Genomic DNA, 57,541 nt, shown 5'->3' with positions numbered 1-57,541 from the left:
CTCATGCGACTCGCGTAGACGGCGTTGGCCCGGTCGACCGCGCGGTAGGCCTGGCGAAAGAGGAGCGGATCCACGAGGTTGACCATTCCATCCATGACTCGGGCAGGGAGTCGCGACCGGGGGCGACCGGCATCGAAAGGCCGTCCCGGCAGCGAATGCGCGATCGTGGCGCCTGTCTCGTAATACCAACCGGGGTCTCTCGGCAGCAGTGAATAACCGTCGACACCCTCCCGCTCGAGCGTCAGCCAGTAAGGCTGAAAATATCCCGGCGCGAAGACGTGATTACGGATTCCCCGGCGACGCGCCGTGCGAAGCACTCCTTGATGCAGTGGGGAGCAGTCGCCGAACGCAACCTGATCGGTGATCTCGTAGCGCTGCCAAAGCTCGGCAATGAAGTCGCCGAGCAGCGGCCACGGCTCGTGGAAGGCGTGGCTGCCGCCCAGCCGCCAGTAATGATGATCGGCCACGCTGAACTGCACCTTGACCACACGGTGACCGTCGTCGATCAGGCGCTGGCCGAGTTGCTGGAAAAAGAACGAGCGCGGCCCCTGCAGAAAGAGATAGGCGCGTCTGGCGGGAAACATGATGTTCGACCCCTCTTGGCGATAGGATCTTCATCGCATGTCGTTGTCGACAGGGCTGCCGTTCCCGACGCCGACTCATGGCGCCGCGAGCGGGGATGATCCTTGCCTCGACTCTAACGTGGTGAAACGCTGCCGCCATGGCGCCTTTTTGTGATTTCCGGGTGGGGTTAATCCGTTCGTGAAGGTATGAGAAGGCTGAGCGGAAAGACATGACGCTGTCGACGTTCAGCGCCAGGCCGAGATCAATCGATCGATCTCCGAGTTCCGGAAGAAGGCACACAGCTCTCTCGCGCCGACGGCGCCGACGCCGGGATAGGCTTCCCATGCGGCTTCCGAGCGCTGGCGAAGCTGTGCCGGCGTCGCTTTGAGTGCCTGTTCACGAATGGCCTCCGGCAGCGGTGGCAGGCCGAGCGCCAGCATCCACTGGCGACGGTCGCGGCGCTCGGCCTCCTGGAATGTCGACATCCACTGGTGCGCCCGCGTCGATCCCACGCCAGGCAGCGTTCGCAGGGTCGTTGGCGTCAATTGGCGCCATTCCAGCAAGTCTGTGACCAGATCGGCGTCGACAAGCTGGGCCCAGGTAGCAGGCCCGATACCGTTCATGTCGAGGCCTTCGCCGCTACCGAGCCAGGTCAGTCGTGCCAGAAACTGCTCGCGACAGCCGGCCGTGAGGCGTAGACAGGTCAGAGGGCCATAGCGTGTCTCGTCGGGGAATTTCTGTGCGGGGCGGGGTGAGGCCGCGATCGCCACATGATCGAGGTGCGGAATGGTGGCGCCGGCGAGCGATAGCAGGACCTGATCGCCCGGACGAACGTCCAGCTCTCTCCAGTGATCGACCGAGCCGAGGCTGACGGCACTGATCTCTCGATCGTCCAGTTCGACGGGTCGCAGTCGTGCAACCGGGGTCATTTTTCCGGTGCGACCGACAGAGACAGTGACCGAATCGACCACCGCCAGCGTCTGCGCCGCGGGATATTTCCAGGCAATCGCCCAGTCGGGCGGAGACGCCTGCCAGAGACGACCGGCGGGACGCGTCGCGCGTTTAATGACGACGCCATCGGACGCGAAGGGCAGTGGCGCGTGATACCAGCGGTCTCGCCAGCGCATGACGTCATCGAGAGTTTCGACCTGGTGGGTAAGGCGCGCCGTGTCGACGAAGCCCATGGAGGTCAACTGGTCGAGTCGCTGTTGACCGTTGGTGGGTCCGTCCGGCCAGGCCCAGGGGAAGAAGCCGATATCGCGTACGGCTTCTCCGGGCAGTTCGTCCCGCGCCATCCATCCGGCGACGACAGAACGAGCCAGTGCACCGCCATCTCGTGCCTGACGATGCGCGGGCAAGCGTTGATACAGTTCGCCCTGAAGCGTGACCGGCGCTGTCACCGGAATGCGCTGGGGAACGGCTTTGATCTGCTGCACGGCGCTGGTCCAGTTCTGGCCGCGGGTGCCGTCGCCGCGACTGATGACGGAGACCAGCCGGCCCTGGCGATAGAGCAGTGATACGGCAACACCGTCGACCTTGGGCTGTATCCAGAGCGGACCGGAGGGTTGTACCCGCAACCAGGCTGCCACGGCATGCCGGTCCGGTAATTTATCGAGGCCCGTCTGCACGTAGGGGGGTGTGAGCGAGTCGGTATCGCTGCCGGGCGTCGGCGCCGCCAATGCCGCGGCCTCGGGAAGCAGGCAGCGCTGCCAACGGCGTTGCCGCCGTTTGGCCTCATCGTAGACACCGTCGTTCACGAGTCGCCGGCCATGATGATAGTAGGCTTCATCCCAGCGCTGAATCTGTGCGGTGAGCGCCGTGTAGGCGTCGTCTTGTGCAGCACGGTCGCCGGGCGGGCAAGGCTCGGCAGCGTAAGCCGGGGCGCCAGAGACAGGCGCGATCCAGAGAAGCGCCGCGAGAGTCGCAGTGGTCAGCCGAAGAAGGTGCATCGATCTTGTCGTTGTTGAGGGCTCTCTGATTACTACGACCGGTGACTGGCTTTCTGAAGCTCGTATTTTGCCAAGCCGCTGGCGTTAGCCGATTGCCGAGCCGTCGTCATGCGCCCGCAGAGCAGGGGGTGGAGGCTCAGGGCGGGGGATGTCGGGAGGCGAGAAATCTGCCCACATGAAAGACCCCGCCATTGGGCGGGGTCTATAACGCGTTTCAGAGCCTGGCGCCGTCGAGGGCCCGTCAGCTTCCCGGATCAGCTCGATCCCGACTTGAGCTGGGCGTAGTCGAGGAGAATCTGCGAGGTTTCCTGCAGCTCGGCACGATCGATTGGCTCGGCGCTGTCGGAGTCGGCGGCTTCGTCTTCTCCTTTGCCGGTGTCGTCGTCCTGTTCGCGAGCCTCGGCCCAGCTGTCTAGCTGCTTCTGGCCCAGGGCACGCCGGCGCTGATTCTCCAGGGCCAGCTGCTCGCTTTCCTGGGCGTCCATCTCGCGCTGGCGTTGCTCCTTGTTGAGGCTGATGCTCGTCTGCTGCTCCCGCAGGCGTTTGCTCAGCTGTGCCTGCTTCTCGAGGTAGACGAAGTCGGGGTCGTCAGCGATGCGTTTGTCGTGGCGGTCCTGTAGTGCTTCGAGGTACTTCCACGGCTGGCCGTAGAGACGGTACTGCACCGGGCGAACCCGATCCCACGGCAGGGCATTGTCGAGCGAGCTTTCGCCGATCTCGTCGGGGTCGAGGAGGCTCGGATAGAGAATATCCGGCTCGACGCCACGGTGCTGCGTGCTCTCGCCGGAGATACGGTAGAACTTGGCGCGAGTCAGCTTGATCTGGCCATGGCTGAGATCACTGAGCGTCTGTACCGTGCCTTTGCCGAAAGTGCGGCTGCCGATGATCAGGCCGCGACCGTAATCCTGAATCGCACCGGCGAATATCTCAGACGCGGAAGCCGAAAGGCGGTTGACCAGTACCGCCAGCGGACCCTCGTAGGCGACGCCGGCATCCGTGTCGCCGTAGAGGTTGATCCTGCCCTGGGCGTCGCGGACCTGAACCGTGGGGCCACGATCGATAAACAGGCCAATCATCGAGTTGGCTTCCTGCAAGGCGCCGCCGCCGTCGTTGCGCAGGTCGAGCACGATGCCCTCGATATTCTGCGCCTTCAACTTGGTGATCTCCTTCGCCACGTCTCGCGTGGTGCTGCGATAGTCCTTCTTGCCGGCCTGCCAGGCATCGAAGTCGACGTAGAAGGCGGGAACGGTGATCACCCCGATCTTGTGGGTCTCGCCACCGCGCTGGATCGTCTCGACCTTGCTGTGGGCGGCCTGATCCTCGAGCTTGACCGTGTCGCGAACGATCTTGATCGTGTGGGTCCGGGTAACGTCGACGGCCTTGGCCGGGATGATCTCGAGGCGCACGGTCGATCCCTTGGCGCCACGAATCAGATCGACGACGTCGTCGAGGCGCATGCCGACCACATTGGTCATCTCACCGCTCTCACCCTGACCGACGGCCACGATGCGGTCGGCCGGCTGCAGCACGCCGCTCTTGTCCGCAGGGCCGCCGGGGACCAGGCTCGAGACCTTGACGTATTCGCCATCGTTTTGCAGCAGCGCACCGATCCCTTCCAGCGAGAGGCGCATCTGGATATCGAAGGACTCGCCCTGCTGCGGCGAGAGGTACTCCGTGTGCGGATCGACCGTGCCGGTGACCGCCGACATCAACAGGACGAGAACATCTTCGGCGTTGGTCTGGCGCACGCGATTGAGCTGATTGGCGTAGCGGTCGTGCAGTGTCTTCTTGATCTCGTCTGGAGATTGATCGCTGAGCGACAGGGTCAGGGCCGCGTTTTCCAGACGCTTGTTCCAGAGCTCGTCGAGCTCCTCCTCGCTACCCGGCCAGGAGTCATTGCTCCGATCCGTCGCCAGTCTGTCGCTGCTGTCATAACGGTAGTCGAGGCCCTGGTCGACGCGATCGACCAGCCACTGCTCGCGGGCTTCGACGCGGTCCTGATAGCGTGAATAGAAGGCATAGACTCGTTCGAGATCGCCCGATTTGACCGCATCGTCGAGGCTGGTTTCCAGGTCGGCGAAATTGTCGATATCGCGCTGAAGCAGGAAGGCGCGCTGCGGATCCAGTACATCGAGAAAGCGCTTGAAGGCACGCTTGGACCATTCATCGTCCAGATCGACCTCAGCGTAGGAACCGTACTGCAGCGCTTCGGCGACTTCGACCGCCGCCTGGCGCTGATCGTCCGTGGGGGTAGGACCGGCCAGCGCAACGACGCTCCATGCCAGCAGTAGCAAACACATGGCCGCGTGCCGAGCGGCGACAATCAGGGTCATCAATGAAGCACTCCCGGTTTCCTGTACACTCTGTTCCCTAGAAGACCACCGGATCCATGAATCTTTTTCAGGTCCGGCATTGATTGTAGCAGTCCGTCCGTTCGACTACAGACCGACATCCAAGGAAACCCATGTCCGACCACTCCGCCGACACGGCTCTCGTTGATCGTTTGATCGATTTTCTGAAGCGCTCGCCGTCTCCCTGGCATGCCACCGCCAACCTGGCCGCGCGTCTCGAGGCCGCCGGCTATCGCCCGCTGAGCGAGACCGATCGTTGGGAACTCTCGCCCGGTGACAAGATCTACGTGACGCGCAACGACAGTGCCATCGTTGCGCTGCAGCTGCCGCGCGCGCCGCTCACCGCGTTGCGAATGGTCGGCGCGCACACCGATAGCCCTGCACTGCGGCTCAAGCCCGAGCCGGCGATCGTCAACAAGGGGTGGCTGCAACTGGGCGTGCAGGTCTACGGCGGCGCCTTGCTTGCCCCCTGGTTCGATCGCGATCTGGGCCTGGCGGGGCGAGTGCATGTTCGTCGAGCTGACGGCGGACTGCAAGGCGTTCTGCTCAATGTCGACGAGCCGATCGCCATCATTCCCAGCCTGGCGATTCACCTCGACCGCGAGGCGAACAGCGGCCGCCCCCTCAATGCGCAGACGCAGATGGCGCCGCTGCTGATGCAGGGCGGCAACGCGCCGGATCTCGACCGCCTGCTCAAGCAGTGGATCGCGCGCGAGCACGGCCTCGAAGGGTGCGAGATCGTCGACTTCGAACTGGGCTTCTACGATATCCAGCCGCCGTCTCGAGTCGGTATCAACGGCGAACTGCTGGCGAGCGCACGGCTCGATAATCTGCTGTCGTGCTTCATCGGCGTGGAAGCGCTGCTGGGGGCCAGCGGGGAAGAGGGCGCGGTGTTCGTCGCCAACGATCATGAAGAAGTCGGCAGCGCCAGCGCCTGCGGTGCCCAGGGGCCTTTCCTCGCCGATGTCCTGCGACGCGTCAATGCTGCGCTGGGGGAGACCGGCGACGAGGGCTTCGTCCGCCTGATCCAGCGCTCGCTGATGATCTCCTGCGACAACGCCCACGCCGTCCACCCCAACTTCGCCGACAAGCACGACCCGCATCACGGCCCTTTGATCAATGCCGGGCCGGTCATCAAGGTCAATGCCAGCCAGCGCTATGCCACGAACAGCGCGACTGGCGCGCTGTTCCGGGAGCTCTGTCGTGAAGCCGATGTGCCGGTGCAGCAATTCGTGACGCGGGCCGACATGGGCTGCGGCAGCACCATCGGCCCGATCACCGCGACGGAACTCGGTGTGCCCACTATCGACGTCGGCGTGCCCCAGTTCGGCATGCACTCGATTCGGGAAACGGCCGGCACCCGCGATCCCGAGTATCTGATTCGGGCGCTGGTGGCGTTTTTCGATCGATCCTGCTTGGATATTGACTGAGATGTCCGGTGCAATCTCTGGCCAGACGCCATGAATGACAAGCGTCGGCGCCACCAACTGCCATCGCTCAACAGTCTCAAGGTGTTTGAGGCCGTGATTCGATCAGGTGGTGTCAAAGCTGGGGCTAAGATACTGAACTTGACGCCTCAGGCGGTCAGCCACCAAATCCGCACGCTGGAGTCTCAATTAGGGCATGCTCTGTTTGAACGCCGTGCGCGTGCACTGATCCCGACGCCAGCGGCGACGCTCCTGGCTGAACATGTGCGGGAGGGGCTGGATCGAATCGGGGAAGGGGTGCGACAACTCGAGCAGATGCGCGAAGTCCGCCGACTTCGGCTGCATGTCAGTCCTTGGTTTGCCTCACACCATCTGATTCCAAATCTGGTCTCGTTTACGGCGCGCTATCCTCAGATCGATCTACAGATATCGATCGGCGCCGAACTCAGCGGCTTTGAAGATAGTATCGATGTCGCGATTCTTTGGGGATACGGCGGCTGGGACGGGTTCGAAGAGATCGCTCTGGCCCAAGACCCCAAGGTGTTGGTAGCGAGCCCCGACCTGCTGGCGATCAAGCCATTGAACCGGCCGCAAGACTTGCTCCAGCATTGCCTGATTAGCCCGCTGGTGACGCAGCGCCTGTGGCGAGAGGTGCTGGGGCTTTGGCACCTCGATGTTGCCGATGCGATGTCAGTCATGCGCTTTCATACCAATGAGGCGATGCTGGAAGCTGCACTCGCAGGAATGGGCGTCGGGCTGATTTCCGAGCCGGACGCCGCGCGCGAAGTCGCAAGTGGACGCCTGATCGCCCCTTTCGGATTCGACCTGATCCAACGACTCCCCGCAGACAGCATCCCGACTTTTTTCATGCTCTATCCGAAGGATCACGCACCGGGAGAGCTGGTGGATACCTTCCGTAGCTGGCTTGAACAGCTGTTGCGTCCCGACCTCGAGACACCTTTTCCTATGAGCCGGCACCCTGAATGAGAGAAGGTAACCAGGTCACGATGCCTGGCACCAGGGCCATGATCAGCGCCGCCAGACAGAGCAGGAGGAAAAATGGCAGCGCCGAAAGAGTAACTTGCCAGATGGAACGTCCGGTGATCGACTGCAACACAAATAGGTTGAAACCTACAGGCGGTGTGATTTGCGCCATCTCGATGATAATGACGACGTAGATGCCGAACCACAGCAGATCGATCCCCGCGCTCTCCAACATCGGCAGAATCACCGCGCTGCTCAGTACCAAAATCGACACCCCTTCCAGAAAACATCCTAGCAGGATGAAGACCAGCGTCAGCACGAACAGCAACCAGCCCGTGGACAGTTGCCACTGATCGACCTGCTCCGCGAGATACTGGGGGATGCCGATAAATGCCACCGCGCTGGAGAGTATGGCTGCCGTGACGATGATGAAGGTGATCATGCATGAAATCCGCATCGCCGCCATCAGACTGTCCCGAAAGCTTTCCCACGTCAGCGTGCGCGTCACCGTGGCGATCATCAGTGCACCTAGGATGCCGAAGGCCGCGGATTCCGTTGGCGTGGCGATTCCACTATAAATCGAGCCGATCACCCCCGCGATCAGAACGACGACGGGGATCAAGCGGGAGGAGCGTCTCAGCTTCTCCGCGAATGGCAACGGGGATTCTTTTTGAGGCATTCTGTCGCGATGAATTAACGACCAAACCGCGATATAGCCCATGAACAGCGCGATGAGCAGCAGGCCGGGCAACACGCCCCCCATGAACAGGCGGGCGACGGATTGGTGAGCCAGAATGCCGTACACGATGAGTACGATTGACGGCGGGATGATCAGCCCCAGTGTGCCCGAACCTGCCAGGGTGCCGATCATCAGACGCTCGTCGTAGCCACGACGTTGCAGTTCCGGAAGGCTCATTCGGCCGACAGTGGTCGCCGTAACGGCGGACGAGCCGGCCACGGCCGCCATGATGCCACAGCCCAGCACGTTGACGTGCAACAACCTTCCGGGAAGCCAGCCGACCCAGGGTGCCAGGCCATTGAACATGTCACGAGACAGGCGAGTTCGGAATAGAATCTCACCCATCCAGACGAATAATGGCAAGGCGGTAAGCGGCCATTGCCAGCTTGCCTCCCATAGGGTGGAGGCCAGCAGATTAGCCAGTGGAACCGGTGTAAATAGCGCCATGGCGCCGGTGGCGACAGCCGCTAGGGCCACGGCGACCCAGATACCCGCGCCCAGCAGCGCGACGAGGGCACCGAACATCAAGATGAGTGCCAGTAGTGTTTGATCCATGAGGTTCTCGTCGTTATTCGAGTGTCACGATCTATTCCAGCGATCCCGCGTCGTTGTCGATGTAGGTCGCGTGTCCGTGTCGCGCCAGACGCCAGAATTCGTCGACGAGAGCGATCGTCATGACGATGAGGCCTAGCGTCATACCGACCTGGGGAATCCATAGTGGTGCGGCGATTAGCCCGGGGCTGAGGTCGCCAAACTCGTAACTCTGAAGCGTATAGGTGCCAGCGCACCACGCCAGCCAGCCGAGGATCCCGGCACTGAACGCGCAGACGAAACTTTCCAGCCGGCGTCGCCAGTGTGCAGGTAGCGCTTCGATTAAAAGCCCCACGCGGACGTGGGCGCCGCCGCGCAATGCGTAGGCAAGCCCTAGAAATGTCGAGGCGGCCATGCAAAAACCCGAGAATTCCGTAGCATCGATGACGCCACCCATGGCACGACCGGCGATCTGCGCCAGAATCGATACGGCAATCAGCATCAAGAAAAGAGCGGCCAACACGCCGCTCGTCAGATAGAGCGCATCCAGCGTTCTGCGCATTGACGTTCTCCTGTCTTTACAAAAGGGGCGACGGCGCTATCGCCGCGCGCCATAAGAGGAAGTGTCAGTCGGCTTGGTTACTGGAGGTGTTGCGGACTTCGAGGTAATTGTCCAGCACCTCTTGCTCTTCCGGCGGGGCAGATTTGCGCCACGCTTCAAGCATCGAATCGCCGATGTCCGAGATAGCCTTCTGGATGTCGTCGCTGGCCTGGCTGATAGCAACTCCATGCTCGCTGATGATCTTATTGTTCTTCCCCGCCGCCTCTTGGCTCATCAGCCAGCCACGTTCAGTGGCGTGTTTACCGGCGTCTTTCACGATCTTCTGCAGACTGGCATCCAGCGAGTCAAGGGCACGCTCATTTACGATAATCGCGTTCTTTGTGTGCATGGTGCCCGTGTAAGTGAAATCCTTGGCGTAATCCCAGATCTGCACGTCGATTCCCGTCTGAGGACTGGTGAACAGTGAGTCGATCATGCCCGTGGAATAGGCCTGGGCGATCTCGGCAAACGGCAAAATCGTGGCCTGGAACCCGAGTTGCTCTGCCATTTCCCTCGTCGGTTGGGAGTAGATGCGGATTTTCTTGCCCTTCATGTCATCGACTGAATTGAGCGGCATCTGAGTGAAGAAGCCCTGGCCTGGCCAGGCGACGTAGGCGAGTGGCACAATGTTCTGTTTGCCAAACAGTTTTTCGAAGAAAGGCGCCTGTGCTTCCATCAACTGGTGCGCCTGTTTGTAGGTTGTCGCGACACCCGGCAAGCTGTCGAGGATGTACATCGGATCCTCGTTGCCGTAGACGCTGGGTCGAATTTCTCCGATCTGAACCTGCCCGGTCTGTACCGCGCGTTTGATGGCATCATGCTTGATTAGCGTGCCGTTGGCGCGCAAGTTGATCGTCAGCTCGCCGTGGCTCTTGGTCTCGATTTCCTCGATGAATTTTTCGATATTCTTGGTAAAAAAACTTTCCTGGGGATAGCCCGTGGCCATGATCCACTGGGTTTCTGCCTGAGCAGCACCTGTAAGGCTCAGTAGTAAGATGCCGGTGGTGATCGCGATACGATGCGTCAGTGTTGACATGAGAATCTCCGTCCAATTGTTGGTCTTGTCGAAACGGCGTTGTGTCTGTTTTGTCCTGGGGTGATAAAGGCAATACCGGTGGTACTTCTGCCCTCCTTTGTTAGGGAGGCACTAGGTTAAAATGCGTGAGGGTAGCTTGTGCGAGCTTCGAGCTCCGAAACGTAACCCGCCTCGACATCCCGCGCCACGCTAGCGGCCGGTCGATCCTGCGGAGCACCGTAGCCCCCGCCACCGGGGAGATGCAGGATTAGGCGACGTCCGGTCGGGATGGCTTGGCGGCCCTTGGCGCGAAGGCGAGTGCCATCGTCGAGCGCGACCACACCAATGCCGCCGTTCCTGCCGCCATTGTGGCCGCGAGCGGGGTGCTCGACGCGCTCGAACATGGCATTGAACGTCAAGGCGTATCCTTCACGGGCAGAGAGTTCGATAGTCTGGCCCAGACCGCCTCGCTGCCGTCCGGCGCCGCCGGAATCCGGCCGCAGTTCCTTGCGCCAGATGACCAGAGGCCCGACACTTTCCGTGACCTCCACCGGCATGGTCATGACGCCACTGGGAAAGGCAGTTGCGTTGAGCCCATCCAGTGTCGGGCGTGCGCCACTGCCGCCGCTATTGAACATCAGTATCTCTCTGCCGACACCCGTGCCGTGAGTTGGACGAGCACTGATCTGCAGGTTCCACAGCGCACTGGCACCCTCGGCTGGCGGGAGGGTCGGGCAGGCCTGACGCAAGGCCCCGAGCACCAGATCGGGCACCAAGTGCCCCAGGACATGGCGAGCCGCGACCGGTGCCGGGCGCTGTGCATTGAGAATACAGTCATCCGGGGCACTGACCGTAAACGGACGCAGAGACGCCCAGTTGTTGGGGATCGACGGGGCCAGCGCGCATTTGAGCCCGTAGCAGGCATACGCCTTGGTATAGGTCAGCGGTACGTTGATACCGAATCCGCTCTGGGCAGAGGTGCCGGTGAAATCGGCATTGAGCGTTTCACCGCCGCAGGACAGCGTAACCGCCAACTCGACCGGTGCATCGTAGCCATCGAGGGGCATCCGATAGCGATATTCACCAGCCGGCAGGGCGGCAAGTTTTTCCCGGGTAGCCCGTTCGCTATGGGCGAAAATGAATGTCGCGAGCTCTTCGATGTCTGGTAGCGAGAACTCATCGAGCATTTCCAGCAAGCGTTTGCGCCCGGTATCGTTGCAGACTGACAGGGAGAAAAAGTCCCCCACGACTTGATCGCTCTCGCGCACGTTGTTGGTCAGAATATCGACCAGGTCCTGATTAACGACGCCAGCCTTGAACATGCGAAGCGGCGGAATCAACAGGCCTTCTTCGTAGAGTTCACGGCCGTCGGGTCCGAAACCGCGCCCGCCGATATCCACGACGTGAGCGGTGGATGCAAAAAAGCCAATGCGGCGGCCTTCTCGGAATACAGGCGTCACGACAGTAAAATCGTGCAGATGACCGGTCGCGAGCCACGGGTCGTTGGTCACGAACACATCGCCCGGGACCATGGTGTCGCCAAATTGATCGATAAAATGAAAGACGGTCTCGGCCATGGTGTTGACGTGACCTGGCGTGCCGGTAACGGCCTGTGCGACCATCCGCCCGCTGGCGTCGAATACGCCTGCCGATAGATCTCCAGCCTCGCGCACACTGGTGCAAAAAGCGGTGCGAATCAGCGTCAACGCTTGCTCTTCGACCACCGAAATGAGTCGGTTCCACATGATCTGCTGCGATACCTGCAATGTCGTGCTCATTCAGCGGTTTCCTTTAGACGTTCGATGAATAGGCAATCGTCGGCTTGGCGCGTGACATCGAAACCTGCCGGCACGATGGTTGAGGTTTCCGGTTCAATGATGACCGCAGGCCCGTGGATACTGTTGCCAACAGGCATTGCACGTCGTTCGATGACCTGGCTATCGCGGAATTGTCCGTGGCGGGCGTCGAAGATCGCACGCATGTCCCGACTCTCGATGTTGCGTTCGTTTGGTGGCGCCTTGCCAAACTGGCGGGGTTCGACCGGGGCAATGGGAGTGCGAAGAGAAAGTGACCAACTGACGACCTCGGCGTCGAGGTTATCGATGGCATGACCGAATATCTGGGCATAAGCCGTGACGAACCCGCGGTGGAGGTCGGCAACATCCCGTTCATCGAGTTCGCCTCGGGCCACCGCCACGGGAATTTCCCAGCCTTGTCCGGCGTAGCGCATATAGGCTTTGAACTCACGCTCGACTTCACCGCGGTACCCCGTCTCGTTGATGAAGGTACTGACCTCCCGGCTCATGTCCGCTAGCAGATCATTGACGGTGGCAAGATCGAATGTCGCCAATTGCATGACCGCGCTACGAAGGGACTCGTAGCCGAACGGGGCTCGCAAGAACCCGATCGCAGAGCCGACGCCGGCGCCCGGCGGCACGACCAAACGATCAATACCGAGCTTCTCGCATATTCGTGCGGCGTGGAGTGGTGCAGCGCCACCGTAGGCGATCATTGTGTACTGATCGAGCTCTCGGCCGCTCTCGACCGCATGCACTCGAGCGGCATTGGCCATGTTCTCGTCTACGACTTCGACGATACCGTAGGCTGCTTCGATGAGGTCGCCACCCAGAGGCGCAGTAATGGTTCGATGCAGTGCGTCTTCAGCCGCCTGGCGGTGGAGGCGAAAGCTGCCGCCGGCGAAGTTTTCGGCATCCAGGCGACCAAGAATTAGATCGGCATCGGTCACTGCTGGCGCCGTACCGCCACGGCCGTAGCAGGCGGGACCGGGTTCTGAGCCCGCGCTTTCTGGGCCAACACGAATCTGGTGCAGGTCATCGACATGGGCGAGAGAGCCGCCGCCAGCGCCAATTTCCACCATTTCGATAACAGGAATCGAGATGGGCATTCCGCTTCCCTTTTTGAAGCGGTAGGTTCGCGCCACTTCAAACGTACGCGCCGTCTGAGGCCGCTGATCCTGGATCAGACAGATCTTGGCTGTGGTGCCCCCCATATCGTAGGAGAGTACTCGATCGAGGCCGTAGCGCGCTGCGATATCTGCAGCATAGATCGCGCCGCCCGCAGGCCCGGATTCGAGAAGGCGTACTGGAAACTCGGCGGCACTCGCTAAGGACATTAGTCCCCCGCCAGAGTGCATCAGATAAACCGGGCAGGTAATGCCCCTTGCCTCCAGGCCGCTGGCCAATCTTCCGAGATAGGACGACATCAACGGCTTCACGAATGCATTGGCGCAGACCGTGTTGAAGCGTTCGTATTCTCGTATTTGCGGAGAGACTTCGGATGAGAGCGAGACCGAAAGGTGAGGTAGTCTCGCCTGTAATCGATCGCGTATGCGGCGTTCATGGGCAGCATTGCGATAGCTGTGCATTAGGCCGATGGCGACACTGACATAGGCTTTGGCTTCGATGGCATCGATGATCGCCTCCAAGGCGGCGTCATCTAGTGGGATCAACTCCTGACCCTCGGCGCTCATTCGCCCACCAACGGTGTAGCGATGTTGCCGCGCAATCAGTGGCGTGGGCAGCACGATGTTCAGATCGTATTGCTCAAAACGGCTTTCTGTGCGCATCTCGATGACATCACGGAATCCCTCGGTCGTGATGAATGCCGTATGTGCTCCTCGGCGTTCGATCAATGCGTTGGTCGCTAGAGTAGTGCCGTGGACGAGACTCTCAAGCTGATCTGGCGCGACGCCGGCTTGGTCGAGTGTCCTCAACAAGCCGTCGACAACGGCTTGTTCCGGTGCGGCATACTGGGTCAGTGTCTTGGCCGAGTGGAGCTGACCATCGACTTCGAGAGCAATGTCGGTGAATGTACCACCGATATCGGCGCCAGCTCGGGCGGAGCGAGTATTCGTCGTCATGCGATCTCCAGCTTGTATTGTTGTTGTGCTCTGCACCGCATCATTGATCCGCGACTTAAGTAGAAACAAGCGACAATTTTTTGATGAATAGCAAATAAAATTTGTTAGTTGTCTGGTGAGTGACTCACACCGCATTTTCTAAATCTGAAATCGATGGTGTAATCGACGCGTTAACGATCAGTTATGGCTCAAGGCAAGTAACCAATGGCACTCAATCTTCGACAGATCGAAGTCTTTCGGGCGGTGATGACGACCGGGAGCATCAGTGGTGCTTCGCGGGTGCTGATGATCTCTCAGCCGGCGGTGAGTCGGATGCTGTCGCACACCGAGCAGCGCATCGGTTTTCCTCTGTTCGAGCGCATCAAGGGGCGGCTCTATCCGTCGCCGGAGGCGCGTCGGCTGTTTCGCGACGTCGAGAACGTCTATCGCGATGTACAGCGGGTCAACACCACGCTGCACGATTTGACGCAGCGTCGGCACGGCGTGGTGAGAATCGCCGCCAGCTCGAGCCTGGGGCACCAGATCGTGCCCTGGGCGATCACCAGCTTCCGCGCGGAGCGCGACGTTCGGGTCAGCCTCGACTGCCAGCGTCATACGGAGCTGCGTGACCAGCTGCTGGATCGACAGGCGGATCTCGGTATTTCGCTGTTTCCGGTCAATCATCCCAATCTGGAAGTCAATCCACTCCATCGGGCGCGCATGGTCTGCGTCTGTCCCGAGGGACACCCGCTGGCGCAGCGCATGACGGTGCAGCTTGCCGAACTGCGCCAGTTCGATCTGATCGGGTACGGCGCAGAGACGCCGTTCGGGCATCACATCCGTTCGGCCTTCGAGACGGCCGGCGAGCCCTGGCGTCCCGCGATGGAGGTCGACTCGCCGCACTACGCCTGTGCGCTGGCCGACGCCGGCGGCGGCATCGCCCTGATCGACGAATTCACCTGGCGCGGATGGCAGGGCAAGCGCCTGACCGCCGTGCCGTTGCCCGATGAGCAGCGGCTGCTGGTCAGTCTCGTTTACCCGCGAACCGAGCCACTGTCGCAGCTGGCCCGTATCTTCATCACGCATCTCAAGGCGGCGCTCTCTCGGGCTGACGATGAACAATCGTTAACCTGAGGTTATACCTTTCCGATAAATCAGCATACGACGTTTCCCGCGAAATTCCGGACACTGATCGGTAAGCACGATGCCGCGCGACGCGGCATCGCCGGTAAACAAGTCCAATGAGTGAACGAGACATGCGTGAGTGGGTGATCGGTGCGGCGCAGCTGGGCGCCATCCAGAAGAGCGACAGTCGGGAATCCGTCGTCGAGCGAATGATGGGCCTGCTGGATCAGGCTGCCGAAAATGGGTGTGACCTGGTCGTCTATCCGGAGCTTGCGCTGACCACGTTCTTCCCGCGCTGGTATATGGAAGATCAGGCGGAGGTCGATACCTGGTTCGAGCGCGAGATGCCCAATGCGGCGACCCAGCCGCTGTTCGACCGCGCGCGCGAGCATCAGATCGCCATCTCGTTCGGCTACGCGGAGCTGACGCCGGAAGGGCGTCATTTCAACACCTCCATTCTGACCAATCGTCAGGGTGAGATCGTCGGCAAGTACCGCAAGATTCACCTGCCCGGTCACGTCGAGTTCGATACCGAGCGCGATTTCCAGCATCTCGAGAAGCGCTATTTCGAACCCGGCGATCTCGGCTTCGAGACCTTCGATAACGAAGGGACGATCATGGGCATGGCGATCTGCAACGACCGTCGCTGGCCGGAGACCTGGCGCGTCATGGGGCTGCAGGGCGTCGAGCTTGTGATGCTTGGCTACAACACGCCGTCGATCAATGCCCAGAACCGCGGTGAAGGGTTGGAGAAGCGCCTTTATCACTCCGAGCTGTCCGTGACGGCGGGTGCCTATCAGAACGCGACCTGGGCCGTAGCCGTTGCGAAGGCGGGCGTCGAGGACGGCTTTCCGCTCATGGGCGGCTCCATCATCGTCGACCCGGATGGCTTCGTGGTCGCGCGCACCGAGTCCGAAGGTGATGAGCTCGTGACCGCGACATGTGACATGGATCGCTGCCAGTTCGGCAAGAAGACCATCTTCGATTTCGCCCGCCATCGTCGAATCGAGCACTACGGGCGCATCACGTCGCAGACCGGCGTCGAGCGCTAAGCTCGACCCGTTTTCTCGGCCCGGATCCTCCTGACAAGACAACAAGCGGAGGCGATCAATGAACGCGCCCTATGATGTGGTGCTACGCAACGGCCTGGTCGTCGACCCGGCCAACGGCGTGCACGCCATTCACGATGTGGCGATTCGCGGTAGTCGAATCGTCGACATCGCCCCGGCGATTGCCGGCGACGCGGTACGCGAGCATGACTTGACCGGTCGCGTGGCGATGCCGGGTATCGTCGACATGCACGTGCATCTCTCCGCCTTTCTAGGTGGCGGACTCGGGCATCGCATGCTGGCCAGAGCGGGCGTTACCACCGCGCTCGACATGGCCGGCCCCATCGAAGGCGTGGTCGAGCTGGCCGCGCGTCACGGCTGCGGACTGAGCGTGGCCGGCCTCAACTATCTCCGACCCGGGCATACCATCGAGTCCAACGATCCCTCGCGAGGGGATCTGTCGAAAGCGCTGGATCATGCGCTGAGCCAGGGGGCGATCGGCCTGAAGCTGCTGGGCGGTCACTATCCGTTGACCGCCGAGGCCACGGCGCGTGCGATCGCGATCGCCGGCGATCGAGGCGCGTACGTCGCCTTTCACGCCGGCACACTTTCGGCAGGGTCGAACATCGACGGTCTGCGCGAAGCCTGTGAGCTGAGCGTCGGATATCCGCTGCATCTGGCACACATCAATAGCTACTGCCGCGGACAGATTCACGATGCGGTCGCGGAGGGCGAGAGAGCCCTGGCGCTGCTGGCGGCCCATCCGCACGTGCGCTCGGAGTCCTATCTGGCGCCCTTCAACGGCGTCAGCGGTGAGTGCGTGGACGGAGTGCCGGGTAGCCGACTGGCGGCTTTCGGACTGGAACGTGGCGGTTTCGCGGCAACGGTCGATGGCATGAGCGACGCGATCGAGGCCGGCTGGGCCTTGGTCAATGTCGAACGCGACGGCGTGATCGAGCTGGTCGGCGGATCCGAAGGGCTGGCAGCCTGGCGCGCGGCGGGGTCCAACATCGGCATCAGCTTCCGTGCCAATCCTCCCGAGCCGAGGCTGCGCCTGGTCACCGCGACGCGGGATGACGGTCGCTTCGCGGTCGATGCCCTGGCCACCGACGGCGGTGGTATTCCGCGCAACGATATCGTCTCTCGTGGCCTGGCGCTGGTGCATCTCGATGCCTTGAGTCTTGAGGGCTTCGTGCGCAAGGCGAGTCTGCATCCGGCCCGAATCCTCGGATTGACGACGAAAGGCCACCTGGGGGTTGGCGCCGATGCCGATATCACCGTGCTGGATCTCGAACGGCGCAAGCCCGTATTGACCTATGCCCACGGGCAGCGGCTGCTGGATGGCGAGGATGTGGTCGGCCGCGGCGGGCGAATGATTACTACGGCGCAGGGCGCGAGCGCAGTGCGCTCCGCGGGTCTCGACGCCCTGATTGTCGAACCCGGCACGATGCTCAAGTCACCGCAGTTCGATCTGTGATCGACCCTCGACGCCCGGCCGATTCGTGCACAATCCAAGGACAATGACATGACATTCGATACCCTCATCCGACGTGCCTGGATCGTCGATGGCACTGGCGCGGAACCCTATGTAGCCGACGTTGGCGTGATCGGTGATCGCATCAGCGCGATCGGCCATCTCGGCACCGCTCGGGCCACCACCATCATCGATGCCGAGGGCCGCTATCTGGCGCCTGGCTTTATCGACGTGCACACCCACGATGATAACTGCGCGATCCGGGAGCCCGACATGCGTCCCAAGATCACGCAGGGCATCACGACCGTGATTGTCGGCAACTGCGGTATCAGCGCCTCGCCGGTCGTGATCCAGGGAGACGTGCCGGACCCGATGAATCTGCTCGGCGAACCCGAGGATTTCTTCGCGAGCTTCGAGAGTTTCGCTGCCGCCGTCGAAGCCGCCGAGCCTGCGGTCAACGTCGCCGCGCTGATCGGCCACACGACGCTGCGCGCCGGTGTCATGGATCGCTTCGATCGTGCCGCGACCGACGATGAGACCCTGGCGATGCGCCAGGCGCTGCGCGGTGCACTGCGCGCCGGCGCCATCGGATTGAGCAGCGGGCTTGCCTATACCAATGCGCGTCAGGCGCCGACCCGGGAGGTCAAGGCGTTGATCGAGGTGGTCGGTGAAGAGGGCGGTATCTACACCACGCACATGCGCAACGAGCGCGAGACGCTTTTCGAGGCGATGGACGAGGCGTTCGAGACTGCTCGCCATGGCCGGGTGCCGCTGGTGATTTCGCATCTCAAGTGCGCCGACGTCGAGAATTGGGGCAAGAGCGAGCACGCGATCGAAAAACTCGAGACGGCGGCGCGCGAGCAGCCCTGCAACTGCGACTGTTATCCCTATTCGGCCTGCTCGACGACGCTGGATCTCTGGCGCGTTTCGGACGCCTTCGACATTCTCATCACCTGGTCGAAACCGCATCCGGAGATGGGGCGCAAGCTGCTCAAGGAGATTGCCGACGAGTGGCAGGTCGATCTGACCGAAGCCGCGCGGCGCCTGATGCCGGCCGGTGCGATCTACCACAACATGGACGAGGCCGACGTGCGTCGTGTGCTGGCGCATCCGCTGACCATGATCGGCTCCGACGGCCTGCCCAGTGACCCCAACCCGCATCCGCGTCTGTGGGGCAGCTTTCCACGCGTGATCGGCCACTATTGCCGTGACGAGGGGCTGTTCGCGCTACCCGAAGCCATTCGCAAGATGACCTCCATGTCGGCGGCGCGGTTCGGTCTGACCGATCGCGGCGTCGTGCGGGAAGGGGCCTTCGCCGATCTGACGCTGTTCGATTACGAGCGGGTTCAGGAAGGCGCCACCTTCGTCGAGCCGACCGAGCCCGCGATCGGTATCGACTGGGTCATGGTCAATGGCAAGCTGGCGCTGAGTGAGGGCAACGTGACGACGCGTGCCGGGCGTCTGCTGAAGCGGGAAGGCGTCATACGCTGATGCCCGGACGTTCTGGGGCGGGGTGCTCACCCGGAGCAGACGCTAACCCGAACGACGACCCTTAACCGTTCGTTATAGCGCGCCGACGAAAAGGCATGAGACAGCGGCGCGCCGATCGAAGACGATTTTCCGAGACAGTCCGGCGGCTGCCGGCAAGTCGCTGATAGCGACAACCACGATAACGACAATGAGGTAAGTAACCAATGCAATACCCATCCGTAACGCTTCGAACTTCCTTCCTGGCGACGACGCTCGCGGCGACACTCGGCATTGTCGGCACGATCTCCGCAGCGGAAGCTCAGGCCGGCGAAACGCTGACCTACGCGACCAACACGGCGCCGACCGGCCTGCGCGGCGAGGCGGAAAAAGGATTCATCGACGCACTGAACGAGGTGTCCGGCGGCGAACTCGAGGTCGTTCCCTACTGGGGCGCTTCCGTGCTCAAGGGCGACGAGACGCTCAACGGCGTCAAGAGCGGTGTCGCCGATATGGGCTTCATCAATATCAATTACTACCCCAACCAGCTGCTGCTCAACAGCGCCTTCCAGATTTTCCCGGAAGGGCCGGAAAGCTACGCCGGCAAGATGAAGGCCTACCACGAAATCTACGATCAGGTGCCGCAGCTTGCCGACGAGTTCGCCAAGCAGGGCCAGCATATCGTCTATCTCTATCCGTACCTGCCTTATGCCGGCGTCTTCAACGAACCCGTGACCTCGTTCGATGACTTCGAGGGGCTGCGAATTCGAGCGTCCAGTCAGTGGGTGCTGAATCTGCTCGGCGGTCTCGGGGCGACGCCAGTCTCCGTGCCGTGGAGTGATACCTATCAGTCGCTGCAATCCGGGGCGATCGATGGTGTCTTCACCAACTACGATAGCCTCAGCCGCACCGGCATGGATGAGGTCGCGCCCCATATCCTGACCACGAAGCGTCTGTGGGTCGCCGTGCCGATGATCATCACCATCAACCAGCAGAAGTGGGACGCGATGTCCGACGAGCAGAAAGGCTGGTTCAAGGACGCGGCCGCGAAGGCGGAGAAATCGTTCGGAGAGTACTACTCCAGCGAATTCGACCGTATCGTCAAGCAGGAGAAGGATGCCGGTTATACCGTTACCGCGGCGTCGCAGGAGGATGTCGACCGGTTCGCGTCACTGCCGGCCGTGAAGAAGAATCGCGATACCTGGATCGATAGCGCCAAGCAGGATGGCGCCGCGGACCCGAGCGCGATCATCGAACAGATGCAGTCCATCATCGATAGCGCAGGTGAGTGATGAGCGAGACTCCCAACGAGAGTGCCAGTCAGATCGGGGCGCGCAAGTCGCGCCCGCTGACGAAGCTCAACCGGGCGCTGGCCGAGCTCTGCGGCTGGCTGCTGATCGTGGTGGTGCTGTTCATGGTCGTCGATCTGGTCGCCCGAGGGTTCAACCACCCGCTGTACGGCGTGTCCGAACTGGCCATGTTCACCATGATCGCGATCGTCTATCTGGGGCTGTCTCACGCCCAGGAGCGTGACGCCCATATCAGTGTCGAGCTCGTGACGGACAAGCTGAGCGGCTCGCCCGGCCGTGCGCTCAAGGCGTTCATCAATCTGGTTTCGCTGGTGACGGTGGGTATCGTTGCCTGGGCGGTCTGGAACAACGCCATCGACGCCTGGCACAGCCATCAGGCGATTGCGGGGCCGCGACCGATCCTGGTCTACCCGATCAAGTTCGTGATGTTCGCCGCTCTCGCACTTTACGCCATTCAGCTGGTGCGCGGGCTCTGGCGTTCGCTGCGGCCGGACACTTCGGCACGGTAACGCTATCGGCGACGCGTGCGGCGCTGCCGGCGCGGGCTCTCACACTCTGGCTTCTTCCTTTACGGACACGACCATGGATTTCATGCTGGTTGGCATCGTCGGTGTGGCGGTGCTGCTCACTCTTCTCATGCTGGGCGTTCCGCTCGCGATCAACTTTTTGCTGGTCGGCTTCGTCGGAATCGCCACGCTACTGACACCCTCCAGTGCGACCTCGCTGCTGGGTGACACCATGTATACGGCGATCGCGTCGCCAACGTTCACCGTGCTGCCACTGTTCGTGCTGATGGGCGCACTGGCGGCTGCTAGCGGCTTCGCCGAGCGCGCCTACAAGGGCATTCACCGGCTCGCCGCGCGCATGCCTGGCTCGCTGGCCGTGGCGACGGCGTTCGGCAGTGCGGCGTTCTCGACGGTCTGCGGCTCCTCGCTGGCCACCGCCAGTGTCTTCGGCCGTATCGCCTATCCGGAGATGCGCCGCTATCGCTATGACAAGCGCTTCGCGCTCGGCAGCATCGCCTGCTCCGGCTCGCTGGCGGCGATGATCCCGCCGAGCGGCATGTTCATTCTGTTCTCCATCTTTACCGGCGTTCCGGTCGGCAAGCTCTTCATGGCGGGTATTCTGCCGGGCATTCTGACCGCGCTGGTCTATGCGATCTCGATCGTCTGGCGCGCCAAACGCAACCCTGATCTGGCGCCGACGCTGGAAGAGGAGCAGCGCGTCGTCCTGCGTGATCGTCTCCGGGGCATCGTCGATCTGTGGCAGATCCTGCTGTTGGGCGGGCTGGTGATCGGCGGCATGTATGGCGGCCTGTTCACGGCGACCGAAGCCGGCGCGATCGGTGCGCTCGGTGCGCTGGTGCTGGGCGTTGCCGGCGGACCGCTGCGCAAGCTCGAGAAACTGCGCGCGGCACTGCGCGAGTCGGCGGGGATCACCACCACGCTGTTCTTCATCATCATCGCAGCGCTCTTCTTCAGCCGCTTCCTGGGCCTGACGCGAATTCCGTTCGAGGTGACCAACTTCATGACCTCGTGGGATGTCCCGTCGTGGATGATCCTCGGGCTGATTCTGCTGATCTGGTTTTTGATGGGCATGGTCGTGGTGCCGGCAGCGGCATTTGCGTTAACGTTACCTATCGTCTTTCCCATCGTGACGGAGCTCGGCTACCACCCGGTCTGGTTTTGCGTCATCGCCATGAAGATGTGCGAAGTGGCAGGCGTGACCCCGCCGGTCGGACTGAACGCCTTCGCGCTCGCCGGGGCTGCCGGCAGGGATGTGAAAATCAGTGAGGTCTTCTCGGGCGTCTGGCCGTTCGTGGTGTGCGAGATCGTGGTGCTGGCGATTCTGCTGGCGTTCCCGGCGATTTCGCTGTGGTTGCCGGAAACGATGATGTAACTCCTCTCGGCCCCTTCCAGGCGGGCGGCTGCGTGACGGCTTCAGAGTGTCGACGAGAGTGTCAGAGCCTCGATGCGCGCGCGCCGCCCATAAGAATCCCGTTTTGAATTGATGACAGAGACAACGACATGCTCAACACTCCTTATCTGCTGTTCCTGGGCGACGTGCCCGATCCGCTCTCGGCCAAGGTGGCGCAGGGCATCCGCGACTGGCGCCCCGAGTACGCGTTAGGCCAATACCGCCTGCCGGGCTGCAAGGCCGACATGAAGATACCGGATCTCGATATCCAGGAAGCGGTCGAGCAGGGCGCCAAGACACTGGTCATCGGCGCTGCCAATCGGGGCGGCGTCATCTCGCGCAGCTGGATCGCGGTCCTCAAGGAGGCGCTCGCCGCGGGCATGGACATCGCTTCCGGCCTGCACAACTTGCTGCGCGACGAGCCGGAGCTGGTCGAGGCGGCCGAAAAGCACGGTCGTCGACTGATCGACGTCCGCGTGCCGCAGGTCCAGTATCCGATCGGCGATGGCAAGAAGCGCCGCGGCAAGCGCTGTCTGGCGGTAGGCACTGACTGCTCCATCGGCAAGATGTACACCGCGCTGGCACTCGATATCTCGATGCGCGAGCGGGGCGCCAAGTCGAGTTTCCGCGCGACCGGCCAGACCGGGATTCTGATCACCGGTGAGGGCGTACCGCTGGATGCGGTCATCGCCGACTTCATGGCCGGCTCGATCGAGTGGTTGACGCCGGATAACGACGATGACCACTGGGATATCATCGAGGGGCAGGGCAGCCTGTTTCATCCATCCTACTCCGGCGTGACCATGGCCTTGATTCATGGCGGTCAGCCCGATGCGCTGATTCTCTGTCATGAGCCGACCCGCACGCACATGCGCGGCCTGCCGCACTACCAGCTCCCGACGCTCGAGCAGCTTCGCGATACTGCGCTGCCGCTGGCGCAGGTCGTCAATCCCGCTTGCCAGGTCGTAGGCGTTTCGGTCAATACGTCTGGCATGCCGGTGGACGAGGCGGATCGCTATCTCGAGGCGCTCGAGGCGCGTCTCGGCCTACCGTGCGTCGACCCCTATCGTCAGGGCGCCGACCGACTGGCGGAGGCGGTGCTGGCATGCTGACGCTGACGGTCGAGGAGCAGGTCTTCCCGCTCGCCGAAGTCTTCACCATCTCCCGTGGCTCGCGCACCGATGCGCGAGTCGTGGTGGCGACGCTTTCCGACGGTACGCACGTCGGCCGTGGCGAGTGCGTGCCCTACGCGCACTACGGCGAATCGGTCGAGAGCGTCATGGCGCAGATCGAATCGCAGCGCAAGCCGCTGACGGAAGGGCTCGACCGTCTGGCGCTGCAGTCTTCGCTGCCTGCCGGTGCCGCCCGCAACGCGCTGGACTGTGCTTTCTGGGATCTCGAAGCCAAGTGCGCCGACAAGCCGGTCTGGGAACTGGCTGGCCTGCCGGCACCTGGCCCCGAGGTGTCCGCGTTCACGCTCTCGCTGGACACGCCGGACGTCATGCGTGAGAAGGCGCAGCGTCACGCCGATAAGCCGTTGCTGAAGCTGAAACTCGGTGGTGAAGGCGATGTCGAGCGGTTGCGAGCGGTGCGCGAGGGCGCGCCGAACGCGCGGATCATTGTCGACGCCAACGAGGGCTGGAGTGTCGACGTCTATCAGCAGCTGGCGCCGGTGCTGGTCGAACTTGGCATCAGCATGGTCGAGCAGCCGCTACCTTCCAATGCGGACGAAGCGCTCGCTGGCATCGAACGGCCGCTGCCTGTCTGCGCCGACGAGGCTTGCCATGATCGTCACTCGCTGGCGGCGCTGACCGGCCGCTATGACATGATCAACATCAAGCTCGACAAGACCGGTGGCCTGACCGAGGCGTTGGCGCTCAAACGCGAGGCGAAGGCGAAAGGATTCGATATCATGGTCGGCTGCATGGTGGGGTCGTCCTTGTCGATGGCGCCGGCACTGCTGGTTGCCCAAGGCGTCGAGATCGTGGATCTCGATGGCCCGTTGCTGCTGGCAAACGACCGCGAACACGGCATGCGTTTCGATACCGACGGCATTCATCCGGCCAGCTCGGCACTCTGGGGCTGAGCGTTGCGTTGCCGGACCGGCAAATAACGAGAGATGGCAGAACATGGCACAACGTACGGTCTACGTCGACGGCAGTTATGTTGCGGAGCAGGACGCAAAAGTCTCCGTTTTCGATCGCGGCTTTCTGTTCGCTGACGGCGTCTACGAAGTCTGCTCCGTGCTCGAGAGCAAGGTGGTCGATTTCGACGGTCATATGCGACGTCTACGCCGCTCCACGGCCGAGCTCGACATGGGCCTGCCATGGACGGACGAAGCGCTGCTCGAGATTCATCGAGAACTGATTCGGCGCAACGATCTGACGGAGGGACTGGTCTACCTGCAGCTGACGCGCGGCAATCCGGGAGATCGGGATTTCGATTTTCCCGCCGCGGATACCGGGCCCACGCTGGTGCTTTTCACGCAGACCAAATCGCTGCTGGAGAGCCGCACCGGACGAGATGGCATTCGCGTTGCCACGCAGCCCGACTGGCGCTGGATGCGTAGAGATATCAAGACCGTGCAGCTGCTCTATCCCTCGATGGCCAAGATGGCTGCCAAGGCGGCGGGCGCCGACGACGCATGGATGGTCGAGGATGGTCTCGTCACGGAGGGCGCTTCCAACAACGCCTGGATGCTCTCCCACGACGGCGTGCTGGTGACGCGCGAGCTCTCCAGCGCCATTCTGCCGGGCATCACGCGGGCGGCCGTCATGGCGATTGCCGAGGTGCTGTCGCTGCGCGTCGAGGAGCGGGCGTTCAGCGTCGAGGAGGCAAAGCAAGCCAAGGAGTGCTTCGTGACCTCGGCCACCTCGTTCGTGACACCGGTGATCGCGCTCGACGGCGTGCCCATCGGCGATGGCATGCCGGGCGAAGTCGCGATGAAGCTGCGTGCGGCCTATATCGAGGAGAGTCGACGCCGGGCGATCTGATAGACGCAGGGCGCGCTAGATCGATACGAAGCCAAGCCGATACGAAAAAGCCCACCGATTGGTGGGCTTTTTCGTCGTATCTGGTGGCTACGCCCTGATTCGAACAGGGGACCCCATCATTATGAGTGATGTGCTCTAACCAGCTGAGCTACGTAGCCTTGAGCGTCCGACCTCGAAAAGATCTGAGGCAACGGTCGCGAATGTTACCATAACCCGATGAAACGTCAACGCTTTTCGTCATCATCCTGGCGCTGGCCTCGCCTATAGCCAGGAAGGGAAGCCGCATTAAACGTTGAAGCGGAAATGCATCACGTCGCCATCCTGAACGACGTAGGTCTTGCCCTCGAGGCGCCACTTGCCCGCTTCCTTGGCGCCGTTCTCGCCGCCCAGTGCCACGAAGTCCTCGTAACCCACGACTTCGGCACGGATGAACCCCTTTTCGAAATCGGTGTGGATGACGCCTGCCGCTTGAGGCGCGGTGGCGCCGATCCTGACCGTCCAGGCGCGAACTTCCTTCACGCCGGCGGTAAAATAGGTCTGCAGGCCGAGTAACCCGAAGCCCGCGCGGATCACGCGATCCAGCCCGGGTTCGGTCATGCCCATCTCTTCGAGGAACATGGCACGCTCTTCGTCCTCGAGCTCGGCAATCTCGGCCTCGAGCTTGTTGCAGACTGGCACCACGACGGCGTTTTCGGCCGCGGCAATCGCGCGGACGGTATCGAGATGCGGGTTGTTCTCGAAGCCATCCTCATTGACGTTGGCGATGTACATCGTCGGCTTCAGTGTCAGAAAACCGTAGCTGCGGATCTGGCGCTGCTCATCGGCGTCGAGGCCGAAGCTGCGCAGCGGTTGGCCTTCGGCGAGGTGCGGCTGGATCTTGTCGAGAATGGCCTTGGTGGCGATGGCGTCCTTGTCGCCGCCTTTGACGATGCGCACCAGGCGTTGAATGCCCCGCTCGACGGCATCAAGATCAGCCAGCGCCAGCTCGAGATTGATCGTTTCGATATCGGCGGTCGGATCGACCTGGTTGGCGACGTGAATCACGTTGTCGTCATCGAAGCAGCGTACGACGTGGGCGATGGCATCGGTCTCGCGAATGTTGGCGAGAAACTGGTTGCCCAGTCCTTCCCCTTTGGAGGCGCCCTCGACCAGCCCGGCGATATCGACGAACTCCATGGTGTTCGGAACGACCTTCTCCGGCTTGACCAGCTCGGCCAGCTTGTCGAGCCGCGGGTCCGGCATCGGCACGATGCCGGTGTTGGGCTCGATCGTGCAGAAAGGGAAGTTCTCGGCGTCGATACCTGAGCGGGTAAGCGCGTTGAAAAGGGTCGACTTGCCGACGTTGGGCAGTCCGACGATGCCGCAGTTGAAACCCATGAGCTGATCCTGAAAAGTTGGCTTCGGAAGTAGATAGCGTTGGCGCGCATTTTACGGGACGTAGCGATACCGGGCCACACTTGGCGACGAGCGACGACTGCCCCAGCTTCGGGGCGCGGTAGACAGCAGCGACGACTACGAGCGACGAGCAAGAGTTGGTTGGCGAGGTGTAAGGCTCAGGAAGGTCTGAAGCTGTGCAGGCGATTCATCGCCTTGGCCCAGTTGCCTGCCAGCGCGTCGGGTAGGGTGGCGACAACCTCCGTGAGGGCATCGTCGATTGCCTGGCGTTCCGCTTTCCCGGGGCTGCCGAGAACGTAATGCGTCACGAGCTTGGCACTGCCTGGGTGGCCGATACCGATACGCAGACGGTGAAACGCGTTGACGTTGCCGAGAGCGCTGATGATGTCACGCAGCCCGTTGTGGCCGCCGTGACCGCCGCCGGTCTTGTAGCGCGCGGCGCCTGGGGCGATATCGAGTTCGTCGTGGGCGACGAGCAGCTCGTCGGGCGCGATCTTGAAGAACTGGCAAAGCGCCGCGACGGAAGCGCCGCTGCGGTTCATGTAGGTGGTGGGGTTGAGCAGATGCAGGTCATGTCCCGCGAGGTTGACCTTGGCGTGCAATCCCAGAAACTTGCGCTCGGGACGCAGCGTTTGGGCTGCGTCCCGCGCGAGTTGCTCGACCAGCCAGGCGCCGGCGTTATGGCGAGTGCTTTCGTATTCCGAGCCCGGGTTGCCGAGTCCGATGATCGCCTTCACGTCGCCCATGTCGTACGCCTATACCGGTCAGTGCTGCCGCAGAGTTATTCCGCGTCTTTCGGTTCGCCGTCTTCGTCGACGCCTTCACCGGCGACTTCGTCGTCGCTGACCACGGTCGGGTGCGTGACGCTGACGACACCGGCGTCGTGCTCTTCACCATGGCTCAGCTCGACCAGCGTGACGCCTTCCGGCAGCTTCAGATCGGACAGGTGGATCGTCTCGCCAAGGGCCAGGTTGGCCACGTCGACTTCGATGTACTCAGGCAGCTTGGACGGCAGGCAGCTGATCTGAACATCGTTGTTCAGCACGTGAATCACGCCGCCTTCATCCTTGACACCCTTGCAGCTCTCTTCGTTGAGGAAGTGCAGCGGCACGTTCAAGGTCAGCTCGTGAGTCGCATCGACACGCATGAAGTCGGCGTGCGTGATCAGCGGCTTGTACGGATGACGCTGGAGGTCACGGATGACGACCTGCTCGCTCTTGCCATCGACCTGAATGTCGATGATGGAAGAGAAGAAGGACTCTTCTTCCAGCGCCTTGTAGAAAGCCGGCTTGTCGATGGTGATCGGCTGCGGCGCGGCTTCACCGCCATAGATGATGGCAGCGACCTGCTCGTTCTTGCGGCGCAGGCGGCGGCTCGCACCTTTCCCCAGCTCCGTACGAACGTTGGCGTTCAGTGTGTATTGGGACATCGATTGTCACCTCTATCGGTAGATAACGGAAAGCGGCATGGCCCGCGACCAGGCCATGCCGTTTCCATCGGTGCGACTGCCGTCACGGCAGTCGCTCGTAAGTCAGTGCGTTGTCTCGAGATCGCCGATGACGATCAGTGAAACATCGCGCTGACGGATTCTTCGTTGCTGACGCGACGAATGGCTTCGGCAATGAGACCGGCAACGGTCAATTGGCGGATCTTGCCACTGCGGCGTGCAGGTTCGGAGAGCGGTATGGTATCGGCAACGACGAGTTCGTCAAGCACCGAACCACTAATATTGTCCACGGCGGGGCCGGAAAGGATCGGGTGAGTGGCGTAGGCCACCACGCGGCGGGCCCCGTGATCCTTCAACGCCTCCGCTGCCTTGCACAGGGTTCCCGCCGTATCGACCATGTCGTCGACCACGACGCAGGTGCGATCTTGAATATCGCCGATGATGTGCATGACCTGCGCCTGGTTGGCCTGCGGGCGCCGCTTGTCGATGATCGCCAGGTCCACGTTCAGCTGCTTGGCAATGGCACGTGCACGGACGACGCCGCCGACATCGGGAGACACGACGACCAGGTCGTCATAGTTCTGGCGTTCGATGTCGTCGAGCAGAATCGGCGAACCATAGACGTTGTCCACCGGCACATCGAAGAAGCCCTGGATCTGATCGGCGTGCAGATCCATGGTCATCACGCGATCCACGCCGGCCTTGACCATCATGTCGGCCACGACCTTGGCCGAAATCGGCACGCGGGCGGAGCGAACTCGACGGTCCTGGCGCGCATAGCCGAAGTAGGGGACGACGGCGGTGATTCGGGTAGCCGAGGCGCGGCGCAGCGCGTCGACCATGAAAATCAGTTCCATCAGGTTGTCGTTGGTCGGTGCGCAGGTCGACTGCAGGATGAAGACATCTTTACCGCGCACGTTCTCGTTGATCTCGACGGCGATTTCCCCGTCGCTGAACTGACCGACCGTGGCGTGGCCGAGTCGGTTGTCGAGGCTTTCGGCCACCTTGGAAGCGAGTCCGACGTTGGCGTTACCGGTGAAAACCATCAATTTAGACACGCGCAGCCACCTTTGGGAGCAGTTTGAGATCAGTGGAGGACATTCGTTTCGGACCGAAGCGAGAGACAAGACTGAAGAAACGCGAGAGAAAAGCGCTGGCGGCGAACCCATGAGAACGCGTCGCGCCGGACGAGCTCGATGAAGGCAGGGTTGCGTCTTGACGGCAGGAAAAGCGACCGCAACGCCGGTAGGGAAATCGTCTGGGCAGAATGGCCATCGCGTCCCGGTTTCCGTATGCAGGCTTGTCGAGATTCAGGAAAGTGGCTGGGGTACCAGGATTCGAACCTGGGAATGCCGGTACCAGAAACCGGTGCCTTACCACTTGGCGATACCCCAGCAATTGCGTCGGGCCATTATGCGCAAAAGCGCTGACCCTTGGCTAGGCTTGGACCGAAAACCAGTCGTTGGCGCGAAATGAGTCTGAAAAACCTGACAAAAATCGCGTAACCATCGGCTGCCTCGATCGCCGCCTCAGGCGATTCCAAGGTGCTGATGCAGCGGTGATCGCGTGCAGCTCTGCGCCTTGAAAGCGTGCCACTCGTCGGGAACTCGCCCCAGGACTTCGATGGCCCGGGCCTCGCTCTCGAGCGGGCAGAAGACGCAAGCGCCGGTGCCCGTCAGCATCGCCGCACCGTACTGGCCAAGCCAGGTCAGCGCGCGGTCGACTTCGGGGTAGCGAGCGCGAACGACCCTTTCGCAGTCATTGCGCCACGCCGCGTCGGCGTCAGCCCCGTCGAGTGCGTCGCGCATACTAATGATCGCGCTATCGCGTGTCAAACCGTCATCGCCGAAGACGGCGGCGGTGGAGACGGCGACGCCTGGATGGATGACCACGAACCACGAATTGGGCAGATCGACCGGCACCAGACGTTCACCGACTCCCTCCGCCCAGGCGGTGTGACCGCGGACGAAGACTGGAACATCGGCGCCGAGGCGCAAGCCGAGCGTGGCGAGCGTCTCGATGTCCAGCTTCAGTTCCCATAGATGATTGAGCGCCAGCAGCGCGGTCGCGGCGTTGGAGCTCCCGCCGCCGAGGCCGCCGCCCATGGGTAGCCGCTTCTCCAGCTTGAAGCGGGCCCCGGCACGACATCCGGTTTCCTGCTGCAGCAGTCGAGCGGCGCGGACGATAAGGTTATCCTCGGTCGCGATCTCCGGCATGGCCGGGGCAAGGTCGATGTCGTTGCTGTGGGTCAACGCCGTGACGTACAGGGTGTCGCCATGGTCGAGCAGTTGAAACAGCGTCTGCAGCTCGTGATAGCCATTGGCGCGGCGCCCGCAGATCCGCAGCAACCGATTGAGCTTGGCGGGTGCAGGCAGGCTCAGCGATGTCATGGCTCTGCCGTCGCGCCAGGTTCCCAGGCATTCACCACCAGTGTGGCGCGGATATCGTCGTAAGTCATGATCAGGCGGCTAGGGAGCCAGAGATCGCCGGCGTAGGTCCAGTCGCGATAGTCGATCTTCCAGCCAGCCTGCTCGAGTTGGGCAGGAAAGCCGAGCGTGTCGGCTATCACTCGATGCGCTGCGCCCGGCGCCGGAAGGCCGCGAACCCAGTAGTCGAGCGCGGAAATCGGCAGTGACCAGCCCAACTGCTGCTGCATCAGTGCTTCCGGAGAGTCGGCCTTGAACGTGCCGTCGCCTGTGGTCAACGTGACAGCGCCCTGGCGTCCCTCGAGGACGCTGCGTCCGGTGCCAAAAGGCCCGCTGATCAGCATGCGGTAGTGGCTTGGCGTCTGGGTCCAGTCGAGGTTGGCGCTGGTGCTGTCATCAGGCGTGCGAAGCCCGACCTTGCCGGCCAGTTTCCAGTCGTCGAATGCGGCGAGGTCCGACTGCTGGCGCTGCCAGTCATCCGGCTGGCGCGGCACCTCCGGTGAGGGCGCCTGGCTCGCGCAGCCGACGAGCCAGATGGCAAGCCCGAGCGCGGTGAACGGGCGCCAGGGTAGACGTCGAGGCTGTCGCGCGGTCATCGGTGTCACGTGTCGAGGAGATGTCAGGCCGTCACTGGCCGGTTGGAGAGGGTGCATCGGGACGTCCTGTCGAATCGGGAGCAGGCGGCGGTGCCAGCTCCGGGTGGCTGGTCAAGAGTTTATCGATATCGGGGTGGCTGTCGGCACTGCCGAGCGCGGCGTTGACGATCGTCCTGGCTTGGTCGGTCCGCCCATCGGCCGCGAGTGCCTCGGCCAAGTGGGCGGCGACTTCCTGATCTGGCTGTCCGGCGTACGCCTGCTGCAGATATCGAATGGCGGCCTGAACGTCGCCACGCTTGAAGTGGATCCAGCCGAGGCTATCGAGAATGGCGGGGCTATCCGGCTTGAGCGCGTGAGCACGCTCGACGAGATCGAAGGCTTCATCGTAGCGCTCGGTCGTTGTCGCCAGGGTATAGCCAAGCGCGTTGAGGGCCTCGGCATCTTTCGGGTTGTCGGCGATGATCCGGCGCATCTGCGTCATCATCAAGTCCACCTTGCCGCGGGCGAAATTACGCATCGCCTGCGCGTAGAGAAGCTGAGCATCATCGGGAGACTGGTTGAGACTCTCCGTCAGCAGCGCGTCGGCGGCCCGGGGCTTCCCTGCATCGTCCAGGGTATCGATGCCGATCTGCGTCAAGGTCGCACGCTGCGTGGGGTGACGCAGGCTTTCGATCTGCACGAACTGGCTCGCGTCTTCTATGCGTTCGGCCCCGACCAGCATCCTGATCGCCAGGGCGCGGGACTCGATGAAACCCGGTCCTGTCGGTACCTGACGGTAGTAGAGCAGGGCGTTGTCCAGCTCACCTCCCGTTTCGGCAATCGAACCAAGCAGCAAGTAGACAGTGGGCGGCGTATCGTCGCGGTCGAGCAATGGCAGCAACAGGCGGCGCGCTGGCGCCAGCGCGTCGGCGTTGAGATAGAGTTGCGCCAGTCCGATCCGTAGCCCCGGCGTATCGTCATGACGGGCGAGAAGCTGATCGATCTGCTGCTCGGCGCCGGCAATGTCCCCGCTGGCGATCTTCGCCTGGGCAAGCGCCAGCAGGAAGCGGCTGTCGTCGGGCGCCAGCTCGCGACCGTGCTCGGCGCTCGACGCTGCCAGGGCGTAATCGCCGGCCTCCAGCGCGATCTGTGCGCGAGTCAGCCAGAGTTCGGGAAGCTGTCGATAGCGGGCGGCGAGGCGAGTCAGGCGGCGCTGGGCGCGGTCGACATCGCCGCCAGCGGCTTCGAATCTCGCGGTGGCCATCTGGGCGTCGGCGTTGTCGGGATGCGATGCGACGAATTGGCGCATTTGTGCGACCAGCGGCGGTATCTCCGCGCCGGATTCGATCGCCAAGTCGGCCAGCGCCAGCAGCTGACCATTCTGTCCCTGTGCGGCGAGTGCGAGTCGGTGTTGCAGCGCAGCGGGCCAGTCGCCGCGATCGACGGCAATGCCGGAGAGCAGCTCTTGCGGCGCGCTGTCCTCGGGTGCGAACTGCTGCCAGCGATTGGCCGTCGTCTGCAGCAGCGAGGTGTCGTCGGTGTAGCGGGCGGCGAGCGTCGCGCGCTGGGCCAGCGCCGCCGAGCGGTAACGATCCGCCGCGGCCAGATAGCCCTCGGCAGCGCGGCGAAAATCGCCGCGCTGGCCGGCAAGCTCCGAGAGCAGGACCTGGGACAGGCCATCGGCATCGAAGCCTTGCGTGACCGGGGGCGCCGATGCCATGGGGTCGTGACCGGACGCCGACATCCCCTCGGCCGCGGAAGAGCTGGTCGACATGCTTTGGCAACCGGCCAACAGGGCCGCGCAGCCGGCGGCCAGAAGCAGACGTGTGGGCATGCCGTCCTCGAGATTGATCAGTCCGCTCAGCATAACGGCTGGCGGGCGGGGGTCAATGCCGTCGAGGTGGCCGGACGAACCGATCCGTCGCCTGCTAAGTGTCTCTCGGCTGTGCTAAAATGACGCCGCTCGATGGCGCCGGTCGAAACGGCCGGGGCCCGTCATCGGCGATCTCATGCCTTGGTGTAGGCCGAGGATGGCTGGATGGCGCGTTTTCCTGACATTTCGCGCTCTCCTCGACGACCTGCGATCTGCCGTGCCTGTGGCACGAGCAGGGTCCTTGCAAGATGAACGACCATGATTTCATGACGCTGCTAGCTCTGGGTATCAATCATCGAACTGCCGCGATCGACATGCGAGAGCGTGTCGCGTTTTCGCCGGCGCAACTCGAGGCCGCGCTGACGCAGTTGCGGGCGTTACCCGACGTGCGCGAGGCGGCGGTGCTCTCGACCTGCAACCGTACCGAGCTTTACTGCATCACGGTCGCGGATGGCGAAAGCCAGCTGATCGAATGGTTGAGCGAGTTTCACGGCATGGCTGCCCAGGAGCTGCTGGGCTGCGCCTATCATTATCACGACGGCGAAGCCGCGCGGCATTTGATGCGAGTGGCCGCCGGTCTCGACTCGATGGTGCTCGGGGAGCCTCAGATTCTCGGGCAGCTGAAGGACGCCTATCAGATCGCGCGGCAGCATACCGGGCTCGGCAGCGAACTGGAGCGGCTGTTCCAGCAGACCTTCTCGGTGGCAAAGAAGGTGCGCAGCGAGACGTCGATCGGTGAGAACCCGGTCTCGGTAGCCTATGCCGCCGTGAGCCTGGCGAGCCGCATCTTCGATGATTTCAGTCGCGCGCGGGCGCTGTTGATCGGCGCCGGCGAGACCATCGATCTGGTTGCCCGTCATCTGCGCGAGGCGGGCATCATGGGGCTGACGGTCGCCAACCGGACGCTGGCACGGGCACAGGCGCTGGCTGAAACGTGTGATGCCCGAGCGATCGAGCTCGGCGGCATTCCCCAGGCGCTCGAGCAGGCCGATATCGTCATCGCGTCGACGGCGAGCGACCTGCCCATCCTGGGCAAGGGGATGGTCGAACGAGCGCTGAAGGTCCGTCGGCATCGGCCCATGTTCATGGTCGATATTGCCGTGCCGCGCGACATCGAACCCGAAGTCGGTGATCTCGATGACGTCTTCCTCTATAGCGTCGACGATCTCCAGCAGGTCATCGCCGAGAATCGTCGTCACCGCGAAGTCGCCGCGCGTCAGGCCGAGTCGCTGATCGACAGCGGGGTAGAGCACTGGCTGCACGAGCGGCGTGTGCGCGGTGCAGGGGATCTCATCCGACGCTATCGCCAGCACGGTGAGTCGCTGCGACGCGAGTCAGAGGAAGAGGCGCTGGCACAGCTTGCGCGCGGAGAAGATCCGGAAGCGGTGATCAAGCGCCTCTCGCATCAGCTGGCCAACAAGCTCATGCACGGCCCAACGCTACGACTGCGCGAGGCTTCGGGACAATCCCGTCAAGATATCATTCAGGCGGCCGACAGCTTGCTGCTCGAAAGCCCCACCACGACACAGGACGCGCTATGAAAACACAGGACTGGGCATGAAGGCGTCCCTGCGCGACCGACTCGACGCCTTTCAGGAGCGCTTCGAAGAGCTGTCGGCACTCCTCTCCGAACCTGAGGTCATCACCGACCAACCCCGCTTTCGCGATTACTCGCGCGAGTACGCCGAGCTCGAGCCGCTGGTCGAGTCGTGGCTCGCCTATCGCCGCACCGAAGGCGATATCGAGGCGGCCGACCAAATGCGTCAGGACAGTGATCCCGAGATGCGCGAGATGGCCGAAGAGGAGTGGCGTGCCGCCCGCGCGAGCCTCGAGGAGCTCGAGGAGACGGTCAAGCGCCAGCTGGTGCCCAAGGATCCGGACGACGACAGCAACATCTTTCTCGAAGTGCGTGCGGGTACCGGCGGTGACGAGGCGGCGCTGTTCGCCGGTGATCTGTTTCGCATGTACTCCCGCTACGCGGAGCGCCGCGGCTGGGGAGTCGAGATCGTCAGCGCGAGTCACGGAGAGCAGGGCGGTTACAAGGAGATCATTGCACGCGTGAAGGGCGACAACGTCTATGCCGCCCTGAAGTTCGAGTCCGGCGCGCATCGGGTACAGCGAGTGCCGGCGACGGAGTCCCAGGGTCGCATCCACACCTCCGCCTGCACCGTCGCGGTCATGCCGGAAGCCAGCCAGGTTGGCGATATCGAGATCAACAGCAACGACCTTCGCGTCGACACCTTCCGTTCCAGTGGTGCCGGTGGTCAGCACGTCAATACCACGGACTCGGCGATCCGTATCACCCACCTGCCGACAGGCCTGGTGGTCGAATGCCAGGAAGAGCGCAGCCAGCACAAGAACCGGGCCAAGGCGATGTCGCTGCTGGCTGCCCGGCTCAAGCAGGCCGCGGTGGACAGTCAGCGACAGCAGCAGGCGGATACGCGCCGCTCGCTGGTCGGCTCCGGTGATCGCAGCGAACGCATTCGCACCTATAACTTTCCGCAGGGACGTCTGACCGATCATCGCATCAATTTGACGCTCTACAAGCTCGGTGAGGTGATCGGCGGGGATCTGGACGAGGTGATCGGCCCGCTGATCAATGAGTATCAGGCTGACCAGCTTGCCGCGCTCCAGGGCGACGAATGACCATCGACGAGGCGCTGAGAGAGGCGACGCTTCGGCTGGACGCTTCGTCGACCGCTCGGCTGGACGCGGAGGTACTGCTGGCTCATGTCTGCCAGCGAGATCGCACCTGGCTTTATACCTGGGGTGATCGAGTGCTGGCACGCGATGTGGCCGAGGCGTTCGAGGCACTCGTCGGTCGCCGCGTCGAGGGCTGGCCAGTGGCCTATCTCACCGGGGAGCGGGAGTTCTGGGGGCTGCCCATCCAGACGTCTCCGGCGACGCTGATCCCGCGGCCGGATACGGAAAGACTGGTCGAGGTCGCGCTCGAGGCGAGCGCGGGCCGCGCGACTGGCGCGCTGCTGGATCTGGGAACGGGTACCGGCGCGGTCGCCTTGGCGTTCGCCAGTGAAAGATCTGGCTGGCAGGTGACCGGCGTCGATGTGGCGAAGGACGCGGTGGCGCTGGCAACCGACAACGGCCGTCGTCTTCAGATCGTTAACGCGGCCTTTCTGCAGAGCGACTGGTTCGCCGCGGTCGGCGAGCGACGTTTCGATCTCATCGTCTCCAACCCGCCCTACATCGCCGCGGGCGATCCGCATCTCGCGCTCTCCGACGTGCGCTTCGAACCCGAATCCGCGCTGGTCGCCGCGGACCAGGGGCTCCACGATATTCGCCGCATCGTCTCCGTGGCTCCCCTGCACCTCAGTGACGGCGGCGAGCTATGGATCGAGCATGGATACGCGCAGGGCGCTTCGGTACGCGACATGCTGACGCAGCGCGGCTTTGCAGGCGTTGCGTCGCATCGCGACCTGGCCGGTCACGAACGCGTCAGCGGTGGTCGCTGGCGCTAGACTGCCGCCGACGGTGCTGGCGAGCGTTATCGGGGCGTTGAAGCGCCATTCGTTAACGCGCTAGTGGTGTCAAGAAGCCTATGGTAGTAATAGGGCCCCTTCCGAGCGGCTGAGGTAGGGCGCGTCAGTCATGGTGCGTCATCAAGGGAACGGCCTCTCCGCTTGGGGTGCATTCAACCCAAGGCTGGAACAATTACAGCAATGAAAGCCAAATCGCGATCACTCGATCGAATCGATCTGAACATTTTGCGTTGCCTGCAGGACAACGCGCGAATCTCCTACGTGGATCTGGCGTCACAGGTCGGTCTTTCGACGACACCTTGCCTGGAACGCGTCAAGCGGCTCGAAAGGGCGGGTATCATCCGGGGCTACAAGGCGATCCTCGACCCTGCCGCGCTGCGCGCGAGGCTGCTGGTCTTCGTGGAGATCAGTCTCAATACGCAGTCGCCGGCGGTATTCGACGAGTTCCGCAAGGCGGTCGCCGAGCTGCCTCAGATTCAGGAATGTCACCTGGTATCCGGGCAGTTCGACTACATCTTGAAGTGTCGCATCCCCGAGATGTCGGCCTACCGTCAGCTGCTCGGCGACGTGGTCCTGACGCTGCCCGGCGTCAAGGAGTCCAAGAGCTACGTCGTGATGGAGGAGGTCAAGGAGGCGTCGGCGCTGCCCATCCCCGATCTGGATGCGCTCGACGCGTAGACGTTCTCCAGACTGCACATTCACCACCAGCCCGCGAGCGACGAGAGACGTCCATGAACGACGATGCACTGCTGCGCTACAGCCGCCATATCATGCTGGGCGAGATCGATATCGAAGGTCAGGAGCGCCTGCTGGCGTCTCGCGTATTGATCGTCGGCGCGGGCGGACTCGGCTCGCCGGCGGCGCTGTATCTGGCTGGCGCGGGGGTCGGTCGCCTGGTGATTGCCGACGACGATCAGGTGGAGCTTTCCAATCTGCAGCGTCAGATCGCTCACTCGGAAGCGACGCTCGGATGCAGCAAGGCCGAGTCCGCGGCCGAGTCCGCGCGAGCGATGAACACCGAGTGCGACGTCGTGGCGCTGGCGCGGCGGCTGGAGGGCCGCTCGTTGCACGAGGAGGTCGTGGCCGCAGACGTGGTGCTCGACTGCACCGATGGCTTCGGTAGTCGTCAGGCGATCAACCGCGCCTGCGTGGCGACACGAACGCCGCTAGTCAGCGGGGCCGCGATTCGTTTCTCCGGCCAGCTCGCGGTCTTCGACCCTCGGCAGGCGGACGCGCCCTGTTACGCCTGTCTCTACGGTGAGCAGGATGACGACGAGTCGCTCACCTGTGCCGAGAGCGGTGTGGTGTCGCCTCTAGTCGGCATCATCGGCAGTTTTCAGGCGCTCGAGGCGCTCAAGCTGATCAGCGGAGCCGGCCGATCTCATCAAGGCCTCTCGACCTTCGACGCCCTGAGCGGTGAATGGCGACGCTACACGTTGCCGCGAGACCCCGCCTGTCCGGTCTGTGGTGAAAGCCGGATGTCAGCGCCGGTTTCGCGCTGAGAGGACAGCGACGCGGCCGGAGGGCGGGTCGAGTCCCTGGCTACCCTCCGCGCGTCGGGCGGGCTAGGATGGCGAAAGCCTCTGCGTGTGTTATCCCCTTTTGCTGCACGGTCGCTCCATGCCCCATACGATTCCAGATTCCTATTACCTTGCCAGCCGCAACGTCACGCTCGATGCCACGGACCCGCTACGCGATGAGCAGACGGCGGACGTCTGCGTCATCGGCGGTGGTGTGACCGGCTGTTCGGCGGCGCTGCATCTGGCCGAGCGCGGTTACCGGGTCACGCTGCTCGAAGCCGGCGAGATCGCTCACGGCGCTTCCGGTCGTAGCGGGGGACAGATACTGCCGGGATTCGGTACCGAGATGCCGGTGATCGAGTCGGCGCTCGGGCTGGATGACGCGCGCAGACTGTGGGCGATGAGCTGCGAGTCGGTGCGTTTGACCCGAGCGCTGATCACGCGTCACGACATCGATTGCGACCTGCGTCAGGGATATGTTCATACGGCGGTGAAGCCGCGTCACGTCAGCGCCATGCAGCGCCATGCGGAGATGATGGCGGCGCGTTACGACTACCACGGCGAGCAGTGGCTGGATCGCGACGCGCTGCGCTCTCACGTGCGCACCGATCAATACCTTGGGGGGCTTTACGACGCCGAGGGCGGGCACCTGCATCCGCTCAATTACACGCTGGGTCTCGCGCGAGCCGCCCAGCGTGCGGGTAGCGTGCTTCATACGCAGACGCCCGTGCTGCGTGTAGAGCCAGGTGTGCGGCCGCGGGTGGTGACGGCGCAGGGCTCGGTTCGCTGCGAATTCGTCGTCGTCGCCTGCAACGCCTACCTGGATGGTCTGCTGCCCGCGCTGAGTGGCCGCGTGATGAAGGTTGCCAATTACATCATCGCCACCGAGCCACTGAGCGAGTCGGTCGCGTCAGCGATTCTCCCCAGCAATCCGGCGGTCTCGGATGCCAATTTCGTGCTCGACTACTATCGCCTGTCGGCGGATCGTCGACTGCTCTACGGCGGCGAAGTCAGCTATACCGGTCGCGAGCCAAGAAAACTCGACGCACGCATGCGCGACAAGATGCAGACGCTCTTCCCGGTTCTGCATGGCGTGGAGATCGATTACCGCTGGGGAGGAGACGTCGGGATCACGTTGAATCGCGCTCCTGACTTCGGGCGCGTGGGCGACAATATCCTGTACGCGCAGGGCTATTCGGGGCACGGCATGTCGCTGGCCGGATTGGCGGGCCAGCTGCTTGCCGAAGCGGTGGCGGGGCAGGCCGAGCGTTTCGACGCTTTCGCCGCGCTCGATCACCGGCGCTTCCCGGGCGGCGAGCGCCTGCGCATTCCGCTGCTGGCGCTCGCCACGACCTTCTACCGGTTACGCGACAAGCTTTAGGCGATCAACCCAGGCGGTCCCGCAGCCGGTAGTACCAGGCGCCCAGCGCCGTCAGTGGCACGCGAAATAGCCTTCCGCCTGGAAACGGCGTGTGGGGAATCTCGGCGAAGGCATCGAAGCGATCGAACTGGCCGCTCAGCGCTTCCGCCATGAGCCGGCCGGCAAGGTGGGTGCAAGTGACGCCGTGGCCGGAGTAGCCCTGGGCGTAGAAAACGTTGCGATTGATGCGACCGAACTGCGGTAGCCGGTTGAGCGTCAGCAGAAAATTGCCGCTCCAGGCGTAGTCGATCTTCACGCCTTTCAGCTGGGGAAAGGTGAGTTCGAGATTGGGCCGAATGGCGCCCTCGACACTCGCCGGATCCCGCCCACCATAGGTCACGCCGCCACCGTAGATCAGGCGGCGATCCGCCGAGAGACGATAGTAGTCGAGTAGGTAGTTGCAATCCTCGACGCATCGATCGTTCGGCAGCAGGGCGCTCGCTTGCGCTTCTTCCAGCGGTGCCGTGGCAATGACCTGGGTGCCGCAGGGCATGCTCTTGCCCTCGAGATCGGGCAAGAGCCCGCTCAGGTAGGCATTACCGGCGACGATGACTTGATCGGCGACGACGCTACCGTGCTGTGTCCGGACGCGCACCGTATCACCGTGCGTGATTTGGACGACCGGCGTCTGCTCATGAATCGTGCCGCCCAGCGACTCGAAGGCGGCCGCTTCGCCGAGCACCAGATTGAGCGGATGCAGATGCCCGCCCGAATGATCGAGCAGCGCACCGACGTAACGTTTGGAGTCGATCTCGCGACGATAGGCATCGCCCTCGAGCAGTTCCAGGCGGTCGTTGCCGTAGCGCTCCCAGAGCGCCTTGTGCTCACGAAGGCTAGCCATCTGCTTGTCGCTACAAGCGGCGAAGAGATTGCCATCCTTGAGGTCGCAATCGATCGCGTAGGTCGACACGCGTTCGCGAATGACGCGGTTCCCTTCGAAGGCCATGCTGCCGAGCGCGCGAGCCGTGGTGTCACCGTACTTGGCGGCGATGACATCCATGTCGCGACTGTAGCTATTGACGATCTGGCCGCCATTGCGGCCCGAGGCGCCGAAACCGACGCTCGCCGCCTCCAGCACGATGACCTTGAAACCTCGCTCGGCTAGGTGCAGTGCCGAGGAGATGCCCGTGAAACCGGCGCCGATGACGCATACATCGGCTTTCGCTTCGCCATCGAGCGGCGCGCGGGTGGGCGAGTCGTTCGCGGAGGCCGCGTAATAGGACGCGACGGGAGAAGCCGGAGTGGTCGAAACGGAGTGGTGGGACACGATAGGCGACTCGAACGTTGATTTTATTTGACACGCTTCGATGGTAGCGAGTCGCGTGACAGCCCACAACTGACCAAGTAACGCAAGACGCCCGGCGGATGGTCGGGTGCCGGGCGTCCTGTTCACCGCAACGGTTCGCGTACCGATGCCAGTGATCGGCCAGTCAAGAGGAGGCGTTGTCGCCCCACTGTGGCTGGCCCTCTTTCATCAGCACACGGTCTTCGCTGGGCTTGTCATCGAGTTTGGCTTCGCGAACCTCGCCGTCGAAGCGGTAGCGCACGTCGTAGCCGACGGTTTCGTCTTTGCTCTCCTTGACCGTGCTGCAGCGCTGCTCGGTGGTCGTATAGGTGTCGCCCTGCTGCATCTTGCCCTGCACTTGGTTGCCGGCGATGCCACCACCCACGGCACCGGCCGCGGTCATGATCTTCTTGCCGCTGCCACCGCCGAATTGGTTGCCGACGACGCCCCCGACGATCGCGCCGATGGCGGTCCCCGCGATCTTGTGCTCATCCTGCACCGGGCGCTGGTGCGTGACGGTCACGTTCTTGCACTCCTGGCGCGGTGTCTCGGTGGTCTGGACGATGGGATCGACGCTGACGATATCCGCATAGCGGGGACCGCTCTCGCTGGATTGATACGAACCGACGGCGATGCCTCCGGCGATACCCAGCGCGGCAATGACGCCGCCGATGATGATTGGCTTGTTCATGCTTCTGCTCCTCTTCCGGGCCCTTCCGCCGCGATGACTTTGATAGCGGAAAGCGCCGTTGAAACCTCTCGGCTTGTGTGTCCGAGGGACCTCCCTGTCAGATGGCGATTTCACGCCGTCCCGGTCTCACGGCGATTCAATATGTCGCCTTGTCCGCCGTGAGAACTGGTTCAGTTTAAGTCGCCAGCGCCGTCAATGCGCCTTAGCCATTGGTTATTGAACGCTGTTTTCATATTGAATTCGGGGCGTCGCCAAGCCGCGACGGCCATCGAATCCGCAGAGAGAGTCAGCGAGCCAGCGCAACGGGGGCCGGTCAGCGACTGCGCGCCTCGGTAGCAAGCTGCTGCAGTAGCTGCAGCTGCTCCCCCGCGAGCTCCGGCGTCGAGGAGAGTCGTTCGCGCTGGGCGTCGTCGAGCCGGGAAGCCTCTCGGAGATCTGGATCGAGTAGCGGCAGGGCGACGGCGTTGGGCGTGCGGTAGTAAGCGTAGGTCGCGGTGCGAGCGGCGTTCTCGGGGCGAAGCATGAAGCTCAGGAATTGACGCGCGAGTGCGGGGTGCGGGGCGCGTTTGGGAATGACCAGGGTGTCGACACCCAATTGCGATCCCTCCTCGGGAATGAAGAAATCGAGGTTGGCGTAGGTCTCGGGCGCGTCCGCCTTGCGGTAGTCGAGGTCTCCACTGTAAGTCACGGCCGCCTGGGTGACACCGCGTGCAATCTGATCGATCGCGGCGGTGCTGTCGGCAAAACCGGAGAAGTTGGAGCGATCGAGCGTCTGGCTGACCAGTTTGGCCGCATCGATCCAGTCGTCGCGATCGGTGCAGGCGAAGCCATGTCCCTGGTAGGCGCATGCCATGCCGAACAGCACCTGAGGATCGCCGCCGAGCAGGGCGAATGGCTGGTCGGGATTGATCTCGGGATCGAACAGCAGCGACCACGAATGGGCCGGGTCGGGGAAGGTCTCGCGGTTGTAGACGATGCCGGTCACGCCCCACAGATAGGGCACGCTATAGCGGTCGTCGGGGTCGTAGTCGGGATGGCGAAAGGCCGGCATGAGATTGTCGCGTCCCTGGATGTCACTACCCAGCGGCTGAATCAGTCCGGACGCGATCAGCCGCGGCACGTAATAGTCGGTGGGCACGACGACGTCGAACTGGGCATCGCCCCCGGCGACCATCTCGGCGTTCGAGGTGAAGTAGCTCTGCACCACCTCGACGCCGGTCTCCTTCTCGAACGCGTCGATCACGGCGGGATCGGCATACTCCGTCCAGTTGAACAGATAGAGCTTGTCGGGCTCGTCTGCCCAGCTCGCACCGGTGACAAGCAGCAGGGCCAGTGTCGCCAAGGGGCCATATCGCATGGAAGTCTCCTGTTATCCTTGTTTTCTACGACGGGTTCTCCACGACGCCCTGGCTCTGCTGCCAGGCACCGGTTCGACTCAGACTCTCAGCAGCAGATGCTCGCGCTCCCAGGAGCTGATGACGCGAAAATAGGCTGAATGCTCCGCTCGCTTGACCGCCAGGTAGCTGCGGGTAAAGCGTTCACCGAGCAGGTCGGCCAGCGGCGCGCATTCGCTCAACGCGATCAGCGCCGGGCCGATATCGTTCGGCAGGGTGTGACCCGCGGCCCAGGCCGAGCCGCTCAGCGGCGGGCGAGGTTCGATCTGCGCCAGCATGCCGAGGTAGCCACAGGCGAGCGACGCTGCCATCACCAGGTAGGGGTTGGCATCCGCCCCGGCGAGGCGGTTCTCCACGCGGGTACCGGCCGGCGGCCCGACGGGAACGCGCAGTCCGACAGTGCGGTTATCGTAACCCCACTCGGTATTGACCGGCGCCGACATGTTGGTTTCGCCCGGCATCAGACGTCGATAGGAGTTGACGTTGGGGGCGAAGAACGGCATCGCCGCCGGTAGATACTGCTGCAGCCCGCCGATGTAGTAGTGGAACAGCTTGCTGGGCTGCCCATCCTCGCCGGCAAACAGATTGTCACCGCTCTCCCGGTCGAGCAGGCTTTGGTGCAGGTGCATCGAGCTGCCGGGTTCATTGGCCATCGGCTTGGCCATGAACGTGGCGTACATGTTGTGGCGCAGCGCTGTCTCGCGCAGCGTGCGCTTGAAGATGACGACCTGATCCGCCAGCCGAAGCGGATCGCCGTGGCGGAAGTTGACCTCCATCTGACCTGCCCCCTCCTCATGGGTGAGGGTGTCGATATCCAGCTGCTGCGCCTCGCAGTAGTCGTACATCTGCTCGAACAGCGGATCGAATTCGTTGACGGCATCGATGGAAAACGACTGTCGGCTGCTCTCTTGGCGGCCGGAGCGCCCGATGGGCGGTTCCAGCGGATAATCGGGATCGGTATTCGTCTTGACCAGATAGAACTCGAGTTCCGGCGCCATGATCGGCTGCCAGCCGCGGGCCTCGTAGAGCGACAGCACGTGCTTGAGCACGTGACGAGGCGAAAGCTCGACCGGATCGCCGTTCATGTAGAGACAGTCATGAATGATCTGTGCGGTGGGGTCATCCGCCCACGGCACGAGATAGGCGGAATCCGGGTCCGGCACGAGCTGCATGTCGAGTTCGGCGGGGTTCCAGAAGCGAATGTCCTCGTCGTCGGGATAGCCGCCGGTCACGGTCTGAATGAAGATCGAATCCGGCAGGCGCGTGCGACCGCCGCGAAGATACTTGCCCGCCGGCATGATCTTGCCCTTCAGGATGCCGGTGAGGTCGGAAACCAGGCACTCCACCTCGGTAATGCCGTGTTGGGCGAACCACTCCTCGAGTACGTGGCGCTGGGTTTCACTCATAACGCGTTTCCTTTGAGAGCCTCTCCGGCTCTCGCCATGGGGAGCCGCCGGTGGCGTTGAAAAGTCACCGGCGGCGTTGGCTCAGCGCGATTGCACTTCGGTCCAGAGCTGCTGGAAGAGCTGCAGATTCTGGCCCTCCAGGCTAGGGGTGAACTTCAGGTGGCCCTGGTCTTCGTCGGAGGGGAGCACCGGCGGTTCGGTCAGTACGGTGTCCAGATCCGGCTGCGCGGCCTTGTTGGGGCTGGCGTAGTAGATGTAGTTGGAGAGCTGGGCGCCGATCTTGGCATCGAGAATGAAGTTGATGAACTCATGTGCCAGCTTCGGGTGCGGTGCCTTGGCCGGGATCATCATGGTGTCGACCCACATCTCGGTGCCTTCTTCGGGGATCATGAAGGCGATGTGCTTGAAGGCTTCGGGGTTCTGCTCCTTCTGCTGCAGATAGTCACCGTTGTAGGAGACGCCGGCACGCACGACGCCACGCTGGATCTGCTGCAGCACCGGCGTCCCGTCGGTGAAGCCACTGAAGGTATCGCGATGCTTGGTGTCGAGTACCAGTTTTGCCGCGGCTTTCCAGTCGTCCGGATTGGTGCAGTCGTACCCCTTGCCCAGATAGGCGCACGCGCCGCCCATGGTGACCTGGCCATCGCCCATCAAGGCGAAGGGCTGGTCGGGGTTGACGTCCGGATCGAACAGCAGCGACCAGCTCTTTGGCGCATCGGGGAAGGTGTCGGTGTCATAGACGATGCCGCTGATGCCCCACTGGTAAGGGACCGAGTACTCGGCGCCGGGATCATAGGCGGGATCGGCGAACTGTTCCATCACATTGCCGAGGTTCGGGATTTCCGACTTGTCGAGCTTCTGCACCAGGCCGCTATGGATCAGGCGTGGCACGTAATAGTTGGATGGAAAGATCACGTCGTACTGGGAGTCGCCGCCGGCGTTGAGCTTGGCCGTCATTTCCGGGAGCGAGTTGTAGTAGCTCTGAACGACCTCGACATCGTACTTGTCCTCGAACGCCTGGATGATGTCCGGGTCCATGTACTCGGTCCAGTTGAACAGGTAGAGCTTGTTGTCATCCTGCGCCAGAGCCGAGCCGGACAGCGCGAGCGTACCGAGCAGGAGGGCGACGGGAGTTGTGATTGTTCTGCGTGGCATCGGAAGTATCCCCTGGGTTGTCGTTTCGGTGGATGGCCTTGAACGGGTGTAGGCGGTCGTCACGAGCCGGCGTGGCCGCGGCGGTTGAATAGCAGACTGAAGACGGCGGCAATGACCACGGCGCCGATCATCAGGGTGGCAATCGCATTGATCTCGGGCGAGACGCCGCGGCGAATGGCGCCCCAGATATAGATCGGCAGCGTCGCGTTCTCCGGTCCCGCCGTGAAGAAGCTGATGACGAAGTCATCGATCGACAGGGTGAAAGAGAGGAAGAACGCGGCGATCAACGAAGGCTTCAGCGTCGGCAGCAGAAAATGGCGCGCACGCTGGAACGGCGAGGCGTAGAGATCCTTGGCCGCCTCGAACAGCGTCGGATCCAGCCCGACGAAGCGGGAGTAGACGATCAGTGCCACGAACGGAATCTGGAACGTGACGTGGGCAATGATCATGGTCATCAGGCTCGGGCCGAGAATGCCGAACTCGCGGTCGAGCGTGATGAAGAACGCCATGTCCGAGATACCGAAGACGATATCCGGCATCACGATCGGCAGGTAGATCAGCACGATCAGCCAGCCCAGCTTGCGAGATCGGTGTCGATACATGCCGTAGCCGATCAGCGTGCCGACGATCAGCGCGATGATCGACGAGGCGATACCCAGCGTCAGGGAGTTGGATAGCGCGTCGAGCAATTGGTCGTTGTTCAGCAGTCGTTCGTACCAGCGCAGCGAGAAACCGGCGAAATAGGCGGCGCTGTTAGCCGAGTTGAACGAGTAGAAGACGATCACGGCCAGCGGCAGATAGAGAAAGGCGAGCATCAACCACCAGAAGAGCGACAGGCCCCGCTGAAAGGCGCCACGTTTCATATCACCACCTCCTCACCGCCGCCAAGGCGCTTGCCGACCTTGCGCATGGCGTAGAGCCCGCCGAAGGTGGCGACCAGCATGATCAGCGCGCCCGCCGCGCCCAGCGGCCAGTTGGAGCCGCCGGAGAACTGGTTGGCCACCAGATTGCCGAGCATCATCGCCTTGCCGCCCCCCAGGAGCTCCGGGATGACATACATGCCGAAAGCCGGAATCGAGACCAGCACCGTGCCGGCCAGCAGTCCAGAGAGGGTCTGCGGAAAGACGGCATGCCAGAAGGCGCGCACGGGTGACGCGTAAAGATCGCGCGCTGCCTCGACCAGCGCCATGTCGAGCTTCTCGAACGCGGCGTAGAGCGGAAGCACCATGAAGGGGAGGAAGTTGTAGATCAGACCCAGCGTGACCGCGAAGTTGGACGGGTAAAGCCCCATGTTGGGGCCGATCAGCCCGAGCGCCTGAGCGGCATCGGCCAGCGGCGTGCCGGGCGAGAGCAGGTTCATCCAGCCGAAAGCGCGAATCACCTGGTTGGTCCAGGAGGGCACGACTACCGCCAGCAGCATGATCGGCCTGAGCTTGTCGCGGCAGGTGGAAATGTAATAGGCGAGCGGATAGGCCACCAGAATGACCAGCCCGGTCGCGACCAGCGTCTGCCACAGGGAGCGCAGCAGCGTGTAGAGGTTGCCGGGACTCCAGCCGAGAAAGCCGAAGCCGGCGAGCTGACGGAAGGCGTCCAGGCTCAGCGGCATCTGCGGCTGTCCGTAAGGGCCGTTGGTCATGAAAGCGACGCCGATCAGATAGAGGCTCGGCAGTACCAGAAAGATCACGATCCAGGCGACACCCGGGGCGACGCTCCACAGGAGATGTCGCGTGTCCGGCGACATGGAGTGGCTGTGGCGTGCCAGCGGATAGGGGGATTCGCTAGTGTGGTTCACGCTGATGATCTCCCGCGCCCTAGGCTTCGATTCTGACGACGTCTTCCGGATGGATGCTCACCTTGATGCGGTCGCCGACGGCGTAAAGGCGCTGGCCAAGGTTGCTCGCCGTGGCCATCAGCGGCTGACCGTTCACTTCCAGGCGATATTCGATGCGGCTGCCGCGATAATGGCGCTCCTTCACGACCCCGTCGAGCCCGTTGTAGCCCTCGCTCACCGTGGGGCCGAGCTCGATCACCTCCTGACGAATCAGCATGACGCCGCCGTGCTTCCCCGGCTGCAGTGGCGCTTCCATGGCCAACTCGCCGAGTGCGGTCGTCACGGTCACGTCGTGAATTCCCTGGATATCGAACAGGTTGACATGGCCCATGAAGCGCGCCACGAATGCGTTGATCGGGCGCTCGTAGACCTCGTGGGGTGGCCCGACCTGCTGGATGATGCCGCTATCCAGCACGGCGATGCGGTCGGACATCACCATCGCCTCATCCTGGTCATGGGTGACGAAGACGAAGGTCATGCCGAGGCGCTTCTGGGTGCGCTGCAGTTCGACCTGGAGCTGCGTGCGCAGGCCGGCATCGAGTGCCGACAGCGGCTCGTCCAGCAGCAGCACGTCCGGCTCGCACACCAGCGCGCGCGCCAGCGCGATACGCTGCCGCTGGCCGCCCGAGAGCTGGTTGACGCGACGCTCCAGCAGGCTGCCGAGCTTGATGAAATCGGCGATTTCCTGCACCCGCCGCTCGCGCTCGGCGGCGGGTATGCCTTTCATGCGCAGGCCGAAAGCGATGTTGTCATGGACGGAGAGGTGCGGGAACAGAGCGTAGGACTGGAACACCGTGTTGACGCTGCGCAGGTGCGGCGGGGTTTCGGTGACATCCTTGCCGCCGATCGTCAACGAGCCTTCGTTCGGTGCCTCGAGGCCGGCAAGGAGTCTCAGCAGTGTGGTCTTGCCGCATCCCGAGGGGCCGAGCAAGGTGAAGAACTCTCCGGCGCGAATCTCGAGATCGACGCCGTCGAGCGCGATGGCATCGCCGCTGAAACGCTTGTGCAGATTGCGCAGGGTGATCGCCGACGCATCGCGGACCGAGGCGTTATCTATCTCGGTCGGCTGGGCAGCGTCGGTCGGCGTGGCGGAGGCTGTCATTGTCTTGGTTTCCCGTCCCCGTGGGCGAAGGCGTCAAGCGGGTCGAGCCAATGATGGTCGCTCGTGGTGTTGACGCCGGTGCAGTCCCGTCGATGGATTTTCTCGCCATCCAGAGCGAAGCGTAACCCAAGCTCGATGCGGGTGCAGCGTTCGATGCTCAGGTGTTTCTCAGATACCAGCGGTACTCCAGCGCACTGATGGCCTGACGCGAGAGTTCGTACTCGGCGCGACGATTGGCATGGTAGACGCCATGAAAGGTTTCGCCGAACAGCGCAATGAACTCGCGACTGTCGGCCCAGGCATCGAGCGCCTGCGGCCAGCTTATCGGCAGGCTAGGCTCGATCTGCTCGTAGGCATTGCCGGTGATCGGTGGCGGTGGCGTCAGCCCATGCTTGAGGCCATGCTCGATGCCCGCCAGCAGAGCGGCAACGAGAAGATAGGGATTGGCGTCCGCGCCTGCCACGCGGTGTTCGATGCGTCTGGCTCGGGGAGAGCCGGACGGAATGCGCAGAGCCACCGAACGATTGTCGTAGCCCCAGGTCGGCGCCATGGGGACGTACAGGCTCGGCTGAAACCGGCGGTAGGAGTTGAGGTTGGGCGCAAAGACCGCCATGGAAGCCGGCATCAGCTCGACCAGGCCGGCGATTGCCTGCTGCAGTTGCTGACTACCGAGATCACTATCGTCGGCGGTGGCGAAGACGTTATGACCCGCGGCATCGAGCAGGCTCAAGTGAACGTGGGTGCCGTTGCCTGCCTCCTGGCTGTAGGGCTTGGCCATGAAAGTGGCTTCGAAGCCGTGCTGGATCGCGATGCCCTTGATCAGGCGCTTGAGCATCACCGCTTCGTCGCAGGCACGCAGCACGTCGGCGTGATGCAGCAGGTTCACTTCGAACTGGCCCGGGGCACACTCCTTGAGCGCCGTGTCGATGGGCAGCCGCTGAGTCCGGGCTGCCAGCGTGATGTCCTCGAGAAAATCGGCGTACTCGTCGAGTTCGGTCATCGAGTAGAGCTGGCTCTGGCTGGCACGCTCGCCGGTCGCCGGGGAGCGCGGAGGCTGCGGCGCGCCGACGCCGTCACGCTCGCGGTCGATCAGGTAGAACTCGAGCTCCACCGCAATGACCGGCGTCAGCGCCATGGCCTGGAAGCGACTCAGCACGGCCCTCAGCAGTTGTCGAGGATCGCAGGCGAACGGCGTGCCATCGTCCTCTTCCATCGTCATCAGCATCTGGGCCTGATTGGCGTGGCGTGCCCAGGGTGTCTGCACGAGCGTCCCCGGGACCGGCCGGCAGGTGCGGTCCCCGTCCCCTGATGCCAGACCCAGGCCGGTTTCCTCGATGGTATTGCCGCAGATGTCGAGCGCAAACACCGAGGCCGGCAACCGCATGTTGGATTCGAGCACGCCGAGAACATTTTCCCGCGGTACGCGCTTGCCGCGCAGCACGCCGTTGAGATCGCTGATCAGCAGGTCGACGCTCTGAACGTTGGGATGGGCGTCGAGGAAGGTTTCGGCTTCCTTCAGGCTATCGGCGTCATACATGGAAGGCGGACCATCATGAGGGAGTGTATTGTTGTGATCATGCCATCCGGTTATTCCAAATGCCCCTGAGGTTGTCAAATATTTCGCACCAGGGCTTTCACGCTCTCGAGCGTTCGCGCTCCCGGCCAGCTCTCATCGCAGGCCGTCGAAGGGGAGATATCGGCCGGGGCATCGCAAGGGATATCTACGGGGATGGCCAGGCAGGCGCGCGATCGCTGGCGAGAGCAGAGCGCAGTTGCTATCGAGACCAGAGCGCGGCCGATGAAGCTGGATATTATGTTCGACACCTTTCATGTTCGACCCTGGCAACGCCGACACGCTGCTCGCACGCGGTGTCGGGCTTGCCAAGGAGACTCACCGAGGAGGCTTTCATGAGCGAGCATCAATCCCGTGACGACTGGGCGCGGCTGGCCACGACGCTCTTCGAGCGGCCGGGAGGCGTACAGACGCAAGCCTTGATCGATGGCCAGTTCGTCGAGGCGGCGAGCGGGGAAACGTTCGAGACAGTCAACCCGGCGACGGGTGAGGTGCTGGCGAACGTGGTTGCCTGCGATGCCCCTGAAGCGGAAAAGGCCGTGGCCGCAGCGCGAACGGCGTTCGACAGCGGTCGCTGGTCGCGCATGGCGCCTGCCCAGCGCAAGCAGAGCCTGCTGCGACTGGCCCAGGCCATGGAGGATAATCGCGACGAGCTGGCGCTGCTGGACACGCTCGACATGGGCAAGCCGGTCGGCAGCGCCCTGAGCGATCTAAGCGGCGCGATCAACTGCATCCGTTATAACGCCGAGCTGATCGACAAGAGCTACGGGGAAGTCGCGCCGACGGACGATGGCAGCCTCGGCCTGATTCTTCGCGAACCGCTGGGTGTCGTGGCGTCGATCGTGCCGTGGAACTTTCCGATGATGATGGCGGCCTGGAAAATCGGTCCGGCACTCGCGGCCGGCAACAGCGTCGTACTCAAACCGTCGGAAAAGTCACCTCTGTCGGCACTGCGACTGGCGCAACTGGCGCTGGAGGTGGGTATTCCCGATGGTGTTTTTCAGGTGTTGCCGGGGTTCGGCCACACGGTGGGCAAGGCGCTGGCGCTCTCGATGGACGTCGATTGTCTCGCTTTCACCGGCTCGACCGGCGTCGGCAAACAGCTCATGCAGTACGCCGGTCAGTCCAACCTCAAGCGGGTCTATCTCGAGTGCGGCGGCAAGAGCCCGAATATCGTCTTCGGCGACTGTGACGATCTCGACGGCGTGGCGCGCCATGCGGCCGAGGCCATTTTCTACAATCAGGGTGAGGTCTGTATCGCCGGGTCGCGTCTGCTGGTCGAGAACACGATTCGCGATGCCTTCGTCGAGCGCGTGCTGGTCCATGCGAGGGCCATGCAGCCCGGGGACCCGCTCGACCCGGCGAGCTTCATGGGCGCGATCGTCGATCGCACGCAGTTCCAGCGGGTGCTCGATTACATTCGCCAGGGTCAGGAGGAGGGCGCGGTGCTTCGCGGTGGCGGCAGCGCCGTCGAGATCAACAACGAGGGGTTGTTCATCGAGCCGACGGTGTTCGACGGCGTCACGGCGTCGATGCGTATTGCGCGCGAGGAGATCTTCGGCCCGGTGCTGTCCGTCATTGGCTTCGATAACGAATCGGAAGCGATGGCCATCGCCAACGACAGCGCCTACGGCCTCGCTGCGGGCCTCTGGAGTCGCGACGTCAACCGGATCATGCGTGTGTCGCGTCGGCTACACTCCGGCCAGGTCTTCGTCAACAACTGGGCGGGCGGCGACATGACCGTGCCGTTCGGCGGCGTCAAGCAGTCCGGCAACGGCCGCGACAAGTCACATCATTCGCTGGACGAGTATTGCGATATCAAGACGGTATGGATGTCGCTCGATCCGACGCTGCGTTGACGCTTGGCCGAAGACGCTTTCAGCCAAAGCCCGGCGTGATGCCGGGCTAGCCTTCTATCGGGAGAGTGCCCCAGGCTATCGCAAGAGGATGACAGACGAGACGAGTGGGCGTCAGAGAGCAAAGTCGCCCAGTTTGCGCTCGACCTTCGCCTTTTTCAGCTTGGCGACCTTGGGCAATCCGTTCTCGAAAGGCGGGAAGTCCTCGCCGAGGATGAGCGGTGCCAGATAGCGTCGGCCCGCATCGCTGACGTGAAGACCGTCTTCACTGATGTAGTCCCGCGGCATGAACTTCTCGTGATTGGCGATCTCGGAGAGCGGGGCGGGTTCCAGCTTCCACTCGTAGGGCGTGTCGGAGACGCGCTTGATCGCCGGCATCATCGAGTTCTGGCCGGCGAGTGCTAGCTCCACCGCTGCTTCGCCGACGGCGTAGGCTTGATCGACATCGACCTTGGCAGCGATATGGCGTGCTGCGCGCTGGAGGTAGTCGGCGACGGCCCAGTGGTACTTGTGGCCGAGATCTTCCTTGACCATCGACGCCAGTGCCGGCGCCACGCCGCCGAGCTGCTTGTGACCGAAAGCGTCTGTGCTGCCGGCGTCGGCGAGGAAGGTGCCATCGGCATACTGGGCGCCCTCGGAGACGACCACGACGCAGAAGCCGTGACGTCTAACGGCATCATCGATCTTCGCCATCACGGCATCGCGATCGAACGCGATCTCCGGGAAAATGATGACGTGTGGAGCCTGCTCCGGCGACTCGCCGGCCAGCGCGCCGGCGGCGGCAATCCAACCGGCGTGTCTGCCCATCACCTCGAGGATGAATACCTTGGTGGAAGTGGCGCACATCGATTCGATATCCAGCGCGGCTTCGCGTGTGGATGTCGCGACGTACTTGGCGACGCTGCCGAAACCGGGGGAGTTATCGGTCACCGGCAGGTCATTGTCGACCGTCTTGGGGACGTGGATGGCGGTCAGCGGATAGCCCATCGTCTCGGAGAGCTGAGAGACCTTGAGGCAGGTGTCGGCGCTGTCGCCACCACCGTTATAGAAGAAGTAACGAATGTCGTGGGCCTTGAATACCTCGATGAGGCGTTCGTACTCCGCGCGATGGGATTCGATCGATTTCAGCTTGTAGCGGCACGAACCGAAAGCGCCACCGGGCGTATGGCGGAGAGCGGCAACGGCTTCGTCGCTCTCCTGGCTGGTGTCGATCAGGTCCTCCAGCAGGGCACCGATGATGCCGTTGTTGCCGGCGTAGAGATGGCCGATCTGATCCGGGTGGCGACGGCAGGCTTCGATCACGCCGCAGGCGCTGGCGTTGATGACGGCGGTGACGCCACCAGACTGGGCGTAGAAGGCGTTGTGCTTGGCCATGTCGGCATTCATCTCCTGAAGGTCGAAAGTTCTGAGTGTTGTTGAGCGCAGCCGCGGGCTGCGAGTCAGACCGACATCCATGTCGGTGCGACCTTGTCATCACACGCTAGCGGCAGGTCATGACGGGGCGGTGACCACGCCGCTGACGGGGATGACGCGATATGTGTCTCTCGGGACGTGACCCCTGCGATGGCGCCCAGCATAGCCGAAAGACGTAGGCCTGTTAATAAGCCGGCGCCGGCTTGGCGGCGGTCAATTTTCTCCCACTTTTCCGTGATCATCGTCGAAGGGTGTGGCAGCCACGTGACCGATATCGCGGTTCCGGTGGTCCGCTCAGGTGGCCCATGCTAGGCTCGCCGATTTACCTTCAGCCCGCCTTCCGTTGCGGCGGTTGCAGTCAGGGAGAGAGCGGAATGCACGTTCACGTCATTGGCATTTGTGGCACGTTCATGGGCAGTCTGGCGCGCCTGGCGTCGCTGCAGGGCCACCGGGTCACCGGCTCTGACGCCAACGTCTATCCGCCGATGAGCGAGCAGCTCGAGGCGATGGGGATCGAGCTTCAGGAAGGCTATCGTGCCGCCAATCTGACGCCGGCACCGGACCTGGTCATCGTCGGCAACGCGCTGTCACGGGGCAACCCCGAGATCGAGGCGCTGCTGAATGCCAGGCTTCCGTACGTATCCGGCCCTCAGTGGCTGGCGGAACATGTGCTGCCCGGGCGGCCGGTAGTGGCCGTTGCCGGCACGCATGGCAAGACGACCATGGCCAGCTTGCTGGCGTGGCTGCTGGAGGCCAAGGGGCTCGAGCCGGGGTTTCTCGTCGGCGGGGTGCTACGCAATTTCGGGGTCTCCTCTCGCCTGGGGGCGCCGGGGTCGCCGTTCGTGGTCGAAGCCGACGAGTACGATACGGCGTTTTTCGACAAACGCTCCAAATTCGTTCACTACCGCCCGAATGTCGCGATTCTCAATAACCTCGAGTTCGACCACGCGGACATCTTCGACGATCTGGGGGCTATCGAGCGCCAGTTCCACCATTTCGTGCGAACCGTGCCAGGTAATGGTCAACTCGTCGTGGCCGATGACCAGCCCGCGCTGAAGCGGGTGCTCGAGCGAGGCTGCTGGACGCCGGTGAGTCACTTCGGTACAGCGCAAGACAGCGACTGGCAACTCGACATGGATGCCCACGACAGCCGGCGGTTCTCGGTTCATCATGGTCGGGATTCGGCCCCGGTGAGCTGGGCAATGAGTGGGCGACATAACGCGCTCAACGCCGTTGCCGCGCTGGCGGTGGCCAACCGCTTCGACCTGTCCCTGGCGGAGGGCTGTCGCGCGCTCGAGACGTTCAAGGCACCCCGGCGACGCCAGGAAGTTCGCGGTGAAGTTGCCGGCGTACAGGTCGTCGATGACTTTGCGCACCATCCGACGGCGATCGCTTCCACGCTCGAAGGGATGCACGCCGATCGCTATGGCGGCCGGCTGCTGGCGGTCATCGAACCGCGCTCCAATACGATGCGCCAGGGCACGATGAAGGCCAGGCTGGCCCAGAGTGTCGCCTCGGCCGATCGTGTCTGGTGGTATCAGCCGCCGGGACTCGACTGGTCGCTGGCTGAGGTGGTCGCCGCCCATGCCGGCAGTCGTGTCGAGAATGACCTGGCAGCACTGGTTCGCGATGTCGTCGCGGCGGCGCGCCCGGGGGATCGTATCGTGGTGATGTCCAACGGCGGATTCGGCGGCGTTCACGAGCGACTGCTCGCCGCGCTCGAGGAGGTTCACCATGACCGGGGATGAGACGTTTCAGCGACCCTACGGCGCACCCATCGCGGTCGCGCTGACCGGCGCCTCGGGGGCGCAGTACGGCGTCCGGCTGATCGAATGCTTGGTCGCGGCGGGCCGCGAAGTCTACGTGATGATCTCAAAGGCGGCGCACCGGGTGATCGCGGTGGAGACGGCATTCGACTTGCCGGCCCAGCCGGAGCGATTGGCCGAGGCGCTATCGGCGCTGTGCCGCGCCGGACCCGATCAGATTCGCTGCTTCGGCCGGGAGGACTGGATGGCGCCGGTCGCGTCAGGCTCCGGCCGCTGGCGGGCGCTGGTGGTCTGTCCCTGTTCCACCGGCACGCTCTCGGCCGTGGCCTGTGGTGCCAGCAACAACCTCATCGAGCGTGCCGCCGATGTGGCACTGAAGGAGCGGCGCCCGCTGATTCTGGTACCACGCGAGTCGCCGCTCTCTGCCGTTCACCTCGAGAACATGCTCAAGCTCACCCAGATGGGCGCCGTCATGCTGCCGGCGGCGCCGGGGTTCTACCACCAGCCGCAGAGCGTGGAAGACATGATCGATTTTATCGTCGCCCGCGTCCTCAATCAGCTGGGTATCGAACAGACGCTGATGCCTCGTTGGGGTGAGTAGCACTGGCAGAGTCGCCGGGTGCGAGCACGTGTCGCGCTAGACTGGCGCGAAGATAAGAACCCTTGCCGTTTCCAGCACCAGCGAGGCCAGCCCTAGCCACAGCCACGGTGGCATGTCGCGGTCGGGGCGCTGAAATCGCTGATAGCTGATTCGCGTCAGCGCGCACACGACCAGCCCCAGCAGTGCGCCGCCCACCAGATCACTCGCCCAGTGAACGCCGATCACCAGGCGAGACAGCGCCATCGGCACGCAGACCAGGATAGCCGCCCAGTACGCATAGCTGCGATACCGACGCGGCATTACCTGGGCGGCGAAGGCGGCAGTCAGCCCGATGACCACCACGATGGTCGAGGTGTGCGCGCTGGGGTAGGACATCGAACCGGTGAGATAGTCCGGCGTATCGGGGCGCGCCCGCCCGGCCGCGGCCTTGAACACCGTGTTGGTGACGGCGATCAGTGCCATGGCGCCGGCCAGATGGAGCAGGGCGGCGAAGCGTCTTGCCCACAGGAGCCACAGCAGCCACGGCGCCAGCAATACACTGATCCCCAGGGCATCACCGATTTTTGCCAGCGTGTCGCTGGCGCCCGTCAGCCAGCGATATTCCAGCATCGCGGCCAGCGAGTGGATCTGGCGATCCATGGGGAGCGGCCCATGGTGAGCCAGTACCCAGGCAGTCCAGAGGATGAGTGCCAACGTCGCCGTGAGCAGCAGGGAGAGTGAGGCCAGTGGAAACTCGCGCTGGGGCGAAGGCGAGCAGCCGAGGCGCCAAAGAGGCGCGAACCAGCCGCCGCGCTGCACTCTTCTCTCCAGCCATCGATGCAGTCGGCCCTCGGCGCCTAGCTGGTAGCGCAGGGTGGAGAAGAGGATCGCCAGCGCCAGCAGGCCGATCGTCAGTACCAGTAGCCAGCGATCCGCTCCCGGCGGCAGCTCCATCAGGGTCTCCCACGAACGTCCGAGAAAATAACCCGGCACGAGATAGACTGGCGCCCAGGCAACGGCCGAAAGGGCATTGGTGATCGTAAAACGGCGTGCAGGCATCGACAGCATGCCGACGACCAGGGGCACCAGGGGGCGCACCGGGCCGATGAATCGGCCGAGCACCACCGATAGCATGCCGTGTCGGTGACAGAAGTCGTGGCCGCGCTCGAGCCACTCGGGATGGCGCCTGAACGGCCAGCAGCGCGGGATACGGTGACGCTGCGTGCGACCCAGCCAGAAACTCAGATTGTCACCGATGAAGGCGCCGACAACCCCGGCGACCAGAACCCAGGCGAGGGACACGTCTTCGTGCCCTGCAATCGATGCGGCAGCGCCCAGCAGCACGACCCCGGGCACGATGATGCCGACGACGGCCAGCGATTCGAGCAGCGCGACGGTAGCGATGACGGTGAGCAGCAGTGTCGGTGTGGGATCGAGCGTGTACAGCCAGTGGGTCGGGTTCAAGCGTGAGGTTCCAGCAGTTTGTGGGCGGCCACATCCAGTCGGCGAAGAAACTGTGCGGCTTCCTCGCCCTGTTTGAGCGTGCAGACCCGGCTCTGGCTCTCCAGAGGGCCTGTCTCCGGGCGACTGATGGTCGTCACCGCATTCGCGAGACGTTTGGCAGCGGCAACGGCCCCGGGTTCCCCCGAATTGGGCAGAATCAGGCAGAACACGTTGTCGCCATAGGCACCGAACAGATCACTCTGGCGGCTGTTGTGCGAAATCAGCTCGCCGAACGCATCGGAGAGCAGTTCGCGAAGCTGGCTGCCGAACTGGTCGCTGGCCTGATCGAGCTGGGGAATATACACCACCAGCGCGCTGAGGGGGCGACGCATCGCGTGCGCGCGGGCGATTTCGATATCCAGGTTCTGGCGCACGCAATCCGGAGACAGCACCCGCGGCCGTCTGGCTGAAGCCGAAGAGCGCTCGACGGCACCCGCGCGTGACTGGAACTGGAACACTAGCAGCGAGGCCATGACGA

At 63.1% G+C, this 57,541-nt stretch carries 48 protein-coding genes and 2 tRNA genes (2 of these 50 running past the window's edge); 21 read left to right on the top strand and 29 right to left on the bottom strand.

Going from position 1 to position 57,541, the window contains the following annotated elements:
* The 3 genes from IE125_RS03230 to IE125_RS03220 form a co-directional block, all read right to left on the bottom strand.
* A protein-coding gene (locus tag IE125_RS03230; RefSeq protein WP_189443122.1) for a capsular polysaccharide export protein, LipB/KpsS family crosses the window boundary here: on the bottom strand, nt 1–584 show its 5' end (the start). Its footprint begins 715 nt before the window's first position; only the first 584 of its 1,299 coding nucleotides appear in the window; its start codon is at nt 582–584; its stop codon lies beyond the left edge, outside the window.
* Between the two features lie 225 nt (nt 585–809).
* Nucleotides 810–2,513, bottom strand: a complete 1,704-nt coding sequence (ligB, locus tag IE125_RS03225; protein ID WP_189443121.1) for an NAD-dependent DNA ligase LigB — start codon at nt 2,511–2,513, stop codon at nt 810–812.
* Nucleotides 2,514–2,767: 254 nt separating this feature from the next.
* A complete protein-coding gene (locus tag IE125_RS03220) occupies nt 2,768–4,846 on the bottom strand; it encodes a carboxy terminal-processing peptidase (protein ID WP_189443201.1) in 2,079 nt (692 codons plus the stop codon).
* 131 nt (nt 4,847–4,977) lie between these two features.
* Between IE125_RS03220 and IE125_RS03215 the strand changes: the two genes are divergently transcribed.
* Nucleotides 4,978–6,294, top strand: coding sequence for a M18 family aminopeptidase (locus tag IE125_RS03215; protein WP_189443120.1), 1,317 nt, complete (start codon nt 4,978–4,980; stop codon nt 6,292–6,294).
* Nucleotides 6,295–6,324: 30 nt separating this feature from the next.
* A complete protein-coding gene (locus IE125_RS03210) occupies nt 6,325–7,278 on the top strand; it encodes a LysR substrate-binding domain-containing protein (RefSeq protein WP_189443119.1) in 954 nt (317 codons plus the stop codon).
* Here IE125_RS03210 and IE125_RS03205 read toward each other — a convergent pair.
* The 5 genes from IE125_RS03205 to IE125_RS03185 form a co-directional block, all read right to left on the bottom strand.
* Complete coding sequence (locus tag IE125_RS03205) at nt 7,256–8,569, bottom strand: TRAP transporter large permease (protein ID WP_189443118.1); 1,314 nt, start codon at nt 8,567–8,569, stop codon at nt 7,256–7,258. The two genes, IE125_RS03210 and IE125_RS03205, sit on opposite strands and share 23 nt — an antisense overlap.
* 31 nt (nt 8,570–8,600) lie before the next feature.
* Entirely contained in the window at nt 8,601–9,107 is a 507-nt protein-coding gene (locus IE125_RS03200; RefSeq protein WP_189443117.1) for a TRAP transporter small permease, read from the bottom strand.
* A 64-nt stretch (nt 9,108–9,171) separates the two neighbouring features.
* Nucleotides 9,172–10,182: a TRAP transporter substrate-binding protein gene (locus IE125_RS03195; RefSeq protein ID WP_189443116.1), complete on the bottom strand. Its 1,011-nt coding sequence runs from the start codon at nt 10,180–10,182 to the stop codon at nt 9,172–9,174.
* Between the two features lie 116 nt (nt 10,183–10,298).
* A complete protein-coding gene (locus tag IE125_RS03190; protein ID WP_189443115.1) occupies nt 10,299–11,939 on the bottom strand; it encodes a hydantoinase B/oxoprolinase family protein in 1,641 nt (546 codons plus the stop codon).
* Entirely contained in the window at nt 11,936–14,041 is a 2,106-nt protein-coding gene (locus tag IE125_RS03185) for a hydantoinase/oxoprolinase family protein (protein ID WP_189443114.1), read from the bottom strand. The genes IE125_RS03190 and IE125_RS03185 overlap by 4 nt, the downstream gene beginning before the upstream one ends.
* A 204-nt stretch (nt 14,042–14,245) precedes the next feature.
* Here IE125_RS03185 and IE125_RS03180 point away from each other — a divergent pair, with 204 nt between their 5' ends.
* The 10 genes from IE125_RS03180 (at nt 14,246) to IE125_RS03135 (ending at nt 25,355) form a co-directional block, all read left to right on the top strand.
* The gene (locus IE125_RS03180) at nt 14,246–15,154 is read left to right on the top strand and encodes a LysR family transcriptional regulator (protein ID WP_189443113.1); all 909 of its coding nucleotides are present in this window, start codon (nt 14,246–14,248) and stop codon (nt 15,152–15,154) included.
* Between the two features lie 122 nt (nt 15,155–15,276).
* The gene (locus IE125_RS03175; RefSeq protein ID WP_189443200.1) at nt 15,277–16,197 is read left to right on the top strand and encodes an N-carbamoyl-D-amino-acid hydrolase; all 921 of its coding nucleotides are present in this window, start codon (nt 15,277–15,279) and stop codon (nt 16,195–16,197) included.
* A gap of 58 nt (nt 16,198–16,255) precedes the next feature.
* Nucleotides 16,256–17,671 carry an amidohydrolase family protein gene (locus IE125_RS03170; protein ID WP_189443112.1) on the top strand — a complete coding sequence of 472 codons (1,416 nt, stop codon included), beginning with the start codon at nt 16,256–16,258 and terminating at the stop codon, nt 17,669–17,671.
* A gap of 48 nt (nt 17,672–17,719) precedes the next feature.
* Nucleotides 17,720–19,159, top strand: coding sequence for an N-acyl-D-amino-acid deacylase family protein (locus IE125_RS03165; RefSeq protein WP_189443111.1), 1,440 nt, complete (start codon nt 17,720–17,722; stop codon nt 19,157–19,159).
* A 203-nt stretch (nt 19,160–19,362) separates the two neighbouring features.
* Nucleotides 19,363–20,427, top strand: coding sequence for a TRAP transporter substrate-binding protein DctP (gene dctP, locus IE125_RS03160; protein ID WP_189443110.1), 1,065 nt, complete (start codon nt 19,363–19,365; stop codon nt 20,425–20,427).
* The gene (locus IE125_RS03155; RefSeq protein ID WP_189443109.1) at nt 20,427–20,954 is read left to right on the top strand and encodes a TRAP transporter small permease subunit; all 528 of its coding nucleotides are present in this window, start codon (nt 20,427–20,429) and stop codon (nt 20,952–20,954) included. Before dctP ends, IE125_RS03155 begins: the two co-directional genes overlap by 1 nt.
* Nucleotides 20,955–21,027: 73 nt before the next feature.
* Nucleotides 21,028–22,344: a TRAP transporter large permease gene (locus IE125_RS03150; protein ID WP_189443108.1), complete on the top strand. Its 1,317-nt coding sequence runs from the start codon at nt 21,028–21,030 to the stop codon at nt 22,342–22,344.
* A 128-nt stretch (nt 22,345–22,472) separates the two neighbouring features.
* Nucleotides 22,473–23,474, top strand: coding sequence for an N-acetyltransferase DgcN (dgcN, locus tag IE125_RS03145; RefSeq protein WP_189443107.1), 1,002 nt, complete (start codon nt 22,473–22,475; stop codon nt 23,472–23,474).
* Nucleotides 23,468–24,448 (top strand): N-acetyl-D-Glu racemase DgcA, encoded by a 981-nt coding sequence (gene dgcA, locus IE125_RS03140; RefSeq protein ID WP_189443106.1) that lies wholly within the window; start codon nt 23,468–23,470, stop codon nt 24,446–24,448. The genes dgcN and dgcA overlap by 7 nt, the downstream gene beginning before the upstream one ends.
* A 43-nt stretch (nt 24,449–24,491) precedes the next feature.
* Entirely contained in the window at nt 24,492–25,355 is an 864-nt protein-coding gene (locus IE125_RS03135) for a D-amino-acid transaminase (RefSeq protein ID WP_189443105.1), read from the top strand.
* 81 nt (nt 25,356–25,436) lie between these two features.
* On the opposite strand, the gene IE125_RS03130 is transcribed toward IE125_RS03135, so the two are convergent.
* The 9 genes from IE125_RS03130 to IE125_RS03090 form a co-directional block, all read right to left on the bottom strand.
* Nucleotides 25,437–25,513: transfer RNA gene (locus IE125_RS03130), tRNA-Met, on the bottom strand.
* Nucleotides 25,514–25,640: 127 nt separating this feature from the next.
* The gene (ychF, locus tag IE125_RS03125) at nt 25,641–26,732 is read right to left on the bottom strand and encodes a redox-regulated ATPase YchF (RefSeq protein WP_189443104.1); all 1,092 of its coding nucleotides are present in this window, start codon (nt 26,730–26,732) and stop codon (nt 25,641–25,643) included.
* Between the two features lie 176 nt (nt 26,733–26,908).
* A complete protein-coding gene (gene pth / locus IE125_RS03120) occupies nt 26,909–27,496 on the bottom strand; it encodes an aminoacyl-tRNA hydrolase (RefSeq protein ID WP_189443103.1) in 588 nt (195 codons plus the stop codon).
* Between the two features lie 35 nt (nt 27,497–27,531).
* Nucleotides 27,532–28,179, bottom strand: coding sequence for a 50S ribosomal protein L25/general stress protein Ctc (locus IE125_RS03115; protein ID WP_189443102.1), 648 nt, complete (start codon nt 28,177–28,179; stop codon nt 27,532–27,534).
* A 134-nt stretch (nt 28,180–28,313) separates the two neighbouring features.
* A complete protein-coding gene (locus tag IE125_RS03110; RefSeq protein WP_189443101.1) occupies nt 28,314–29,255 on the bottom strand; it encodes a ribose-phosphate pyrophosphokinase in 942 nt (313 codons plus the stop codon).
* 261 nt (nt 29,256–29,516) lie between these two features.
* Nucleotides 29,517–29,591 (bottom strand) — tRNA-Gln (locus IE125_RS03105).
* 135 nt (nt 29,592–29,726) lie between these two features.
* The gene (ispE, locus tag IE125_RS03100; RefSeq protein WP_189443100.1) at nt 29,727–30,587 is read right to left on the bottom strand and encodes a 4-(cytidine 5'-diphospho)-2-C-methyl-D-erythritol kinase; all 861 of its coding nucleotides are present in this window, start codon (nt 30,585–30,587) and stop codon (nt 29,727–29,729) included.
* Nucleotides 30,584–31,276 (bottom strand): lipoprotein insertase outer membrane protein LolB, encoded by a 693-nt coding sequence (gene lolB / locus IE125_RS03095; RefSeq protein ID WP_189443099.1) that lies wholly within the window; start codon nt 31,274–31,276, stop codon nt 30,584–30,586. The genes ispE and lolB overlap by 4 nt, the downstream gene beginning before the upstream one ends.
* Entirely contained in the window at nt 31,251–33,032 is a 1,782-nt protein-coding gene (locus IE125_RS03090) for a tetratricopeptide repeat protein (protein WP_189443098.1), read from the bottom strand. Before IE125_RS03090 ends, lolB begins: the two co-directional genes overlap by 26 nt.
* Nucleotides 33,033–33,337: 305 nt before the next feature.
* Here IE125_RS03090 and hemA point away from each other — a divergent pair, with 305 nt between their 5' ends.
* The 6 genes from hemA (at nt 33,338) to IE125_RS03060 (ending at nt 39,469) form a co-directional block, all read left to right on the top strand.
* Nucleotides 33,338–34,612: a glutamyl-tRNA reductase gene (hemA, locus tag IE125_RS03085; RefSeq protein WP_189443097.1), complete on the top strand. Its 1,275-nt coding sequence runs from the start codon at nt 33,338–33,340 to the stop codon at nt 34,610–34,612.
* Between the two features lie 16 nt (nt 34,613–34,628).
* Complete coding sequence (prfA, locus tag IE125_RS03080; RefSeq protein ID WP_189443096.1) at nt 34,629–35,717, top strand: peptide chain release factor 1; 1,089 nt, start codon at nt 34,629–34,631, stop codon at nt 35,715–35,717.
* Nucleotides 35,714–36,547 (top strand): peptide chain release factor N(5)-glutamine methyltransferase, encoded by an 834-nt coding sequence (gene prmC, locus IE125_RS03075; protein WP_189443095.1) that lies wholly within the window; start codon nt 35,714–35,716, stop codon nt 36,545–36,547. The genes prfA and prmC overlap by 4 nt, the downstream gene beginning before the upstream one ends.
* A gap of 201 nt (nt 36,548–36,748) precedes the next feature.
* Nucleotides 36,749–37,246 carry an Lrp/AsnC ligand binding domain-containing protein gene (locus IE125_RS03070; protein WP_189443094.1) on the top strand — a complete coding sequence of 166 codons (498 nt, stop codon included), beginning with the start codon at nt 36,749–36,751 and terminating at the stop codon, nt 37,244–37,246.
* A 53-nt stretch (nt 37,247–37,299) separates the two neighbouring features.
* Nucleotides 37,300–38,070, top strand: coding sequence for a HesA/MoeB/ThiF family protein (locus IE125_RS03065; RefSeq protein WP_189443093.1), 771 nt, complete (start codon nt 37,300–37,302; stop codon nt 38,068–38,070).
* A 118-nt stretch (nt 38,071–38,188) separates the two neighbouring features.
* Entirely contained in the window at nt 38,189–39,469 is a 1,281-nt protein-coding gene (locus IE125_RS03060) for an NAD(P)/FAD-dependent oxidoreductase (protein ID WP_189443092.1), read from the top strand.
* Between the two features lie 4 nt (nt 39,470–39,473).
* Here IE125_RS03060 and IE125_RS03055 read toward each other — a convergent pair whose 3' ends face one another.
* From IE125_RS03055 to IE125_RS03015, 9 genes are all read right to left on the bottom strand, one after another.
* On the bottom strand, nt 39,474–40,778 hold the full coding sequence (locus IE125_RS03055; protein WP_373297360.1) for an NAD(P)/FAD-dependent oxidoreductase: 1,305 nt from the start codon (nt 40,776–40,778) through the stop codon (nt 39,474–39,476).
* Between the two features lie 160 nt (nt 40,779–40,938).
* Nucleotides 40,939–41,484, bottom strand: coding sequence for a glycine zipper 2TM domain-containing protein (locus IE125_RS03050; RefSeq protein WP_189443090.1), 546 nt, complete (start codon nt 41,482–41,484; stop codon nt 40,939–40,941).
* A gap of 313 nt (nt 41,485–41,797) precedes the next feature.
* Nucleotides 41,798–42,841, bottom strand: a complete 1,044-nt coding sequence (locus tag IE125_RS03045) for a polyamine ABC transporter substrate-binding protein (RefSeq protein ID WP_189443089.1) — start codon at nt 42,839–42,841, stop codon at nt 41,798–41,800.
* Nucleotides 42,842–42,919: 78 nt separating this feature from the next.
* Complete coding sequence (locus IE125_RS03040; protein WP_189443088.1) at nt 42,920–44,284, bottom strand: glutamine synthetase family protein; 1,365 nt, start codon at nt 44,282–44,284, stop codon at nt 42,920–42,922.
* Between the two features lie 81 nt (nt 44,285–44,365).
* Nucleotides 44,366–45,439: an ABC transporter substrate-binding protein gene (locus IE125_RS03035; RefSeq protein ID WP_189443087.1), complete on the bottom strand. Its 1,074-nt coding sequence runs from the start codon at nt 45,437–45,439 to the stop codon at nt 44,366–44,368.
* A 59-nt stretch (nt 45,440–45,498) separates the two neighbouring features.
* Nucleotides 45,499–46,302, bottom strand: a complete 804-nt coding sequence (locus IE125_RS03030) for an ABC transporter permease (RefSeq protein ID WP_189443086.1) — start codon at nt 46,300–46,302, stop codon at nt 45,499–45,501.
* Entirely contained in the window at nt 46,299–47,231 is a 933-nt protein-coding gene (locus IE125_RS03025) for an ABC transporter permease (protein WP_229808886.1), read from the bottom strand. The genes IE125_RS03030 and IE125_RS03025 overlap by 4 nt, the downstream gene beginning before the upstream one ends.
* A 19-nt stretch (nt 47,232–47,250) precedes the next feature.
* Nucleotides 47,251–48,372 carry an ABC transporter ATP-binding protein gene (locus IE125_RS03020; RefSeq protein WP_189443085.1) on the bottom strand — a complete coding sequence of 374 codons (1,122 nt, stop codon included), beginning with the start codon at nt 48,370–48,372 and terminating at the stop codon, nt 47,251–47,253.
* 157 nt (nt 48,373–48,529) lie between these two features.
* Complete coding sequence (locus IE125_RS03015; protein WP_189443084.1) at nt 48,530–49,909, bottom strand: glutamine synthetase family protein; 1,380 nt, start codon at nt 49,907–49,909, stop codon at nt 48,530–48,532.
* A gap of 371 nt (nt 49,910–50,280) precedes the next feature.
* On the opposite strand from IE125_RS03015, the gene IE125_RS03010 reads away from it, so the two are divergent.
* A complete protein-coding gene (locus IE125_RS03010) occupies nt 50,281–51,804 on the top strand; it encodes an aldehyde dehydrogenase (protein ID WP_189443083.1) in 1,524 nt (507 codons plus the stop codon).
* A gap of 111 nt (nt 51,805–51,915) precedes the next feature.
* On the opposite strand, the gene IE125_RS03005 is transcribed toward IE125_RS03010, so the two are convergent.
* Entirely contained in the window at nt 51,916–53,175 is a 1,260-nt protein-coding gene (locus IE125_RS03005; protein WP_189443082.1) for a 6-phosphofructokinase, read from the bottom strand.
* A 413-nt stretch (nt 53,176–53,588) separates the two neighbouring features.
* On the opposite strand from IE125_RS03005, the gene mpl reads away from it, so the two are divergent.
* Both mpl and IE125_RS02995 read left to right on the top strand, forming a co-directional pair.
* Nucleotides 53,589–54,962, top strand: coding sequence for a UDP-N-acetylmuramate:L-alanyl-gamma-D-glutamyl-meso-diaminopimelate ligase (gene mpl / locus IE125_RS03000; RefSeq protein ID WP_189443081.1), 1,374 nt, complete (start codon nt 53,589–53,591; stop codon nt 54,960–54,962).
* Nucleotides 54,949–55,581 (top strand): flavin prenyltransferase UbiX, encoded by a 633-nt coding sequence (locus IE125_RS02995; RefSeq protein ID WP_189443080.1) that lies wholly within the window; start codon nt 54,949–54,951, stop codon nt 55,579–55,581. The genes mpl and IE125_RS02995 overlap by 14 nt, the downstream gene beginning before the upstream one ends.
* Before the next feature lie 36 nt (nt 55,582–55,617).
* Here IE125_RS02995 and IE125_RS02990 read toward each other — a convergent pair whose 3' ends face one another.
* Both IE125_RS02990 and IE125_RS02985 read right to left on the bottom strand, forming a co-directional pair.
* A complete protein-coding gene (locus IE125_RS02990; protein ID WP_189443079.1) occupies nt 55,618–57,024 on the bottom strand; it encodes a bifunctional DedA family/phosphatase PAP2 family protein in 1,407 nt (468 codons plus the stop codon).
* Nucleotides 57,021–57,541, bottom strand: partial view of a diguanylate cyclase domain-containing protein gene (locus IE125_RS02985; protein ID WP_189443078.1) — the 3' portion only. Its footprint extends 403 nt past the window's final position; 521 of the gene's 924 nt are visible here — the last part of the coding sequence; the start codon falls outside the window, past its right edge — the gene reads right to left on this strand; its stop codon occupies nt 57,021–57,023. Before IE125_RS02985 ends, IE125_RS02990 begins: the two co-directional genes overlap by 4 nt.

The sequence above is a fragment of the Salinicola rhizosphaerae genome, assembly GCF_014652715.1.
In the GTDB taxonomy this organism is placed as follows: domain Bacteria; phylum Pseudomonadota; class Gammaproteobacteria; order Pseudomonadales; family Halomonadaceae; genus Salinicola; species Salinicola rhizosphaerae.
The sequence above is the reverse complement of the archived record's forward strand: the minus strand, read 5'-3'. Positions and strand labels throughout refer to the sequence as shown.

What these genes read in the sequence shown, in the direction of transcription:
- IE125_RS03155 (WP_189443109.1), top strand. Translation starts at nt 20,427, where the DNA reads ATGAGCGAGACTCCCAACGAGAGTGCCAGTCAGATCGGGGCGCGCAAG.
- lolB (WP_189443099.1), bottom strand. Translation starts at nt 31,276, where the DNA reads ATGCACCCTCTCCAACCGGCCAGTGACGGCCTGACATCTCCTCGACAC.
- IE125_RS02995 (WP_189443080.1), top strand. Translation starts at nt 54,949, where the DNA reads ATGACCGGGGATGAGACGTTTCAGCGACCCTACGGCGCACCCATCGCG.
- dgcN (WP_189443107.1), top strand. Translation starts at nt 22,473, where the DNA reads ATGCTCAACACTCCTTATCTGCTGTTCCTGGGCGACGTGCCCGATCCG.
- IE125_RS03065 (WP_189443093.1), top strand. Translation starts at nt 37,300, where the DNA reads ATGAACGACGATGCACTGCTGCGCTACAGCCGCCATATCATGCTGGGC.
- IE125_RS03200 (WP_189443117.1), bottom strand. Translation starts at nt 9,107, where the DNA reads ATGCGCAGAACGCTGGATGCGCTCTATCTGACGAGCGGCGTGTTGGCC.
- IE125_RS03215 (WP_189443120.1), top strand. Translation starts at nt 4,978, where the DNA reads ATGTCCGACCACTCCGCCGACACGGCTCTCGTTGATCGTTTGATCGAT.
- IE125_RS03170 (WP_189443112.1), top strand. Translation starts at nt 16,256, where the DNA reads ATGAACGCGCCCTATGATGTGGTGCTACGCAACGGCCTGGTCGTCGAC.
- IE125_RS03040 (WP_189443088.1), bottom strand. Translation starts at nt 44,284, where the DNA reads ATGAGTGAAACCCAGCGCCACGTACTCGAGGAGTGGTTCGCCCAACAC.
- hemA (WP_189443097.1), top strand. Translation starts at nt 33,338, where the DNA reads ATGACGCTGCTAGCTCTGGGTATCAATCATCGAACTGCCGCGATCGAC.
- IE125_RS03185 (WP_189443114.1), bottom strand. Translation starts at nt 14,041, where the DNA reads ATGACGACGAATACTCGCTCCGCCCGAGCTGGCGCCGATATCGGTGGT.
- IE125_RS03090 (WP_189443098.1), bottom strand. Translation starts at nt 33,032, where the DNA reads ATGCCCACACGTCTGCTTCTGGCCGCCGGCTGCGCGGCCCTGTTGGCC.
- ligB (WP_189443121.1), bottom strand. Translation starts at nt 2,513, where the DNA reads ATGCACCTTCTTCGGCTGACCACTGCGACTCTCGCGGCGCTTCTCTGG.
- prfA (WP_189443096.1), top strand. Translation starts at nt 34,629, where the DNA reads ATGAAGGCGTCCCTGCGCGACCGACTCGACGCCTTTCAGGAGCGCTTC.
- IE125_RS03030 (WP_189443086.1), bottom strand. Translation starts at nt 46,302, where the DNA reads ATGAAACGTGGCGCCTTTCAGCGGGGCCTGTCGCTCTTCTGGTGGTTG.
- IE125_RS03020 (WP_189443085.1), bottom strand. Translation starts at nt 48,372, where the DNA reads ATGACAGCCTCCGCCACGCCGACCGACGCTGCCCAGCCGACCGAGATA.
- prmC (WP_189443095.1), top strand. Translation starts at nt 35,714, where the DNA reads ATGACCATCGACGAGGCGCTGAGAGAGGCGACGCTTCGGCTGGACGCT.
- IE125_RS03045 (WP_189443089.1), bottom strand. Translation starts at nt 42,841, where the DNA reads ATGCGATATGGCCCCTTGGCGACACTGGCCCTGCTGCTTGTCACCGGT.
- IE125_RS03190 (WP_189443115.1), bottom strand. Translation starts at nt 11,939, where the DNA reads ATGAGCACGACATTGCAGGTATCGCAGCAGATCATGTGGAACCGACTC.
- dctP (WP_189443110.1), top strand. Translation starts at nt 19,363, where the DNA reads ATGCAATACCCATCCGTAACGCTTCGAACTTCCTTCCTGGCGACGACG.
- IE125_RS03195 (WP_189443116.1), bottom strand. Translation starts at nt 10,182, where the DNA reads ATGTCAACACTGACGCATCGTATCGCGATCACCACCGGCATCTTACTA.
- IE125_RS03015 (WP_189443084.1), bottom strand. Translation starts at nt 49,909, where the DNA reads ATGTATGACGCCGATAGCCTGAAGGAAGCCGAAACCTTCCTCGACGCC.
- IE125_RS03060 (WP_189443092.1), top strand. Translation starts at nt 38,189, where the DNA reads ATGCCCCATACGATTCCAGATTCCTATTACCTTGCCAGCCGCAACGTC.
- IE125_RS03210 (WP_189443119.1), top strand. Translation starts at nt 6,325, where the DNA reads ATGAATGACAAGCGTCGGCGCCACCAACTGCCATCGCTCAACAGTCTC.
- ispE (WP_189443100.1), bottom strand. Translation starts at nt 30,587, where the DNA reads ATGACATCGCTGAGCCTGCCTGCACCCGCCAAGCTCAATCGGTTGCTG.
- pth (WP_189443103.1), bottom strand. Translation starts at nt 27,496, where the DNA reads ATGGGCGACGTGAAGGCGATCATCGGACTCGGCAACCCGGGCTCGGAA.
- dgcA (WP_189443106.1), top strand. Translation starts at nt 23,468, where the DNA reads ATGCTGACGCTGACGGTCGAGGAGCAGGTCTTCCCGCTCGCCGAAGTC.
- IE125_RS03135 (WP_189443105.1), top strand. Translation starts at nt 24,492, where the DNA reads ATGGCACAACGTACGGTCTACGTCGACGGCAGTTATGTTGCGGAGCAG.
- IE125_RS03035 (WP_189443087.1), bottom strand. Translation starts at nt 45,439, where the DNA reads ATGCCACGCAGAACAATCACAACTCCCGTCGCCCTCCTGCTCGGTACG.
- IE125_RS03070 (WP_189443094.1), top strand. Translation starts at nt 36,749, where the DNA reads ATGAAAGCCAAATCGCGATCACTCGATCGAATCGATCTGAACATTTTG.
- IE125_RS03005 (WP_189443082.1), bottom strand. Translation starts at nt 53,175, where the DNA reads ATGGCCAAGCACAACGCCTTCTACGCCCAGTCTGGTGGCGTCACCGCC.
- IE125_RS03150 (WP_189443108.1), top strand. Translation starts at nt 21,028, where the DNA reads ATGGATTTCATGCTGGTTGGCATCGTCGGTGTGGCGGTGCTGCTCACT.
- IE125_RS03205 (WP_189443118.1), bottom strand. Translation starts at nt 8,569, where the DNA reads ATGGATCAAACACTACTGGCACTCATCTTGATGTTCGGTGCCCTCGTC.
- IE125_RS03010 (WP_189443083.1), top strand. Translation starts at nt 50,281, where the DNA reads ATGAGCGAGCATCAATCCCGTGACGACTGGGCGCGGCTGGCCACGACG.
- IE125_RS03115 (WP_189443102.1), bottom strand. Translation starts at nt 28,179, where the DNA reads ATGTCCCAATACACACTGAACGCCAACGTTCGTACGGAGCTGGGGAAA.
- mpl (WP_189443081.1), top strand. Translation starts at nt 53,589, where the DNA reads ATGCACGTTCACGTCATTGGCATTTGTGGCACGTTCATGGGCAGTCTG.
- IE125_RS03180 (WP_189443113.1), top strand. Translation starts at nt 14,246, where the DNA reads ATGGCACTCAATCTTCGACAGATCGAAGTCTTTCGGGCGGTGATGACG.
- ychF (WP_189443104.1), bottom strand. Translation starts at nt 26,732, where the DNA reads ATGGGTTTCAACTGCGGCATCGTCGGACTGCCCAACGTCGGCAAGTCG.
- IE125_RS03050 (WP_189443090.1), bottom strand. Translation starts at nt 41,484, where the DNA reads ATGAACAAGCCAATCATCATCGGCGGCGTCATTGCCGCGCTGGGTATC.
- IE125_RS03220 (WP_189443201.1), bottom strand. Translation starts at nt 4,846, where the DNA reads ATGACCCTGATTGTCGCCGCTCGGCACGCGGCCATGTGTTTGCTACTG.
- IE125_RS03175 (WP_189443200.1), top strand. Translation starts at nt 15,277, where the DNA reads ATGCGTGAGTGGGTGATCGGTGCGGCGCAGCTGGGCGCCATCCAGAAG.
- IE125_RS03165 (WP_189443111.1), top strand. Translation starts at nt 17,720, where the DNA reads ATGACATTCGATACCCTCATCCGACGTGCCTGGATCGTCGATGGCACT.